General features: G+C 74.5%; 37 protein-coding genes and 1 riboswitch. Of the genes, 19 read left to right on the top strand and 18 right to left on the bottom strand.

Features of this window, described 5'->3' with window-relative positions; genetic code table 11:
* Positions 1 to 118: 118 nt before the first annotated feature.
* The 4 genes from ACWGL3_RS08415 (at position 119) to ACWGL3_RS08400 (ending at position 5671) form a co-directional block, all read left to right on the top strand.
* Entirely contained in the window at positions 119 to 778 is a 660-nt protein-coding gene (locus tag ACWGL3_RS08415; protein ID WP_267946054.1) for an O-methyltransferase, read from the top strand.
* A gap of 60 nt (positions 779 to 838) precedes the next feature.
* Positions 839 to 1996, top strand: coding sequence for an exonuclease SbcCD subunit D (locus ACWGL3_RS08410; RefSeq protein ID WP_267946055.1), 1158 nt, complete (start codon positions 839 to 841; stop codon positions 1994 to 1996).
* Entirely contained in the window at positions 1996 to 5031 is a 3036-nt protein-coding gene (locus ACWGL3_RS08405) for an AAA family ATPase (protein WP_267946056.1), read from the top strand. The genes ACWGL3_RS08410 and ACWGL3_RS08405 overlap by 1 nt, the downstream gene beginning before the upstream one ends.
* 211 nt (positions 5032 to 5242) lie before the next feature.
* Complete coding sequence (locus ACWGL3_RS08400) at positions 5243 to 5671, top strand: hypothetical protein (RefSeq protein WP_267946057.1); 429 nt, start codon at positions 5243 to 5245, stop codon at positions 5669 to 5671.
* A gap of 169 nt (positions 5672 to 5840) precedes the next feature.
* Here the strand turns inward: ACWGL3_RS08400 and ACWGL3_RS08395 are convergent, their stop codons facing one another.
* Positions 5841 to 8060, bottom strand: coding sequence for a cytochrome c oxidase assembly protein (locus tag ACWGL3_RS08395; protein ID WP_267946058.1), 2220 nt, complete (start codon positions 8058 to 8060; stop codon positions 5841 to 5843).
* A 405-nt stretch (positions 8061 to 8465) separates the two neighbouring features.
* Between ACWGL3_RS08395 and ACWGL3_RS08390 the strand changes: the two genes are divergently transcribed.
* The 4 genes from ACWGL3_RS08390 (at position 8466) to ACWGL3_RS08375 (ending at position 13240) form a co-directional block, all read left to right on the top strand.
* Positions 8466 to 9689 carry an amidohydrolase family protein gene (locus ACWGL3_RS08390; protein WP_267946059.1) on the top strand — a complete coding sequence of 408 codons (1224 nt, stop codon included), beginning with the start codon at positions 8466 to 8468 and terminating at the stop codon, positions 9687 to 9689.
* A gap of 182 nt (positions 9690 to 9871) precedes the next feature.
* The gene (ald, locus tag ACWGL3_RS08385) at positions 9872 to 10993 is read left to right on the top strand and encodes an alanine dehydrogenase (RefSeq protein WP_267946060.1); all 1122 of its coding nucleotides are present in this window, start codon (positions 9872 to 9874) and stop codon (positions 10991 to 10993) included.
* Between the two features lie 483 nt (positions 10994 to 11476).
* The gene (locus tag ACWGL3_RS08380) at positions 11477 to 12625 is read left to right on the top strand and encodes an enolase C-terminal domain-like protein (protein ID WP_267946061.1); all 1149 of its coding nucleotides are present in this window, start codon (positions 11477 to 11479) and stop codon (positions 12623 to 12625) included.
* 159 nt (positions 12626 to 12784) lie between these two features.
* Positions 12785 to 13240: a MaoC family dehydratase gene (locus ACWGL3_RS08375; RefSeq protein WP_267946062.1), complete on the top strand. Its 456-nt coding sequence runs from the start codon at positions 12785 to 12787 to the stop codon at positions 13238 to 13240.
* 100 nt (positions 13241 to 13340) lie between these two features.
* On the opposite strand, the gene ACWGL3_RS08370 is transcribed toward ACWGL3_RS08375, so the two are convergent.
* From ACWGL3_RS08370 to ACWGL3_RS08345, 6 genes are all read right to left on the bottom strand, one after another.
* Complete coding sequence (locus ACWGL3_RS08370; RefSeq protein WP_452461092.1) at positions 13341 to 15026, bottom strand: glycosyltransferase; 1686 nt, start codon at positions 15024 to 15026, stop codon at positions 13341 to 13343.
* Entirely contained in the window at positions 15023 to 17053 is a 2031-nt protein-coding gene (locus ACWGL3_RS08365; RefSeq protein WP_452461091.1) for a glycosyl transferase family 2, read from the bottom strand. The genes ACWGL3_RS08370 and ACWGL3_RS08365 overlap by 4 nt, the downstream gene beginning before the upstream one ends.
* A gap of 153 nt (positions 17054 to 17206) precedes the next feature.
* Positions 17207 to 18871, bottom strand: a complete 1665-nt coding sequence (locus ACWGL3_RS08360) for a glycosyltransferase (RefSeq protein WP_452461090.1) — start codon at positions 18869 to 18871, stop codon at positions 17207 to 17209.
* Positions 18868 to 20880, bottom strand: coding sequence for a glycosyl transferase family 2 (locus ACWGL3_RS08355; protein ID WP_452461089.1), 2013 nt, complete (start codon positions 20878 to 20880; stop codon positions 18868 to 18870). Before ACWGL3_RS08355 ends, ACWGL3_RS08360 begins: the two co-directional genes overlap by 4 nt.
* A gap of 47 nt (positions 20881 to 20927) precedes the next feature.
* Positions 20928 to 21968 (bottom strand): class I SAM-dependent methyltransferase, encoded by a 1041-nt coding sequence (locus ACWGL3_RS08350; protein ID WP_267946066.1) that lies wholly within the window; start codon positions 21966 to 21968, stop codon positions 20928 to 20930.
* A 290-nt stretch (positions 21969 to 22258) separates the two neighbouring features.
* Positions 22259 to 24316: an acyltransferase family protein gene (locus tag ACWGL3_RS08345; RefSeq protein WP_452461088.1), complete on the bottom strand. Its 2058-nt coding sequence runs from the start codon at positions 24314 to 24316 to the stop codon at positions 22259 to 22261.
* 478 nt (positions 24317 to 24794) lie between these two features.
* Between ACWGL3_RS08345 and ACWGL3_RS08340 the strand changes: the two genes are divergently transcribed.
* Positions 24795 to 25409 carry a superoxide dismutase gene (locus tag ACWGL3_RS08340; protein ID WP_267946068.1) on the top strand — a complete coding sequence of 205 codons (615 nt, stop codon included), beginning with the start codon at positions 24795 to 24797 and terminating at the stop codon, positions 25407 to 25409.
* A gap of 170 nt (positions 25410 to 25579) precedes the next feature.
* On the opposite strand, the gene ACWGL3_RS08335 is transcribed toward ACWGL3_RS08340, so the two are convergent.
* On the bottom strand, positions 25580 to 27055 hold the full coding sequence (locus ACWGL3_RS08335) for an aminotransferase-like domain-containing protein (protein WP_267946069.1): 1476 nt from the start codon (positions 27053 to 27055) through the stop codon (positions 25580 to 25582).
* 80 nt (positions 27056 to 27135) lie between these two features.
* Here ACWGL3_RS08335 and ACWGL3_RS08330 point away from each other — a divergent pair, with 80 nt between their 5' ends.
* Positions 27136 to 27654, top strand: coding sequence for a DUF3291 domain-containing protein (locus ACWGL3_RS08330; RefSeq protein ID WP_267946070.1), 519 nt, complete (start codon positions 27136 to 27138; stop codon positions 27652 to 27654).
* A gap of 53 nt (positions 27655 to 27707) precedes the next feature.
* Here the strand turns inward: ACWGL3_RS08330 and bioD are convergent, their stop codons facing one another.
* On the bottom strand, positions 27708 to 28409 hold the full coding sequence (gene bioD / locus ACWGL3_RS08325) for a dethiobiotin synthase (protein ID WP_267946071.1): 702 nt from the start codon (positions 28407 to 28409) through the stop codon (positions 27708 to 27710).
* Between the two features lie 156 nt (positions 28410 to 28565).
* A complete protein-coding gene (locus ACWGL3_RS08320; protein WP_452461087.1) occupies positions 28566 to 29921 on the bottom strand; it encodes an adenosylmethionine--8-amino-7-oxononanoate transaminase in 1356 nt (451 codons plus the stop codon).
* A 361-nt stretch (positions 29922 to 30282) separates the two neighbouring features.
* Here ACWGL3_RS08320 and ACWGL3_RS08315 point away from each other — a divergent pair, with 361 nt between their 5' ends.
* Both ACWGL3_RS08315 and ACWGL3_RS08310 read left to right on the top strand, forming a co-directional pair.
* Positions 30283 to 31593: an aminotransferase class I/II-fold pyridoxal phosphate-dependent enzyme gene (locus tag ACWGL3_RS08315; RefSeq protein ID WP_352982977.1), complete on the top strand. Its 1311-nt coding sequence runs from the start codon at positions 30283 to 30285 to the stop codon at positions 31591 to 31593.
* A 19-nt stretch (positions 31594 to 31612) separates the two neighbouring features.
* Positions 31613 to 32950: an SGNH/GDSL hydrolase family protein gene (locus tag ACWGL3_RS08310; protein ID WP_267946073.1), complete on the top strand. Its 1338-nt coding sequence runs from the start codon at positions 31613 to 31615 to the stop codon at positions 32948 to 32950.
* A gap of 183 nt (positions 32951 to 33133) precedes the next feature.
* Here ACWGL3_RS08310 and rocD read toward each other — a convergent pair whose 3' ends face one another.
* Positions 33134 to 34408, bottom strand: a complete 1275-nt coding sequence (rocD, locus tag ACWGL3_RS08305; protein ID WP_267946074.1) for an ornithine--oxo-acid transaminase — start codon at positions 34406 to 34408, stop codon at positions 33134 to 33136.
* Between the two features lie 358 nt (positions 34409 to 34766).
* On the opposite strand from rocD, the gene ACWGL3_RS08300 reads away from it, so the two are divergent.
* The 4 genes from ACWGL3_RS08300 to thiD all read left to right on the top strand — a co-directional run bounded on the left by ACWGL3_RS08300 (position 34767) and on the right by thiD (position 39510).
* Positions 34767 to 36455, top strand: coding sequence for an acyl-CoA synthetase (locus ACWGL3_RS08300; protein WP_267946075.1), 1689 nt, complete (start codon positions 34767 to 34769; stop codon positions 36453 to 36455).
* A 411-nt stretch (positions 36456 to 36866) separates the two neighbouring features.
* Positions 36867 to 37817: a DUF368 domain-containing protein gene (locus ACWGL3_RS08295; RefSeq protein ID WP_267946076.1), complete on the top strand. Its 951-nt coding sequence runs from the start codon at positions 36867 to 36869 to the stop codon at positions 37815 to 37817.
* Positions 37814 to 38512, top strand: coding sequence for a DedA family protein (locus ACWGL3_RS08290; protein ID WP_267946077.1), 699 nt, complete (start codon positions 37814 to 37816; stop codon positions 38510 to 38512). The genes ACWGL3_RS08295 and ACWGL3_RS08290 overlap by 4 nt, the downstream gene beginning before the upstream one ends.
* Before the next feature lie 105 nt (positions 38513 to 38617).
* Positions 38618 to 38715: riboswitch (TPP riboswitch) on the top strand.
* On the top strand, positions 38704 to 39510 hold the full coding sequence (gene thiD, locus ACWGL3_RS08285; protein WP_267946078.1) for a bifunctional hydroxymethylpyrimidine kinase/phosphomethylpyrimidine kinase: 807 nt from the start codon (positions 38704 to 38706) through the stop codon (positions 39508 to 39510). Its footprint overlaps the riboswitch before it by 12 nt.
* Before the next feature lie 132 nt (positions 39511 to 39642).
* Here thiD and ACWGL3_RS08280 read toward each other — a convergent pair whose 3' ends face one another.
* Together ACWGL3_RS08280 and ACWGL3_RS08275 are read right to left on the bottom strand one after the other, a co-directional pair.
* Complete coding sequence (locus tag ACWGL3_RS08280; protein ID WP_267946079.1) at positions 39643 to 41082, bottom strand: alanine/glycine:cation symporter family protein; 1440 nt, start codon at positions 41080 to 41082, stop codon at positions 39643 to 39645.
* Positions 41083 to 41318: 236 nt separating this feature from the next.
* Complete coding sequence (locus tag ACWGL3_RS08275) at positions 41319 to 41564, bottom strand: DUF6457 domain-containing protein (RefSeq protein ID WP_267946080.1); 246 nt, start codon at positions 41562 to 41564, stop codon at positions 41319 to 41321.
* 212 nt (positions 41565 to 41776) lie between these two features.
* Between ACWGL3_RS08275 and ACWGL3_RS08270 the strand changes: the two genes are divergently transcribed.
* Positions 41777 to 42946 (top strand): glycosyltransferase family 4 protein, encoded by a 1170-nt coding sequence (locus tag ACWGL3_RS08270; protein ID WP_267946081.1) that lies wholly within the window; start codon positions 41777 to 41779, stop codon positions 42944 to 42946.
* 151 nt (positions 42947 to 43097) lie between these two features.
* Here the strand turns inward: ACWGL3_RS08270 and ACWGL3_RS08265 are convergent, their stop codons facing one another.
* A complete protein-coding gene (locus ACWGL3_RS08265) occupies positions 43098 to 44423 on the bottom strand; it encodes a pyridoxal phosphate-dependent aminotransferase (protein WP_267946082.1) in 1326 nt (441 codons plus the stop codon).
* A 132-nt stretch (positions 44424 to 44555) separates the two neighbouring features.
* On the opposite strand from ACWGL3_RS08265, the gene ACWGL3_RS08260 reads away from it, so the two are divergent.
* A complete protein-coding gene (locus tag ACWGL3_RS08260; RefSeq protein ID WP_267946083.1) occupies positions 44556 to 45494 on the top strand; it encodes a LysR family transcriptional regulator in 939 nt (312 codons plus the stop codon).
* A 19-nt stretch (positions 45495 to 45513) separates the two neighbouring features.
* On the opposite strand, the gene ACWGL3_RS08255 is transcribed toward ACWGL3_RS08260, so the two are convergent.
* From ACWGL3_RS08255 to ACWGL3_RS08240, 4 genes are all read right to left on the bottom strand, one after another.
* The gene (locus ACWGL3_RS08255) at positions 45514 to 46035 is read right to left on the bottom strand and encodes a PPOX class F420-dependent oxidoreductase (RefSeq protein ID WP_267946084.1); all 522 of its coding nucleotides are present in this window, start codon (positions 46033 to 46035) and stop codon (positions 45514 to 45516) included.
* Positions 46036 to 46126: 91 nt separating this feature from the next.
* A complete protein-coding gene (locus tag ACWGL3_RS08250) occupies positions 46127 to 46456 on the bottom strand; it encodes a hypothetical protein (RefSeq protein WP_267946085.1) in 330 nt (109 codons plus the stop codon).
* 109 nt (positions 46457 to 46565) lie between these two features.
* Positions 46566 to 47810 carry a glycosyltransferase gene (locus ACWGL3_RS08245; RefSeq protein ID WP_267946086.1) on the bottom strand — a complete coding sequence of 415 codons (1245 nt, stop codon included), beginning with the start codon at positions 47808 to 47810 and terminating at the stop codon, positions 46566 to 46568.
* Between the two features lie 16 nt (positions 47811 to 47826).
* Positions 47827 to 48723 carry a DMT family transporter gene (locus tag ACWGL3_RS08240; protein WP_267950481.1) on the bottom strand — a complete coding sequence of 299 codons (897 nt, stop codon included), beginning with the start codon at positions 48721 to 48723 and terminating at the stop codon, positions 47827 to 47829.
* A 463-nt stretch (positions 48724 to 49186) separates the two neighbouring features.
* Between ACWGL3_RS08240 and ACWGL3_RS08235 the strand changes: the two genes are divergently transcribed.
* Positions 49187 to 50749 carry a beta-N-acetylhexosaminidase gene (locus tag ACWGL3_RS08235; protein WP_412759550.1) on the top strand — a complete coding sequence of 521 codons (1563 nt, stop codon included), beginning with the start codon at positions 49187 to 49189 and terminating at the stop codon, positions 50747 to 50749.
* The last annotated feature ends 81 nt before the right edge of the window (positions 50750 to 50830 follow it).

The following is a 50830-nucleotide window of genomic DNA, read 5'->3' as shown; positions in this document are numbered from 1 at the left end:
GGGCCGCGCGCCGGACGGTCGCGTCCCTCCCCCGGCCCCGCCCGCCGGACGCGGGGCGGCGTCCACAGGCGCGGGCGGGTACTGGGCCGCGCGGCTCCCCTGGCCTAGGCTGGCCTCCGTGACACGAACCACAGAGGGTCTCGGCCCGGAACTCCACGCCTACGTCGTCGCCCACAGCGAGCCCGTCGACGACGTCCTCGCCGACCTCGCCGAGGAGACGGCGGAGCTCTTCCCCTCGCACAAGGGCATGCAGATCGGCCCCGAGCAGGGGGCGTTCACCACACTCCTCACCCGGATCTGCGGGGCTCGGGACGTCGTGGAGGTCGGCACCTTCACCGGCTACTCCTCGATCTGCCTCGCCCGCGGCCTCCCCGACGACGGCACCCTGCTGGCCCTCGACATCAGCGACGAGTGGACGTCCGTGGCCCGCCGCTACTGGGAGCGCGCCGGGGTCGCCGACAAGATCACGCTCACACTCGGACCCGCGCTGGACTCCCTGCGCGCCCTCCCCCGCGAGCCCCTCTTCGACCTGGCCTTCCTGGACGCCGACAAGGAGGGCTACGTCGCCTACTGGGAGGAGCTGGTCCCCCGGCTGCGTCCGGGCGGCCTGGTCCTGGCCGACAACACGCTCTCCCACGGACGCGTCGTGGACCACGACAACACGTCCGCCCACGTCCAGGGCATCCGCGACTTCAACGACCGCCTGGTCGCCGACGACCGCGTCACCCAGGTGCTGCTGCCCGTCGGGGACGGGCTCACGCTCGCGCGCAGGAACTGACACGCCCCCCGCCGCCCCTGCGGGCGGCAGGGCCCCGGCGGATCGCGCGCACCTTCGGTAATGTCCAGTCCCATGCGCCTGCTGCACACATCGGACTGGCACCTGGGCCGCTCCTTCCACCGGGAGAACCTCATCGACGCCCAGTCCGCCTTCCTCGACCACCTCGTCGGCACCATCCGCGAACGCGGGATCGACGTGGTGGTCGTGGCCGGCGACCTCTACGACCGCGCGCTGCCGCCGGTCGACGCCGTCCGCCTCTTCGACCGGGCGCTCGGCCGCATCCGCGCCACCGGCGCCCGCGCCGTCCTCATCAGCGGCAACCACGACTCCCTCGCGCGGATGTCGTTCGCCACCGGTCTCATCGACGCCTCCGGCGTCCACCTGCGCAGTTCCCTGGACGGCGTGGGGACCCCCGTCCTGATCGAGGACGAGCACGGCCCCGTCGCCTTCTACGGCATCCCCTACCTGGAGCCGGAGGTCGCACGCCACCACTGGGACCTGCCCGAGCGCGGGCACGCGGCGGCCGTGGGCCACGCCATGGACCTCGTCCGGGCCGACCTCGCGGAGCGCCCCGGGACCCGCTCGGTGGTGCTCTCGCACGCCTTCGTCACCGGCGGCGAGCCCTCCGACAGCGAGCGCGACATCTCCGTCGGGGGCGCCTCCAACGTCCCGGCGTCGGTCTACTCGGGGGTGGACTACGTCGCGCTCGGCCACCTGCACGGGAGGCAGACCATCACCCCCTCGGTGCGCTACCCGGGCAGCCCCCTCGCCTACTCCTTCTCCGAGGAGCACCACGTCAAGGGCTACTGGGTGGTGGACCTGGACGCCGGCGGCCTGGCGGGCGCCGAGTTCGCGGAGGCGCCCGTCCCCCGGCCGCTGGCCCGGATCCGGGGCAGGATCGAGGACCTGCTCACCCGGCCCGAATGGGAGGGGTACACCGGCCACTGGCTCCAGGTCACCCTCACCGACCCGCGCCGCCCGGCCCACCCGATGGACCGGCTGCGCGAGCGCTTCCCCCACACCCTGGTCCTGGAGTTCGCCCCCGAGGGCGGCACCCCCGACACACGCCCGGTCGCCGCCTCCGTCGCCGACCGCAGTGAGCGCGAGGTGGTCGCCGACTTCGTGGAGTGGGCCCGGGGCACCCCCGCCACCCCCGAGGAGGAGGCCCTCGTGAACACCGCCGTCGAGCAGGTCCGTCTCCAGGAGGGGATGCGCTGATGCGCCTGCACACCCTCACCCTCCAGGCGTTCGGCCCGTTCGCGGGCACCGAGGAGGTGGACTTCGACCGGCTCGGCGCGGGCGGCCTCTTCCTCGTCCACGGCCCCACCGGCGCGGGCAAGACCTCCGTGCTGGACGCGGTGTGCTTCGCCCTGTACGGCAGCGTCCCCGGCGCCCGGGGCAGGGACCGCTCCCCCCGGAGCGACCACGCCCCGCCGGACCGGCGCCCCCTGGTCACCCTGGAGTTCACCGTCGGGGGGCGCCGCGTCCGCATCGAGCGCAGCCCCCGCTGGGAACGGCCCAAGAAGCGCGGCACCGGCACCAGGGTCGAGAACGCCAAGGTCGTGGTCCTGGAGCACTCCGGCGGCCGCTGGACGGACGTCACCACCCGTCCCGACGAGGCGGGCCAGTTCGTCGGCGACCTGGTCGGGCTCACCCTCGACCAGTTCTGCCAGGTCGCCATGCTCCCCCAGGGCGACTTCGCACGGTTCCTGCGCGCCAAGTCGGACGAGCGGCGCGACTCCCTGGAGCGGATCTTCAACACCCGCGTGTTCCGCGACGTCGAGGAGTGGTTCAAGGGGCACGCCAACAAGCTGCGCCACGAGGTGGAGTCCGCCGGCGACGAGGTGCGCTCGGTCGCGGGGCGGATCGCCGAGGTCGGCCGGTCCACCGCGCCCGAACTGCCCGAGGAGCTGACGGCGTGGGCCGCCGAACTGGCCGCCGTCACCGGCGCCACCGCGCTGGACGCCGTCCCCGTGGCCGCCGAGTTCACCGCCGCGCGCGACGCCGCCCTGCGCGCCCTGGCCGACGGGCGGGAGCTCCGCGCCCGCCAGGAGCGGTTGGCCGCCGCCCGGGACCGGGCTGCCCGGCTCGCCGGGCACGCCGACCGGCGGGCCGGGCTCGACGCCCGGCTCGACGCCGCCGAGCGCGCCGAGTCGGTGCTGCCCTTCCTGCGCGCCCGCGACAGCCGGCGCACCGACCTGGACAAGGCCGAACTGGCCGTCGCCGACCACCTGTCCCTGGTCGCCGGGCTCCCCGGGATCGGCCGGGCCGTGTCCTCACCGCCGTCCGTGCCGGAGGCCGCCGGCCCGGACGCCCCCGGCACGGAACCGCTCCGGCCCCAGGAGGCGCTGCGCGCCGCCGAGCAGGAGCGCCGCGCCGAACTGGCCCGCCTCGAGCACCTCCGTGGGGACGCCGGGCGGCGCCGCGCCCTGGGCCGCTCCGTCGACGAGCTCACCGCGCGCCTGGACCGCACCCGCGAGGAGTCGGCGCGCCTGCGCGAGCGGGCCCTCTCCCTGCCTCCCCGGGTCGAGTCCCTGACGGGCGAACTGCGCCGGGTCCGCGACCTGGCCGGGCAGGTGGAGTCCGCCGGAACCGCCCTGGCCGCCGCTGAGCGCCGCCGGGATGCGGCCGCCGCGTACGAACGGCTCGGCCGCGAGCTGGAGCAGGCCGAGGCCCGGTGCCGCCGCGCCGTGGACGCCGCGCAGGCCGCACGCGAGCGGGCCCTCGCGCTGCGCGAGCGGCGGATCACCCACATGGCCGCCGAGCTGGCGTCGGGCCTGGCCGAGGGGGCCCCGTGCCCGGTGTGCGGGTCGGCGGAGCACCCGCGTCCCGCCCTCCCCTCGGACGGGGACCTGGTCACCGCGGAGGAGGAGCGTGCGGCGCAGGCCGCGGCGGACGACGCCGCCTCCCGCCGCACCGCGGCGGAGAGCGACGTGGTGGCATTGGGCGAGCGCCGGGCCGCGGCGCTCGAACGCGCCGAGGGCCTCACCCCGGGGTCCGCCCGGGACGAGGTCGGGGAGCGCGCGAGGGAGCTGGCCGACGCCCGCGCCGCCGCCGGCGAGGTCCGCCGGGTGGAGGAGGCGCTCGAACAGCTCGAGGCCGAGGTGGAGCGGATCCGCGCCCGGGAGGGGGAGCTGACCCGGCTGGAGGCGGAGGCCGGGACCGAGCTGGAGAGCGCGGTCCGGGAGCACGGGAGGCTGACAGCCCTGCTCGACGCGGCGCGCGGGGGCGATCCGGGGCTGGAGGAGCGGATCACCAGGCTGTCCGGGGAGGCCGACCTGCTGCGCGCCGCCGCCGAGGCCGCGAACACCCGCGACGGCGCAGCCGAGGAGTACCGGTCCGCCGTCGCCGAGGCCGAGCGGTACCGGGCCGAGGCCCGCTTCGCCGACGAGGCCGGGGTGTGGGAGGCGGCCGTGGACGAGCCGCAGCGGCGCGCCCTGCGCGAGCGCGCCCGCGCCTTCGACGACGAGCTGGCCGCGGCCCGGGCCGCGCTGGCCGATCCGGAGCTCCTCGCCGCCGACGGCCCGGTCCCCGACATCGCCGCGCTGACCGCCGGGGCCGAACGGGCCTCCGCCGCGGCCGACCGCGCGGTCGCCTGGCGGAGCATGCTGGAGGAGCGGGCCCGGCGCCTGTCCGCCCTCCGCCGGGAGCTGCGGAGCCGGATGGAGGGCAGCGAACCGGTCCTGCGCCGCTACGCGGTGGCCGAGGGCCTCCGCGGCCTGGCCGCGGGCACCTCCGGGGACAACACCGACAACGTCCGCCTGTCCGCGTACGTGCTGGCCGCCCGCCTGGAGCAGGTGGTGGCGGCGGCCAACGGCCGGCTGCTGACGATGTCGGACGGCCGGTACGAACTCCGCTACACGGTGGACAAGGCCGCGGGGGACGGCCGTGCGCGGTCGGCGGGCGGCCTGGGCATGCGGGTGGTCGACGCGTGGACGGGGGTGGAGCGCGACCCGGCCACCCTGTCGGGCGGCGAGACGTTCTTCAGCTCACTGGCCCTGGCGCTGGGGCTGGGCGACGTGGCCGCCGCCGAGGCGGGCGGCGCCGACATCGACACCCTGTTCGTGGACGAGGGCTTCGGCACCCTCGACGAGGACACCCTGGAGGAGGTGCTGGACGTGCTGGACCGCCTGAGGGACGGCGGGCGGGCCGTGGGCGTGGTCAGCCACGTCGCCGACCTCAAGCACCGGGTCACCACCCGGTTGAAGGTGGTCAAGGGGCCCTCCGGCTCGCGGGTGGAGCACACCGGCTGACCGGGCGTCCGGGGCCGCTTCCCGGACGGGGGCGGCCCCGGTTCCGTCCCCGGGCGGAGGACGCCCGTTCCGGCGGCCGGGTGCGGGGCGGGGGCCGAGCCCCGCGCGCACGCCGCCCGGCCGCGCCCGGGGCGCTCCGTCCACGCGCACCCCTCGGCGGGACGGGCCCCGCACCCACCCCGGGTCGGCGCACCCGCGCGGCGGTGCGACAATGACCAGCGTGAATTCGCTGGTGGACATCGCTGTGTTCGGAATCGTGGGCGCCATCATGATGGCGGCCCTCATCGGTCTGCTCCTCGTGGTCTCGGGGAGCGCTCGCGGGGCCTCGCCCCGGGTACGGGTGGCGTTCGGGGCCGCCTCCGTGGTGCTGCTGGTGGCGCTGCCGACGCTCACCGCCGCCAACACGCTGTCCTCGGGCTCCGGTTTCTGGGTGGCGTTCGCCACGGCCACCTGTGTGGTGGCCGTCGTGTACGCGGTGAACGTGGCGATGCTGCCGGTGGTGGCGCGCCGCCGGGCCGCCGCCACGGGCGAGACCGCCCTCGCGTCGCTGCGGCCGTCGCCGCCGGTCCTGGCCGCGGGCCTCCTGATCTGCCTGGCGCTGGGACTGCTGGGCGCGGCCGTGGCCGCCCTCGTCGTCTGAGCCCCGCCCCTCCCCGCACCCCGTGCCCCGTGCCCGTCGACGCGGGGCACTCGTCGTCCGGGCCCGGCCCCGCGACGGGGCTCCCCGGGCCGACCGCGGCCCCGCCCGTCACGCCCCCGGACACGACGGCGGGGGCGCACCGGGTGGTGCGCCCCCGCCTCCGGTCGGGTCAGCGGCCGTTCGCGGCGGCCGGGTCGTCGTCCGCGGCGCCTTCTCCGGCGGACTCCTGTGCCCCCCGTTCGTCCTTCCCGTCCCGCCCGTCCCGCTCCGTCCGGTCGGCGGGGTGGTCGGAACCGGCGGCGTCCGGCTCGCCGGCGGGCGCCGTCGCGGTCCCCGGGGAGGCCAGGCCGCGCGAGCGGCGGTCCAGTTCGGCCAGGTAGGCGTTGTAGTCGTCCATGTCGGCGTCGTCCGAGCCCCCGCGGCGGCTGTGGCGCTCCCTGCGGCGCTCCTGCTTCTCGTCGTCGCGGGACCACTGGACCACGAGCGTGAGCATCACCAGGAGCGTGGGGATCTCCCCGAGCGCCCAGGCGACCCCGCCGCCCGCGTACTGGTCCTCGGCCAGGCCGTCCAGCCACGGCACGTCGAACTGGCTGTAGAAGTCCATGGCCATCGGGGCCGACTGCATCATGATCGAGATGCCGAAGAAGGCGTGGAAGCCCATCGCGAGCAGCAGGAGCAGGATGCGCAGCAGGTAGGGCATCTTCCTCGGCGCCGGGTCGACGCCCACGATGACCCAGTAGAAGAGGAAACCGGTGATGAGGAAGTGCGCGCCCATGAACAGGTGACCGAGGTGGTCGTTCATCAGGGTCGGGAAGAGCGGGGTGAAGTACAGGGCGTAGGGGCTGAACACGAACAGCGGCGCCGCCACCGCGGGGTGTGTCACCACCTTGGAGAAGCGGCTGTTCAGGAACAGGTTCAGCCACTCGCGCGGCCCCCGGTCCCCGCGCTGCCGGGCGGGCTTGAGCGCGCGCAGCGCGAGCGTGACGGGCGCTCCCAGCACCAGCAGGATCGGGGTGAGCATCGACAGGGTCATGTGCTGGATCATGTGCGTCGAGAACAGCACCATCGCGTAGGTCGCGAAACCGCTGAGCTGGATGACGACGATCGACAGCAGACCCGCCCCGAACGCGACCGTGCGCCCGACGGGCCAGGTGTCGCCGCGGCGCAGCAGCCGGGTCACCCCCGCCGCGTACAGTCCTCCGGCGACGACCACGAGCATGATGAAGAACAGGTCCGGACGCCACAGGGTGAGCAGCGTCTGCACGCTCATGGGCGGCGGGACGGGGAAGCCGAGGATGGCGGCGGCGGGGTCGACGGTGCCCTCCAGCGGCGGGGGCGGGGCGGTGCGCCCCAGGCCGACGGAGACACCGATGACGGTGGCCATGACGAGCACCTCGACCAGGGCGATGCGCAGGAACGAGCCGCGCCGGAACTCCGGGCCGCCGGCCCCCTTGAGGGCGAACTCGCGGTGCATGTACCCGAACGCCCCCAGGACGCCGAACAGGATGATCTTCACCAGGATGATCAGCCCGTACTCGGTGGTGACGAGCTCGGCCGGTGAGGAGAGCCGGGCCAGGGCGCTGGCCGCGCCGCTGACGGCGACACCGATGTAGGCCCACAGGGCCAGGCGGCTGAACCGGTGGGCGGCGACCGCCGGCTCCTGGGCATCCCGGCGCACCGCGTGGTAGGTGACGGCCGCCAGCCCGCCCACCCACACGCTGATGGAGACGACGTGCATGGCGAGCCCGGTCACGGCGAGTTCATGGGCGCCGGAGGAGGCGGAGTGGCCGGTCAGGGCGGGCGGCGTGGTGGCGACCAGGGCGAGGACCAGGAGCCACAGGCCCCCGGTCGCCGTGGTCGCCGTGCGGCCGAAGAGGGCGATGCCGGTCGTCAGCAGGATGACGAACATGAGCGCGATGCCGCCCGAGACCGCCCCGGCGTACGCGGTGACCTCGTCGACGCTGACCTGGCCGATGGTCCTGGCCAGGAACTCGGAGGCCTGGAAGTAGAGGGTGGCCACGGCCGCGACGGCCCAGACGAGGGCCGCCCAGGTGGCTCCGCGCACGTAGGAGGCCGCCTGCGGGGTGAGCCTGCCCTGGCGCGAGGGCAGCAGGACCGCGGCGAGCAGGAGGAGCCCGATCGCGACCACGGCCGAGCCGTCCATGGCGACCTTGGCCAGCGGCATGCCCCACCGCACGGCCTCGCCCGCGTCGGGGAGGCCCGGGATGACCTCGGGGAAGGCGGCGCCGCCGAGGACCAGGGTGAGGCTCAGCCCCGTGAGTCCCAGGACCGCGGCGGCCACGGCGAACAGGGGCACCCGCCCTGTGCCCGGAGCGTCGTCATGGTGCTCCGGGGAGGAGGATGTCGCATTGTGTGCGAGTGGAGCCACGCGGCACTCCGTCGTCGATGTCGTTCGGTTGGCTGGTCGGAGCCCTCGGTTGTGGCCGCCTCGCCGCCGCACGGTCGGCTCCGGCAGGGGCTGTGCACGGAGGAGCACCTCGCCCAAGGTTAAACGGTCTACTACACGGCGTCGGACTGGGGTTCGCCCGGACGGCCCCCGCGACCGTGCGGCCCTCCCGCGCCGCGGGGCGCCGCCCCCGGGCCGGCCCCCGCTGCGCGCGGGCCCCTGTTGTCGGGTTCTCCCCTTCCGGCCGGGCTCTTCGCGCTACGCTCGTGAACCAGTCGTGACGACGGTCTCACTCCTCCTCGCGTTCGTCCCCCGCTCCCACGATCCCCCCGCGGATCCCGTGTCCCAGCAGCACTCTCTCGTCGCGAGCGTACGAAGGAGACGGCGATGACCGAGTTCGACAGTGTGGTCCGCTCCAGGCGGGTGGTCACCCCCGAGGGGGTCGTGCCCGCCTCCGTCGCCGTCCGCGACGGCCGCATCGAGGCCGTCGCGGACCACGGTGCGCACCTGCGCGCGCGGCAGGTGACCGATCTCGGTGACGTGGCCCTGCTGCCCGGGGCCGTGGACATCGGCACCGGCGTACACGTGCCGGGCCGGGGGCTGGCCGAGTCCTACCGCCTGGTGGGACAGGCGGCGCTGAGGGGCGGTGTGACCTGTGTGGTCGCCGCCCCGGCGCCCGCGCGCCCGGCGATCACGTGCGCCGAGGCGCTGCACGCCCACCAGCTGGCGGCCACGGGCTCCGCGGTGTCCGTGCGCTTCCTGGGAGGGGTGACGAGCGGCACCAGTCCGCTGGACCTGGCCGACCTCCAGGCGGCGGGCGCGGTGGCGTTCCACTGCTCCCTGTCGGACGGGGGGTCCCCGGACATGGCGGCGATGAGCGACGCCCTGCTGCGCAAGACGATGGCCGAGCTCACCGCGTCGGACGCGGTGCTGCTCGTGCACACCGAGGACGCCCGCGAGCTGGGGTCCCCGCCGGTGTCCGCGGAGCAGCGGCCGCCCCGGGCGGAGCGCCGGGGGATGGAGCGGGTGATCGCGGCGGCGCGCGTGGTGGGGGCGCGCACGCACGTGTGCCCGTTCACGGCGGCGGACTGCGCGGCCCTGCTGGCGGCGGCGGAGTCGATCGGCGTGGCGATGACGGCGCACACCTGCCCGCACTACCTCTGCCTGCCCGCGGAGGGGCTGGCCCCGTCCTCGCCCGCGCACGGCTGCCGTCCACCGCTGCGCTCCGACGCCAACCGCAGGGCGCTGTGGAGCGCCCTGCTCTCGCAGGGCTCGGCGATCTCCACGATCGGTTCGGGGCACCTGCCCTCCCACGGCCTGTACACGCTGGAGTGGAGCCTGTCGGCTCTGTGGACGGCGGCGCACCGGCGCGGGCTGGGCCTGGCGGACCTGGCCCGCTGGACGTCGCGGGCCCCGGCGGAACTGCTGGGGCTGGACGGCAAGGGTCGGATCGCGGCGGGGTTCGACGCGGACCTGGTCGCCTTCGACCACGCCCGCGGGGTGGCGGTCCCCCCGGCCGACCCGAGCCCGTACGCGGGTAGGGAGCTGACCGGCCGGGTAGGGCGGGTGTGGGTGTCGGGACGCGAGGCGGCGACCGGGGACGACCGGTAGCCCTCCCCCGGGGAGGCCGCCGCGGGTCCTGGACGGCACCGGCGCACCCTCGTGTCACACCCCACACACCGCCCTTACACGGTGTCAACAAGAACGCCGAGAGACATGCATGTTGGCGATAGCGCCGGAACGCCTTCGCAGTTCACAGTGGGGCTATCAACGGAGATACCAGTGGAGGAACCGTGCGCATCGGCGTGCCCCGTGAGATCAAGAACCACGAGTACCGGGTGGCCATCACTCCCGCGGGAGTCCACGAGCTGGCCGGCCGGGGCCACGAGGTGGTCGTCGAACGCGGCGCCGGCATGGGCTCCTCCATCTCCGACGAGGAGTACTCCGCGGCGGGGGCCCGCATCCTGGACACCGCCGACGAGGTGTGGGCGGCGGGCGACCTCGTCCTGAAGGTCAAGGAGCCGGTCCGGGAGGAGTACCACCGGATGCGCGAGGGGCAGGTCCTCTTCACCTACCTCCACCTGGCCGCGTCCCGGGAATGCACCGAGGCCCTGCTGGAGCGGGGGGTGACGGGCATCGCGTACGAGACCGTGCAGCTGCCGGACGGAGCCCTGCCGCTGCTGGCCCCGATGTCCGAGGTGGCGGGGCGGCTGGCACCCCAGATGGGGGCGGTGACGCTCCAGCGGCCCAACGGCGGCCGCGGGGTCCTGATGGGCGGCGTCCCGGGCGTGCGACCGGCGCGGGTGACCGTGATCGGCGGGGGCGTCTCCGGCCTCAACGCGGCGCAGATCGCGGTGGGCATGGGCGCCGACGTCACCGTGCTGGACCTGAACGTGAACAGGCTGCGCCACGTGGACGCGCTGTACCGGGGCCGGATCAGGACCGTGGTCTCGAACGCGTTCGAGCTGGAGCACTCCGTCCTGGAGTCCGACATGGTGATCGGCGCGGTGCTGGTGCCGGGCGCCCGGGCGCCCAAGCTGGTGTCCAACGAGCTGGTGTCGCGGATGCGGCCCGGGGCGGTGCTGGTGGACATCGCGATCGACCAGGGCGGCTGCTTCGAGGACTCCCGGCCGACCACGCACGACGACCCGACGTTCCGGGTGCACGACACGGTGTTCTACTGCGTGGCGAACATGCCGGGCGCGGTGCCCAACACCTCCACCCACGCGCTGACCAAGGACACCCTGCGGTACGCGGCGGCGCTGGCGGACAAGGGCTGGCGCCGGGCCCTGCGCGAGGACGACGCGCTCGCCGGGGGGCTCAACACCTTCGGCGGCGAGGTGGTGTACGCGCCGGTCGCGGAGGCGCACGGCCTCAAGCACCGGAGGCTGGACGAGGTCCTCGCCGCCGGCTGAGCGCTCTCGCCCCTTCCCGCGCCCTTCCGGGCCGTCCCCGTCCGAGCCCGTCCGGCCGGGGGCGGCCCGGACCCGTGCGCGGGGACGGGAACGGGAGCGGGGGCGGACCCGTATGTGGGACGGCGGGCGAGCGCGGGGACGGGAGCGGACCCGTACGCGGGGCGGGGGCGGCAGGCGCCCGTCCCCGGGGCGCCGCCGCGGGGAGCGCACACCGGTGTCGGCGGCCCCCGGGGACCCCCTGTATCCAAGGAAACCCGGAAACCCTCCGCGGCGCCAGGCCGTCCGTCCGCCTGTGGACGGCGCGGGCGCGCACCGCGTTCCGGGGACCGGGGCGGGCCCCCGACCGGGCCCGGCCGATGGGAAGGACCACGCGGTTCGGGGTGGTCGGGCAGGTCGGGCGCGGGTACGGTCGGGAGGAAGGCCCGCGTCCGCCCGCCTGGGACGGACGACCTGCGGGAGGACGAACACCGAGGTGGGGACAGCGTGGCACACACCGGCTCGGCGACCGCGACACGGATCGTCGAACTCGAGCTGATCCGACTGCGGCCCGCGTCCGGCGGGCGGAGCGCCGACACCGACGGCCCCGTCCTCGTCAGAGTGGCCGACGGCGAGGGGCTCTGCGGCTGGGGAGAGCTCCCCGCCGCCACCGGGGCCCAGTGGGAGGCCCTGACCGCCGGGTTCGCCCCGGCCCTGCTCCGGCACACGTGGAGGCGCCCCACCGAGGCGGGCGACGCCTGGGCCGACCTCCCGCGGGATCCCGCTGTGGCGAACGCCCTGGACACCGCCTGCTGGGACCTGTGGAGCCGACAGCGCGGGACGCCGCTGTCGCACGCCCTCGGCGGTGAGCGCACCGCGCTCACCGCGGGGGTGACCCTGGCCCGCCAGGTCACCCTGGAGTCGGTGGTCACGGAGGTGAACCGGCAGGTCGGTTCGGGTTTCCGGCGCATCAGGCTGGAGGTGGAGCCGGGGTGGGACGCCGACGTGGTCCGGGCCGTGCAGACCAGTTTCCCGTTCCTGGTCCTCCAGGTGGACTGCGGAGGCCGCTACACGGAGTCGCCCGCCGACCTGGACTCGCTGCGCGCCATGGACGGGCTGGGCCTCCTGGCCGTCGAGGACCCCTTCGCTCCGGGCGACCTGGCCGCCCACGCGCGCCTGGCCTCGGAGCTGCGCACCCCTGTCGCCCTGGGCCGGGGGCTGTCGTCGGTGGAGGACCTGGACGACGCGATCCGCGCCGAGGCGGGCGGGGCCGTCAACGTGGACCCGACCCGGTTGGGCGGGCTGACGTCCGCCCGGCGCGCGGTGGACCGCGCCGTGGACGCGGGCTGGCAGGTGTGGTGCGGCTCGTCGGCGACGACCGGGATCGGCCGTGCGGCCGTGGTCGCGCTGGCGTCCCTGACCGGGGCGGCCCTCCCGGTGGAGATGCCCGGCGCCGGGAACCGCAGCCGCGACCTGGTGGTGCCGCCGGTGCGCGCCCATGACGGTGTGGTGCCGATCCCCTTGGCGGAGAGCGGGCTGGGACACGGGGTGGACCGGGCCGCGGTGGCCGACCGGACCGCGCGGTCCCTGGTGGTGGACGCGGACGGGCCGCGCGAGGTCCGCGCCGCGCGCGAGGCCCGCGGCCGACGCCGCTGACCCCGCGCCGGGCGGGCGTGCCCGCGGTCCCCGCAGCGCCGCTCCGCACGCGGCGGGGCGCTGCTGCGGAGGGCGCGCACCTATAACCGAACGCCGTTAGGTAGAGTTGCGGCACCGTCCGGCCCCGACCCCCGGACCCGACGTGACAGTGGAGGCGCGGTGCGCGTATTCGCCGACATCAACGAGGTGCTCTCAGCCGAGGGCGAGCACCTGGGCCACACCGACTGGGTGACCATCGGCCAGGACCGGATCTCCCTCTTCGCCGACGCGACCGAGGACCACCAGTGGATCCACGTCGACCAGGAGAGGGCGGCCGACGGCCCCTTCGGCACCACCATCGCGCACGGGTTCCTGACCCTGTCGTTGCTGGCCCACTTCTCCCAGTCGATCATCTCGGTCACCGAGAAGCCGAGCATGTCCGTCAACTACGGGCTGAACAAGGTGCGGTTCCTCCAGCCCGTCGCGTCCGGCTCCCGCGTCCGCGACGGCGTGGAGATCGTCTCCGTCAAGGAGACGCCCAAGGGCTACCTGGTCTGCACCCGGCACACCGTGGAGATCGAGGGCTCCGAGCGCCCCGCGCTCGTCGCCGAGTCCCTCGGCCTCTGGGTGCCCTGACCGCGCGGGCCCCGGGCTCCCGGGGTCCGGGCCGGACGCGCCCCGGGGCCCGGTGCCCGGTGCCCGGGGCGCGTCCGTCGCGGTGCGCGGCGGCCCGCCCTCAGCGGGCGATCCTGCGCAGGATGCGGCGCCCCAGGCCGGGGGTGAACCAGCGCAGTTTGCGCTCGGCCCGCTCCGCGCGCCTGCGGAGCCTCTGCGCCTCGGCGCGCGCCTGGTTCAGCTGGTGGCGGAGCGCCTCGGCGGAGTCCTCCGCCCGCTCCTCGTCCGCGGGACCGGCCCCGTCCGCCACCACGAAGGCCTGCGCGGACGCCCACTGGACGCCGAACAGCTCCTCGACCAGCTGGTCCAGCTCCTTCGGCTCCGCCTCGGGCTCCAGGTGGCGGGCGCGGGCGAACGCGGACGTGCGCTCCAGGCGCAGCACCCCGTCCCCCGCCCGCGTGGCGCCCGGCAGGGGCGCGCAGAACAGGCCGTCGCCCCGCCGGTCCAGCAGCGCCACCAGGTTCGCGACGGCGTTGTCGCGCGGTTCCGCCCCGGCGGGGACGTGGAGACGGAAGGGCACCCGCGGGTCCTCCTCCGGGTCTCCCTCGGTGAAGCGCACCCGGGGATCGCCCCGGAAGGTCTCCCGCACCAGGCGCAGGTCCAGCCGCTCGTCGTCCAGCGGGGACCGGCGTCCCTCGTCCAACACGCCCCACGGACCGCGCAGCCACAGCCGCACGTCCGGCGTCGTGCCCCGCAACAGGCCGGAGGCGGTGGTGTCCGCCTCCTCCAGGGTGGCCTCGGCCACGTCGAGGACGATGTCGACCCGGGGCACCTCCCACTGCCGGTCGGGGCGCTTGTTGCGCAGGTGGAAGTCCGGGACCCGGTTGGAGACGTAGGGCCCCCGGTACCGCGTGCCCCTCTCCTTCTCCTGCTGCATCTGGGAGCGGCCCAGGTGCCAGCTGCTGGTGTCCAGGTCGGGGACGAACACGGCGCCCCGCTGGGCCAGGCGGTGCCCCAGTTCGCTGTCGCCGCCCAGGATCAGGTCGGCGTCCATCCCGCCCGCCGCCTCGAACAGGGTGCGGTGCAGCGAACCCGTGGCCCCGACGAACACCTTGAAGGCCCCGTGGTGCGCCGTGCGCAGGCCGTCGGTGCGCTCGACGACCTCCTCGATCCAGTGCGTGTCGGCGGTCTCCCGGTCGAACAGGTCGGCCGCCCGCCCCGCCCGCACCTGCTCGGCCACGTACTCCGGATCCAGCGCCTCCGGGTCGAAGTCCACGAACAGCTTGTGCCCCAGGACCACGGCGTAGTCGAGGAGGTGGTGCCACCGCATCTGCGACTCGACGTGCTCCCGGTACACCAGCATGTCCGAGTCCAGGCGCAGCACGACCGCGCCCTCGGACGCCGCGGCGCCGGTGTTGAAGGCGTGCCCCGACCCCCATCCGCCCGGAGCCGACGCCAGCAGCCGCGTGTTCTCCGGACGCACCCGCGGCAGCTCCAACGGCTCCGGAGAACCGTCGTCCACCACGACCACCTCCATCAGACGCGACGGATAACTCTGCGCCGACAACGACGCCAGCACCATCGCCAACTTCTCCGGATGACCGTGCGCCGGAACCACCACCGACACCGACAGCGTCGGCTCCCACCCCCCCAGAACCGGCGGCACGAGCGGTGAGTAGTCGTTGCGGTACAGCCTGGGCTGCGCCGCGGGCGCCGGGTCGGTCGGCGCCGTCCCCTGGCCCTCCGGCCCGCCGGCGCCGCGCCCGGCGGGTACCTCCTTGCTGGAGGCGCTGTCTGAGGTGGTCAACTTTGTCCCCCCGAGTGCTCGGTGTGCGGGGCGGCCCGGCCGAGCGGCTCCGCTTCCCCCTCCATGAGGGAGTTGGGCCGCCAGCCCGACCACTGCTTGGTGTGGTTGCGCAGGAAGTAGCCCAGGTCCACCTCCCACGTGTGTCCGGCTCCCGCCCTGCGCAGGAGGTATCCGAGACCGTGGGTGCGGTAGATGCGGCCGCCGGCCTGCCGTACGGCGAGCAGGAACTGGCTGTCGATCGCCCGGGGCAGCGGGCGGAAGCCCCCGACGTCCTCCAGCACCACGCGGTCGGTGAGGATCGTGCTGCCGACCACCTGGGCGTTGGGGAACTCCGACCGGTAGCTGCGCCACACGGTCAGGTCGAGCTCCTGGAGGTAGGTGAAGTTCTGGCTGATGCCCACGACGTCGGCCCCGGAGTAGGCCCTGGACAGCATCAGGTCGGAGAGGTGTTCGGGGCCGTACCAGTCGTCGTCGTCCCACTTGGCGACGACCGTGCCGGAGGCCCGGTCCACCGCCTCGTTCATCACCGCGCCGAAGACCTTGTCCCCGTCCGCCTCGTGCACGGTGATGGCGTGGCCGAGGGCGGAGAACCCGCGTACGGCCTCCTCCACCGGGGGCAGGGAGGCGGAGAACCCGTGCAGGGCGAGGACCACCTCGAACCTGACGTGGCGCTGCCGGGCCACCTGGGCGAGGGCGAACCCCACCAGGTCGGGGCGCCGGGTGCACAGGACCACGGAGACCAGCGGGTCCGGGACGACGGGGATGCCCGCCTCCTCGGCCAGCGCGCGCCACCTGGTCCGCCGCCCGTGGGCGCGCAGCGCGGCGCGGCGCAGCCGGATGCTGTGCTCCTCCCGCGCCAGGCCGTCGAGCATGTCCTCCTCCTCGGCGGAGGTGAGGAGGTCGGTGAGGGGCTGTCCGAGTCCGGCGGCCCACGCGGGCACGGGGCCGCTCACCAGCGGGACCCCGCCCGCGGCGAGGGAGGCGACCGCCCTCACCGCCGCCGCCGGCCCGGCGTGCCCGGACCAGTCCACCCGGACGACGCGCAGGTCGCGGATCCGGTCCAGGTCGACGTCGGTGAGGCCGCCGTCGGCGGGCACGGTCACCAGGACGTCCCCGTCGGTGCGGATGACGGCGCGCGATCCGTCGACGGTCAGGTCCGCGACGGGGCCCTTGGTCCTCTTGTTGAAACCCATGGGGTTGACGAGGCGCTCGTCGATCGGGGCGACGGCGCTCACCGGGTCGGGGCCCCGGACCCTGAGCGCCGCGGCCGGGCCGTCGGTGTCGACCCGGGACTCCCACGAGTCCGCCCCGGTGGTGGAGCGGTCCAGCGCGGGGACGGCCACGTCCTCCCACAGCGGCAGGGAGGCGCCCTCCTCCGTGCGCAGGACCAGGTCGGCGGCGGGTGTGACCCGGATCAGCGGAACCGGCCCCACCGGACCGACCGGCGTGGCCTCCGGGTCGCCCGGGCTCCACAGGTGTGCCTGCGGTCCGTGGAGCCCGGCCCGGATCCCGCTCCCGGGGCCCCTCCGGCGTCCCCGCCCGCCGTGGAAGACCGCTGCGAGCGCCGGCGCGACGTCGGTCCCGCTGGGGAAGAAGAGCTCGCACACCCATCCGCCCTTCTCCGCCCTGCGCACCCGCAGCTCGTGAAGGTCGTTCCACTCCTCGATGCCGGGCGGTGAGGGGGCCAGGCCCCCGTGGTGGCCGGGGATGTGCGCCACGGCCACGAGGAGGTGGACGGCCCGGGGCAGGTGTGCGGCGAGGGTCACGGCCCTGCGCAGGTCGGTGAGGCTGGCGGCGACGACGGCGACCAGGCCGACCGCGGGCCGGACCCCGTCCCCGCCGGTCCCTCCTCCGGGGAGCACCGGCTCCCCCACCGGGTGGGTCCCCAGGTCGAGGAGGAGGTCGTCGGGCCGCAACCGCAGGGAGGCGAGTTCGTCGAGGGCACCGCCCCCGGCTCCGATCCGGCACAGTACGGCGCGCTCGTCACCGCGTGTGCGCAGGGCCTGGCTGATGGCGGAGGTGATCATCGGGCGACCTCGGTGAGTTGGGTGCGCGGGGCGGGAGCCCGTCGGACGCGTGTCGGTCACTGCGTCCCAGACTAACCAATATGATCACTCTGGGTGCAAACATGACCGCGTGTCGTGATCGATTGGCTCCCGGCCCCGCGGGCCGCCCCGGCGTCAGCGCGCGAACCTGCGCAGCACCCTCTCCACCGTCCCCGGCTTGGACCAGCGGAGCTTGCGCTCCGCGCGCTTGGCCCGGGCCGTCTGGCGCTCGACCTCGGCGCGGGCCTCCGCGAGCTTGCGGCGCAGCGCGTCGGCCTCGGCGTCGGACGCCCCGGCCGCCTCCTCCGCCGCCTCCCGTACGACGAACGGCTCCCCCGGCATCCAGTGGGTGGTGTGGACCTCCTCGACCACCCGGTCGAGGTCGCCGCCGGTCGCTCCGGGCTCCAGGTGGCGGGCGCGGGCGAACGCGGACGTACGCTCCAGGCGCAGCACCCCGTCCCCCGCCCGCGTGGCGCCCGGCAGGGGCGCGCAGAGCAGGCCGGCCTTCTTGTCGTTCACGGTCCGCACCAGGTCCGCCACCATCGTGGGCGTGGGGGCGGCGCCCACGGGGACGTGGAGGCGGAAGGGCACCCGCGGGTCCTCCTCCGGGTCGCCCTCGGTGAAGCGCACCCGGGGATCGCCCCGGAAGGTCTCCCTCACCAGGCGCAGGTCCAGCCGCTCGTCGTCCAGCGGGGACCGGCGTCCCTCGTCCAACACGCCCCACGGACCGCGCAGCCACAGCCGCACGTCCGGCGTCGTGCCGTCGAGCAGGGCCGAGACGGTGGTGTCGACGTCCTCCAGCGTGTGCGCCCCGACGTCCAGGAGGACGTCCGCGAAGGGCACCTCCCACTGCCGGTCCGGCCGCTTGCGACGCAGGTGGAAGTCCGGGACCCGGTTGGCCACGAAGGGCATGCGGTAGCGGGTGCCCGCGTCGCGGCGGGTCTGCATCTGGGAGCGGCCCAGGTGCCAGCTGCTGGTGTCCAGGTCGGGGACGAACACGGCGCCCTGCTGCGACACCCGGTAGGCGAACTCGCTGTCGCCGCCCAGGATCAGGTCGGCGTCCATCCCGCCCGCCGCCTCGAACAGGGTGCGGTGCAGCGAACCCGTGGCCCCGATGAACACCTTGTACGAGAGGCGGTCGGCGGTGCGCAGCCGGTCGTGCTTGTTGATCAGGCGCTCGACCCAGTGCGTGTCGGCGGTCTCCCGGTCGAACAGGTCGGCCGCCCGCCCCGCCCGCACCTGCTCGGCCACGTACTCCGGGCTCAGCGCCTCCGGGTCGAAGTCCACGAACAGCTTGTGGCCCATCGCGACCCCGTAGTCGAGGAGGTGGTGCCACCGCATCTGCGACTCGACGTGCTCCCGGTACACCAGCATGTCGGCGTCGAGTCTGAGGATCACCTGGCCGGACGAGGCGGCCACACCGGTGTTGAAGGCGTGCCCCGACCCCCACCCGCCCGGAGCCGACACCAGCAGCCGCGTGTTCTCCGGACGCACCCGCGGCAGCTCCAACGGCTCCGGAGAACCGTCGTCCACCACGACCACCTCCATCAGACGCGACGGATAACTCTGCGCCGACAACGACGCCAGCACCATCGCCAACTTCTCCGGATGACCGTGCGCCGGAACCACCACCGACACCGACAGCGTCGGCTCCCACCCCCCCAGAACCGGCGGCACGAGGACGCCGTGGTCGTTGCGCAGGACTCGGGGCTGCCGTGTGAAGTCGGCCTCCCACCGCGGTGGCACGCGGGTGGCCGCGGCCGCGGTGGCGGGTTCGTGTCCGGTCTCTGTGGTGGTCAACGCTGTCCCCCTGTGTTCTCGGTGATGGACCGGCCGAACTCCGCGGGCTCGCCCTCCAGAAGGGAGCTGGGCCGCCATCCGGCCCATTGCCGGGCGTAGTTGTGCAGGAAGTAGGCCATGTCCTCGGACCAGGTGTGTCCGCCGCCCGTGCGGCGCAGCACGTAGCCCAGCCCGTGGGTGCGGTGGATGCGGCCGCCGCCCCGGGTGACGGCGAGGAGGAGCTGGGTGTCGATCGCCCGGGGCAGCGGCCGGAAGCCGCCCGTCTCCTCCAGCACCACCCGGTCGGTGAGGATGGTGCCCCCGGCGATGAACCTGGTCGCCGTCTCCGACTCGCGGCTGCGCCACACGGTGACGTCCACCTCCTGGAGGTAGACGAAGTCCTGGCCGGTCCCGACCAGCTCCGCGCCGGAGTAGGCGCGGGCCAGGGCCAGGTCGGCCAGGTGGTCGGGTCCGTACCAGTCGTCGTCGTCCCACTTGGCGAGCAGGTCGCCCGAGGCGCGGGCGGCGGAGTCGTTGAGCACCGAGCCGAACACCTGGTCGGCGTCGGCCTCGTGCACCACGATCCGCAGGCCGGTCTCGGCGGCCTCGGCGACGGCGGCGGCCACCCCCGGCAGGTCGGCGGGGAAGCCGTGCAGGGTCAGGACCACCTCCAGGTCCACACCGCGCTGCCGGGCGATCTGGGCGAGGGCGAAGCCGACCATCTCGGGCCGGCGGGTGCACAGGATGACCGAGATCCGGGGGGCGGGCGGGACGGGCACGCCCGCCTCGGCCGCCAGCGACCTCCAGCGGGTGCGCAGGCCGTGGGTGCGCAGTGCGGCGCGGCGCAGCCGGACGCTGTGCTCCTCCCGCCGGAGCCGGTCGGTGAGGTCGGCGTCGGCGGCTCCCTCCAGGAGGTCGCCGAGCGGTCGGCCCAGCCCGGCCGCCCACGCGGGCACGGGCCCGCTGAGCAGGGGCACCCCTCCGGCCGCCAGCGAGGCGACGGCGCGCACGGCCGCCGAGGGGCCGGTGTGCCCGGACCAGGCCACCCGGACCCCGCGCAGGTGGCGCAGGCGGGCCAGGTCGACGTCGGTGACGGTGCCGTCCGGCGCGACGTCGACCAGGACCTTGTCCCCGGCGCGGACGACCGCGCGGTCGCCGTGGGCGGTGAGGTCCCCGAGGGGGCCCTTCTCGGCCTTGGTGAAGCCGACGGGGTTGACGGACAGCTCGTCCACGGGGGCGATCGCGGACACGGGGTCCGGACCGGCCGCCGAGCGCGCCTCGCGCAGGCGGGCGTGGCCGTCCTCGCCCGCCAGGTCCGCCCAGGCGTCCGCGCCGGTGGTGGCGCGGTCCAGGGCGGGCACGGCCGCGTCCTCCCAGGCGGCGCGCCCGCCTCGGGCGGTCACCCGCAGGGCGAGGTCGGCGACGGGGGTGACGCGGCGCAGCGGGACCGGCCCGGTCGCGGGGACCCCGGTGGCGCCGGTGTCACCCGGCCTCCACAGGGCCCCCTCCGGTCCGGAGAGCGCGGCCAGGGGGGCGACCGCGGGGCCGCGGCGGCGTCCCCGGGTCCCGTGCAGGACCGCGTCGAGGACCTCGGCGGTGTCCACCCCGTTGGGGAAGAACAGCTCGCACAGCCAGCCCTGCCGGTCGGCCCTGCGCACCCGGACCTCCTCCAGGTCCCGCCACTGCCCCATGCCCGGGGAGGCGGGCAGCGGCGGGTCCTGGTGTCCGGGGACCGCGACGAGCGCCACGAGGACGTGGGCGGCCCGGGGCAGGTGCACGGCCGTGGTCAGCGCGCGGCGCAGGTCGGTGGTGGTGGCCGCGACGACCGCGACCAGGCCGGCCTCCGGCCGCTCCCCGCCCGGAAGGTCCAACGGCGTGCCCAGGGGGTGGGCGTCCAGGTCGAGGACGAGGTCGGAGGGGCGCGTGGGCAGGCCGGCCAGTCCGGCCCGGGCGCCGGCGCCCGTGTGGCACAGCACGGCGGTTTCGTCCCCGCGGGCACGCAGGGCCTCGCGGAGGGCGGTGGTGATCATCTGGCGACCTCGGTTCGGGGGACGTGGGTCTGGTGCCGGGGCGGGGCTCAGGCGCGGGTGAACACGTGGGCGCCCTTCTCCGCCGCCTCCTCGGTGCGGCGCAGACCGGGGTTCTCGGCGAGCCAGCGGTCGCCCAGCGCCCGCTCGTCGGGGCGGGAGGCGTCGTCCAGGACGATCACGGCGTCCTCGGCGCAGCGCGGCAGCAGGACGGGAACGGCCGGGTAGCGGGCCTGGGAGCCCGTGGCCTCCGGCGGTCCGTCGACGAACAGCAGGCCGATGTCCTCCAGGTCGGCGAGGACGGAGGTGTCGTACCACCGGCGGGCGCCGCCGTCCGGGCCCTCTCCGGCCTCCCCGTCGCCGGGCTCGAACCCGGTGAGCGGGGCGGTGCGGATCTCCACCACGTCCTCCAGGCCGTGCGAGGCCACGAGGGCGCGGCTGAGCTCCGCGTAGCGGGCGTCGTGCTCGATGGCCACGAGGCGGCCCGCGCCCGCGCGCCGCAGCGCGTACCCGATCCACACGCTGGACGATCCGCTGCCGCACTCGACCACGAGTCCGGGACGGCGCCGGTCGATGTCGCGGACGAGCAGTCGCATGACGTCGGGCGAGGCCGCCCAGCCGCGCAGGGGCGGCATGAACGTCGGGGTGTCGAGGTGTTCGCGCAGCTCGGTCCAGGCGACCTGCTGCTCGTAGTCGTTGCGCCCCTGCACGGTGACCGCGTGGGTGACCTCGCGGGCCAGCTTGGGGAGGGAGTGGTCCCGCAGGTGCGTGAGCCGCTCCTTGACCCCGTCCATCGAGTGCGCGGCCTCCAGGCGGTCGCGGCCCAGCGCCTCCGCGACCCTGCGGCTGTGGGTGTCCATCGCCGTGGACACGGAACCGGACAGGCCCTTGACGGTGCGGCGCAGCAGGAGGAGGACCAGGGCCATGAGCGCGACCGCGCCGCCGAGCGCGCCGAGGAGCACGAGGACGGCCGCGTCCACCCACCGGATCAGGCCGAGGAACCCCAGGACCACGGGGACGGCGAGGACGGCGGCACCGCCGACCGCGCCGACGGCCAGGATCGGACGGAGACGTCTGCGAAGCGACCGCATGGGCGGGTACCTCCACGGGAGTTGGCGGCCCGGCACCGCAAGGGTGAACCGAGGGGGACACAGAGGGGGACGATCGGCTTTCTCCACACGGAACGGCCGGTTCCGAACGCTGTTCCGGGAGGAGGAGCGACAAACGGATCAAGCGTTTTCGAGACTAGCCCTTCACGTCGACGGCGAGATGCGCGTGAGTCGAATCGAAACCCGCAGGACGCTCAATTCTCCTTCTGTTCACCCTTCCATCACCATTTACTCATTTCTGCGTATCTGTACCCTTCTCGCCGGAAGGGCGGTCACCATCCGGTGGCGCCGCGCAGGGCCTCGTCCATCACCGGGGCGAGGGTCGCGGAGTAGGTGGCGGTCATGTGGGAGTGGTCCCAGAACACCAGGACGTTCCCGATGACGGCTTCGCACCGCCCTTCCGGGCACACGTACTCGGTGAGGTCCACGGTCGTGACGTTGCCGGGCAGGTCCGCGGCCGCGGCCGGGTCGGCGGCGGCCTGGCTGTAGCCGGCCGGGGACACGCACTCCTCCAGGGGACGGCTCTCCACGCACTCGGCCCCCGCGGTGTCGCGCCGCGGCAGGTCGCGCATGCCGATGACGTCGATGCCCAGCGCGTCCAGCTGCTGCCAGCGCTCCACAAAACCCTCGTGGACCCGCTCCCCGGCCGGGCTGGCCCGGGTGGAGGAGGTGAACACGGCGTCGGGCCGCTCCCGTTCCAGGATCTCCATGGCCTCGGCGTTCCACGCCTCGCACTCGGGAAAGGGCTCCCCGCCCCGGGTGTGGGGGCCCGTGCCGAACTGGCAGCCGCTCTTGGTGAAGGACAGCAGCCGCCACCCGTTGTCCTCGGCCGCCTCCAGGACCGACGGGTACCAGTGCGCGACCCGGGACGCGCCCACCAGGGCCAGGGTGTGCTCGGCGTCGGCCGGTCCGGCGTCGCACACCGTGACCTCGCTCTGCGTGAGCGGCACGTGGCAGCCCCGGGCGTGGTGGGGGGACAGGTCCTGGCTCGCGTCCGCGGGGTCGGGGCGCACCGGCATCTCCTGGAGCAGCAGGGACGGGTCGACCGCCAGCCGGGCCCCGGGGTAGTAGGCGGGTGTGCGCACCTCCTCCGCGCGGGCCTGCTGCTCCTCCTCGATCCGACCCGACCACAGTGCCGTCGCGGCCAGCACGGGGACGAGCAGGACCCCGGCCACCCCCAGCGACCAGGCCGGGGAGCGCCGCCCGGGCGCCCTGGTCAGGCGTTCGACCCCGCCCTCGACGGCCTTGGAGGTGACCAGGGCCAGGAGCAGGGACAGCGCGAGCACGAACACCCCGCCGAGGGGGGACGCCAGGGAGCGGTCCGTCACGGCCAGGTAGCAGACCAGGACCGGCCAGTGCCAGAGGTAGAAGGGGTAGGAGAGCGCGCCCAGGGCCATGAGCGGCTTCCAGGTGAGCAGCCGGTCGGCGCCGAACCGGGTCCCGGAACCGGCCAGGACCACCATGACCGCGGCGCCGGTCGGCCACAGGGCGACGTAGCCGGGGAAGAGCGTGGAGACCTGGAGGAGGACCCCGCAGGAGACGAGCGCGAGCAGGCCCGCCCACCCCAGGACGACCCGCAGGCGCACGGGCAGGTCGATCCGGTGGACGACGAGGGCGAGCAGCCCGCCCAGTGCGGGCTCCCACAGGCGGGCGCCGGTGTCGAAGTACGCCCAGGCCTGGTCGGTCCCGGTGATCCGCACCGAGTAGGCCAGGGACACGGCGAACACCAGGCCCACGACCGCGGGGAAGGCCAGGTCCGACCGTACGCGGAGCCGGGCCGCGACCAGGGCGGTCAGTCCCAGCAGGAGCGGCCAGAGCAGGTAGAACTGGCCCTGGATCGACAGCGACCAGAAGTGCTGGACCGGGCTGGCCGCGGCCTCCCGGGCGAGGTAGTCCACCGCGGCCCGGGCCAGGGCCCAGTTCTCGTGGTAGAGCGCGGCGGCTCTGACCTGCGCGATCACGTCGGTCCACCGCGAGCTCGGCAGCCACAGCCAGGTGGCGGCGAGGGTCGCGGCGAGCACGACGGCCGCCGCCGGGGTGAGTCTGCGGGCCAGTTTGGCCCAGAAGGCGGCGAGCCCGATGCGGCCGTCGCGTTCCAGCGCCCTGACCAGCGACCCCGTGATGAGGAAGCCCGTGAGGAGCAGGAACACGTCCACACCGCCGGAGACCCGGCCGAACCAGACGTGGTAGAAGGCCACGAGGAGTACCGCGACGGCGCGCAGTCCCTCGATCTCGGGGCGGAATCCGCCGCCCTTTCGCGTGCCCGACGGCTCTCGGGAGAGTGGGTTCGTGGTGGCGGGCGCGGGGGCCCCAGCCGCTGAGACGGACATGAGTGGTGAACGGCCTCGAAGAATAGGAAGGTTTTCACCGAACGAGGCGCGGAGCGGGTTCGGTCCCTCGAATTCGGCGCTGAATCATCGCCGATTTCGACACCCCTCCGGTGAATGGCCGGAGAACGCACGGCCAACGGTCCGCCGACACTCGTGGCGGCTCCCGGACGTAGGCCCGGAACTCCAGGAGAAACCCCTCTCCGTCGGCCGTGTCGGACCGGGCGGGCGTTTTCACCATGAAGGCGATGATTGCGGACGAGTCTCGTGGGGAAGGGCGGTGGAGGGTCCGCCGCGGGCAGCGCCGGCGGGCCGCGGCTCGGCGGCGTCGCGCCGGGGGCGCGGAGCGCGGTTTATTCCCCGGCCGGGGTGTAAAGAGCCTGACACCCGGTGTCCTGCCGTCCGGCTGATAGCTTGCTGCCTAGGCGATCCCATCGCTGCTGAACACGACGAGCCCCGTTCCTGGAAAGGTGCGTCAGAGATGTCTGCGCCATACACGCTTCCCGAACTGCCCTACGACTACGCGGCCCTGGAGCCGTGGATCTCCGGCCAGATCATGGAGCTGCACCACGACAAGCACCACGCTGCCTACGTCACCGGTGCCAACACCGCTCTGGAGAAGCTGGCGGAGGTTCGCGAGTCCGGTGACTACGCCACCGTGAACCTGCACGAGAAGAACCTGGCGTTCCACCTGGGCGGCCACGTCAACCACAGCATCTTCTGGAAGAACCTGTCCGCCGACGGCGGCGACAAGCCCGAGGGCGAGCTGGGCGCGGCCATCGCCGACCAGTTCGGCTCGTTCGACGCCTTCCGCGCGCACTTCGGCGCCGCGGCCTCCGGCCTCCAGGGCTCGGGCTGGGCGATCCTGGCCTGGGACACCCTGGGCCAGCGGCTGATCGTCGAGCAGCTGTACGACCAGCAGGCGAACAGCCCGGTCACCACCCAGCCGCTGCTGATGCTGGACATGTGGGAGCACGCCTTCTACCTCCAGTACAAGAACGTGAAGGCGGAGTACGTCAAGGCGTTCTGGAACGTGGTCAACTGGGCCGACGTCCAGGAGCGCTTCGACGCCGCCCGCAAGGTCCGGCTGGGCTAGACCGTCCTCCGCGGACCGTTCCGGGCCGGCGACCGGCGCGAGCGCCGGGTCCCGCCGGGGGCATCCGCGGAAGACGCCCCGGACCGCCCTCCGCGGCGCGGCCCGGGCAGTGCGGGGGGCGGCGCCACACCGGTGGTGCCGCCCCCGCGTGCGTCCGGGCCGCGCCGCGGTCAGACCACGAGCCGCACGGGGTCCTTCGCCACCGGGCCGTGCCGACGGAACTCCCGCCAGGCCCGGGAGAGCCGCCAGACCAGCTCCTCCCGGGTACTGGCGTCGAAGGCCACGGGCAGCCGGAAGTACTCCGCGTGCCGGCCGTCGGGGGACGCCGACATGGTGGGGCCCGGCACCAGCTCCACGTCGTGGCAGAGCGCGACCTGGGCGTAGGCGCGGGAGTCCGCGCCGGGCAGGCGCACCCACAGGGCGGCGCCCCCGTCCGGGCGCCTCCACTCCCAGTCGGGCAGGGCCTCGCGGAGCAGCCCCTCCATGTGGTCGAGGGCCCCGCGCATCATCTCCGAGCGCTGGTGGGCGAGGCCGGCGTAGTCCTCCAGCAGGCGCACGGCCACCGCCTGGTCCAGGAGGGGGCCGGCGAGGTCGGCGAGGACCTTGCGGCGGCTGAGCCGCAGCGCCATCTCGGCCGGGGCCCGCAGCCACCCCACCCGGAGCCCCGCCCAGGAGACCTTGGACAGGGAGTCGACGCTGATGATCTCGGCCCCCCGCGGGGCGTACGCGGCCAGGGGGGCGGGTTCGTCGGGGGAGCGCAGTCCGGTGTAGGCGGCGTCCTCCAGGATCGGCACCCCGTGGCGGGCGGACAGTTCGCCCAGCTCCCGGCGGCGCGCCGCTGACATCATCGTGCCCGTGGGGTTGTGGTACGAGGGCATGACGTAGATCAGGTGGGGCGCGTGCTCGGCCACGGCCCGGCGCACGCCCACCCCGTCGATGCCCTGGTCGTCCAGGGGCACCGGCAGGAACTCGGCGCCCCGGTCCGCCATCAGGTCCAGACAGCCCGCGAAGCCGGGGTCCTCCACCACCACGGGCGACCCCTCGCGGAGGTAGAGCTGCGAGACCAGGTTGACGGCCTGGTGGGCGCCGGTGGTGACCACGATCTGGTCCGGGGTCGTCGGCAGGTCCAGTCGGCAGTAGTGGTCGGCGATGGCCCGGCGCAGCGCGGGCAGCCCGCGCGGGTGGTACGTGCTCTCGGCCATGAGCGACGGCAGGTCCTCGGCGACGACCCGGCGGATGGCCGCCTCCACCCCGCCCAGGGCGGGGGTGTGGAGGCAGGCGGCCGAGATGAGCCCCTCGTCGCTCTGGAAGAGGTTGCGGTACATGGCGTTGACGCTGCCGGTGCGGCTCCAGCCGTCCGGGCGCACGGGCGCGACCCTGCCGCTGATCCGTGTGCCGCTGCCCTGCCTGCTCTCGAGCAGCCCCTCCGAGCGCAGGGAGTCGTAGGCGGAGACCACCGTCGTGCGGCTGACCCTGAGCGCGGCGGCGAGGACCCGCTCCGAGGGAAGGCGCTCGTTCGGCGCCAGGGTGCCCTGGGCCACGAGATCGCGCAGGGAGTCCGCGAGGCGCCGGTAGAGGGGGCCCTCCCCCCGGGACCAGGTGCCGAGGACGTCGGCGAGGTCGGCGGGCTTCCGCGAAGAGTCCATTTACCGCTCCATTGGATCTGTGGGGAAGCCCCCGGGGCTTCCATAATGGCATTGGAGAACAGAGCACCACCAGAGCCAAGGTGGACCGCTTCATCGAGGTCCACTTCTCGATCGGAGTCGTCGTGAACCTCCTCGCCCAGCACCCCCGCACCGTCGCCGACCACCCGCGCACACCGCACCGAACCCGGACGGCGCAGGGCGCCCGGGAGAGACGGCCGCTCCTGGCCGAGTCGCGCACGGTCCTGGGCGACCGCCGGTACCTCGCCCCGCTCGCCGCCGCGCTGCGGAAGCGGGCCGCCGGGGGAGACGGAGCCCCCGAAGAGGTCCACTTCTCCGACGGAGGGGACCGCATACACGTCATCGCGCTGTGGCGCTCACCGACGGACCTGCGGGAGTTCGTGGAGGCGTCCCACGGCGACCTCCTGGACTTCCGGGCGCTGACCGGCGCCTTCCCCCGGGTCGGACGCGTGCTGTGGTGGGCGGCGGACGGCGCCGCGGTGACCCCGGAGGAGGCCGCGGCCCGCGCGGAGCACCTGCGCGAGCACGGTCCGCGTCCGCACGCGTTCACGCTCGCCTCCCCGGTCCCCGCCCCGGCCTGAGTGCCCGCGTCGTACGGACCACCGGGGGCCGGCGGCGGGACGGCCCCGTGCGGTCAGCGCAACCCCTCCACCGTCCAGGTCCCGCCCAGCCCGGGCGCCAGGGAGCGGCTCGCCACCTCGGCGAACCCGGCCGGGTCCAGGCCGCCGGTGCTCTCCGGCACCGCCCCCTCCAGCGGCCCCGCCCCCATCCCGGGCAGATCGGTGAGGTTGCAGCGCATCGCCAGGTCCGGCCGCTCCGGCCAGGACCCCACCACGACGCCCGCCGGATGCAGCCCCCGTGTGCGCAGCGCCTCGCCGGTCAGCGCGGTCTCGTTCAGCGTTCCCAGGTCCGGCCGGGCGACCACGAGCACGGGCGCGGACAGCAGCACGGCCGCGTCGGCGAGGGTCTGGCCCTCGGCGTTCAACCGGACCAGGAGCCCGCCCGCCCCCTCCACCAGCACCAGTTCGTGGTCTCCGAGCAGCTCCCACACCGCGTCCGCCACGTGTTCGGCCCGGACCGCGGGCGCCCCGCAGCGCGCGGCGGCCGTGGCGGGCGCCAGGGGGTCGGGGTAGCGGGCCAGCTCGACGGCGGTCACTCCGGGCACGAGCCCGGCGACCACGTCAACGTCACCCCGCTCGGCCGGTCCCACCCCGGTCTGGGCGGGCTTGAGCACCGCCACCCGGCGCCCGGCGGCCCGCGCCAGAGCGGCCACGGCGGCCGTGACCACGGTCTTGCCGACCTCGGTTCCGGTTCCTGTCACCATCAGGACGGTCACCGGCACCACACTCTCTCCCCGTCACGGCCCATGCGGCTCCTCACCAGTCCTCCCGTCACCGATCATCCTGAACCCGCACTCTTCCCCGAGAGGGGGAGCCCAAGCACGGCCCCTGCCCCGCGCACCGGTGAGGGGCGCCCCGGGCCCGGCCCCCGCTCACGCCCCGCCGTCGGCGGCGGCCGCGGAGGCCTCCGCGGCGGCGACCATCCCCGCGGCGACCACGGCCACGTCCCCGGCGGTACAGGTGTAGGGGGGCATGGCGTACACGAGCTCGCGGAAGGGCCGGAGCCACACCCCCGCCTCCACCGCGGCGCGCGTGGCCTCGCGCACCCGCACCGGGGCCTCCAGCTCCACCACCCCGATCGCGCCGAGCACCCGCACCTCCCGCACCCCGGGCGCCCCCTCGAGCGGGGCGAGGCCCGCGCGCAGACCGGCCCCGATCCGTGCCACGTCGCCCCTCCAGCCGCCCCCGGCGAGCAGGTCCACCGAGGCCGCGGCCGTCGCGCAGGCCAGCGGGTTGCCCATGAAGGTGGGGCCGTGGGCGAGGACCGGCTCCTCCCCCTCGGCGATACCCCGGGCCACGCACCCCGTGCACAGGGTGGCGGCGAGGGACATGTACCCGCCCGTCAGCGCCTTGCCCAGGCACATCACGTCGGGGGCCACCCCCGCGTGGTCCGCGGCGAACAGCTCGCCCGTGCGGCCGAAGCCCGTGGCGATCTCGTCGAACACCAGCAGCAGTCCGTGCCCGTCCGCGATCCTGCGCAGCTCCCGCAGATATCCCGGGTGGTGGAAACGCATCCCCCCGGCGCCCTGCACCACGGGTTCCACGATGATCGCGGCCAGCTCACGGGCGTGCTCGGCGGCCACCCGCTCGAACGCCTCCACGTAGCCGGGGTCGGGAGGGGCGTCGAACCCGCCGGGCGGCGCAGGCGCGTACACCTGGGCGGGCAGGAGGCCGCCCCACAGGGCGTGCATGCCCCCGTCCGGGTCGCAGACGCTCATCGCGTGGAACGTGTCCCCGTGGTACCCGCCCCTCCAGGTGAGGAACCGCCGCCTCTCCGGGCTCCCCGAGGAGCGGTGGTACTGGAGGCACATCTTCATGGCGACCTCCACCGACACCGACCCGGAGTCGGCGAGGAAGACGTGCTCCAGGGGCTCCGGCGCGATCCCCACGAGCGCCTCGGCGAGCTCGGCGGCCGGGCCGTGCGTGAGCCCCCCGAACATGACGTGGCTGAACGCGTCCACCTGCCGCCGCACCGCCGCGTCGAGCACGGGGTGGCGGTACCCGTGGATCGCCGACCACCAGGACGCCATCCCGTCGACCACCCGGTGGGACCTCCCGTCCGCCCACAGGGTCAGCCGGGTCCCCTCCGCCTCGGTGACCACGTACGGCGGCTCGGCCGGGGGCACCGTGGAGTAGGGGTGCCACAGGCGCGCCATGTCGGTGTCCCTGACCCGGCGGGGGCCGGACCAGGCCCGCGGGCGGACCGCTCCTGTGTCTGTGCGCGTCATGGTGCCCCATTGTTCACCCGGGCCGGGCGTGGGCCCCCGGGCCGTCCCGCCAGGAATCCGCGCGGAACTTTGTGGGCTTCCGCCGGTGACGGCCGGGCCCGCGGGCGGGCAGAGTCGTAGACGCCTCCCTGGCACGCAGGACCGGACCGCCCCAGCGGAATTGGCCGCCGCTGGGCCGGTCCCTCCCCGGGAGGCCCTCACGCCGTCCCGGCCGACCGGGACAGCCCGTCCGGCCTCCCCGCCGCCCCGCCCCGCAGAACGGCCCCGGAGCGCGCGATCCGACCCGGGACCGCTCGTCCGCCTCCCCCGCCCCCACCGGAGTGTGACCCGCACCGACCACCGCACCGAGGAGTCCGCGCTCATGCCGAGCACCGCCGCCACCGCACCGCCCCGCCGCCCGTGGACCCTGCGCGCCAGGCGCCCGCCCTCCCCTGCGGGGACCCCGGTGCGCGCGGACCCCGGGCCCTCCACCGCCGCGTCCCCCCGCCACCCCTTCGGCTGGCTGGACGGCGCCGCCCGGATCCGCGCGGCCGCCGGGCTGTCCCGGCGCACCGCCCCCAGGGCCGCCGACGACGGCCTCCTGGACCTGGCGGGCAACGACTACCTGGGCCTGCTCCGCCACCCCGACGTGGTCGGCGCGGCGGCCGACGCGGCCCGTGCGTGGGGCGCGGGCGCCGGGGGCTCGCGCCTGGTCTCCGGCGACACCGACCTCCACCAGGAGCTGGAGCGCGAGCTCGCCGCCTTCTACGGCACGGAGTCCGCCCTCGTTTTCTCCTCCGGGTACGCGGCGAACCTGGCGATGGTCACCGCTCTGGCCTCACGCGACGGCGGCGACGCGCCCCTGCTGGTGTGCGACCGGCACAACCACGCCTCCCTCATCGACGCGACGCGGCTGGCGAAGGCCTCCGGAGCGCGGGTCGCCGTCTTCGACCACGCCGACCCGGACCGTGCGGCGGAGGCTCTCGCCCCGGCGCGGGGCCGTGCGCTGGTGCTGAGCGACGCCGTGTTCTCGGTGGACGGCGACCTCGCCGACGCGGCGGCGCTCGCCCGGACGGCGCGCCGGCACGGCGCGGCACTCCTGCTGGACGACGCGCACGGACTGGGCGTGGTGGGGCCGGGCGGCCGGGGGACGCCGACCGCCGCCGGCCTGCGGGGCGCGGACGACGTGGTGGTGTCGGTGACCCTGTCCAAGTCCCTCGGCGCGCAGGGTGGTGCGGTCCTCGGACCGCGGCGCGTGGTCCGGCACCTGGTCGAGACCGCCCGCACCTTCGTCTTCGACACCGGTCTCGCCCCGGCCTCGGCGGGAGCGGCGCTGGCGGCCCTGCGCGTGCTGGTCGCGGAGCCGGGGCGTGCCGCCGCGGTCCGGGACCGGGCCCGGCGGCTGTCCGAGGGGCTGCGCGAGCGCGGCCTGGACGCGAGCCGTCCCGACGCCGCCGTGGTCTCGGTCGGGGCGCCCTCGCCCGAGGCCGCGGTGGCGTGGCGGGCCGCGTGCCTCGCCGAGGGGGTGCGGGTGGGGTGCTTCCGCCCGCCGTCGGTCCCCGACGGCAGGTCCAGACTGCGGCTGACCGCCCGCGCGACACTCGGTGACGGCGACCTCGACCGTGTGCTGGCCGTCGTCGGTTCGACCCGCCCCCCGGTACCCTTGCGGAGGGAATCAGGAGCCGTCCGGTAGGCGGGAGGCGGTATCGGCAGTGGCAGCACGTGGTGAAGACCCGCAGACGCCGGAACCTGTGCCCGACGACCCCTCCGCCGTCGAGGGGACCGGCTCCCCGAAGAGCCCGGCCCCCCGGGACGGCGGCCCCTCCGGCGGACCCGGCGGCGCTTCCCCGGGCGCGGGCGGCGGGGGCCCTTCGGGGCCGCGCGCACGGCGGCGCGGGGCCCGCGCCGCGGTCGCCGTCTCCCTCGTGCTCGTCCTCGCCCTGGTCGTCACCCTCACCGTGCCCGCCACGCGCGAGGGGCTGATGGAGCTCTGGTGCGACGCCACCGGCGGCGTGTGCCCCGGGGAGGAGCTCCCCCCGATCACCGAGGACGAGGAGTCCGACTGGCGGGTCCGGATGGAACCGGAGGAAGCCGCGCTCTGGGGCAACTACGTGGCCCTGGGCGACTCCTACTCCTCGGGGGACGGCGCGGGCGACTACGACCCGGCCACCGCCGAGCCGGGCGGCTGCTGGCGCTCCGAGAACGCCTACCCCAAGGTCATCGGTGAGGAGTTCGACTTCTCGGGCTCGCTGGCCTTCTACGCGTGCAGCACCCACAAGGGCGAGGACATGCTCGGCCAGATCGGCACGCCCGAGTCCCAGATCGAGCGGGTCACCGAGAACACGTCCCTGGTCACCCTCGGCATCGGCGGCAACGACCTGGGGTTCACCCCCGTCCTGCGCACCTGCATCGTGCGGATGCCGCTGCTGGAGAGCAGCGTCTGCGTCGAGCAGGAGGAGGACCTGGAGCGCCGGATGGACGCGTTCGAGGAGACCCTCGCCGAGGTGCTCGGCGAGATCCGCGACCGCGCGCCCGACGCCCGCGTGCTCGTGCTGGGGTACCCCCGGCTGTTCCCCGAGGAGCCGCCGGGCATGTACTACACGCTGACCGTGAGCGACCAGGTCTGGTTGAACTCCCTGGCCCAGCGCTTCAACGAGCGCATCCGCGACGGCGTCTACGAGGTGGACGGCGAGGTGTACGGCGGTCGCCGCACCGGCAGCGTCGAGTACGTGAACACCTTCTCCGCCCTCAACGGGTACGAGGTGAGCGCGGAGGAGTCCTGGTTGAACGGCATCGTGCTCGGCCAGCTGGGCGAGGGCCTGCGCGTGGACCGGGCCAGCTTCCACCCCACCGCCCAGGGCCAGATGTCCATCGCCGAACGCGTGCGCCTCCAGATCCTGGAAGGGCCCGAACGCACCCTGTACGTGTCCCGGGAGACCCTGGAGGACGTCGACCCGGAACAGCTGATGTCGGAGCTGGGCGGCCCCTTGGACCCGGTCCGCGCCCCGGAGCCCTCCGGGTCGCCGGCCAACGAGGCCGACGCGCCCTAAACGTGTTCCGCGGAACATTCCGGGCACGCGGGAGGCGGGAGGCCCGCCGACGGCGGGGTGGGACCGGTGGTGCAGCCATCCGGTGAACGCCTCCCTCCCCTCGGCCTCGGACCGGCAGGTGGCGTAGGCCCGCGCGGCGGCCGGAGGGGCCCCGTCACAGCGGAGCCCCCTCCGGCCGGTCCGCTACCGCTCAGCCCTGAGTTCCTCCAGGACCTCGCCGAACCGGTCCAGACCCCAGTTGAGGTCCTCCTCGCTGATCACGAGGGGCGGCGACATGCGCACCGTGGAACCGTGGGTGTCCTTGACCAGGACGCCGTGCTCGGCGAGGCGCCTGCACAGCTCCTTGCCGGAGGCGAGTCGCGGGTCGACGTCGATGCCCGCCCACAGGCCGATGCTGCGCGTGGACACCACCCCGTTGCCGACGAACTCCTTCAGGCGGCGCTTGAGCACCTCGCCGAGGCGGCGCGTGTTGTCCAGGTAGGGCCCCTCGGTGAGCATCCGGACGACCGTGGACCCCACCGCGCCGGCCATCGGGTTGCCGCCGAACGTGCTCCCGTGCTGGCCCGGCTGGATCACGCCGAGCACGTCCTCGTCGGCGACCATCGCCGACACGGGCAGGATGCCTCCGCCCAGCGCCTTGCCGAACAGGTAGGCGTCGGGGACCACCCCGCTGTGCTCGCAGGCGCGGACGGTGCCGGTGCGGCCGAGACCGGACTGCACCTCGTCAGCGATGAACAGCACCCGGTTGGCGTCGCAGATCTCCCGCACCCGGGGCAGGTAGTCCGCAGGGGGCACGATCACGCCCGCCTCGCCCTGGACCGGCTCGATGAGGACCGCCGCCGTGGTGTCGTCGACGGCCTCCTCCACGGCCGCGGCGTCGCCGTACGGCACCGACCGGAAGCCCGGGGTGTAGGGGCCGAAGCCCGTCCTGGCCTCCGGGTCGGACGAGAACGAGATGACCGTGGTGGTGCGGCCGTGGAAGTTGGCCCCCGCCACGACGATGGTCGCCCGGTTCTCCGGGATGCCCTTGACCTCGTAGCCCCACTTGCGGGCCACCTTGATGCCGGTCTCCACCGCCTCGGCGCCGGTGTTCATCGGCAGGACCTTCTCCTTGCCGACCATGTCGGCGAGGGCGCTCACCCAGGGTCCGAACTGGTCGTTGTAGAAGGCGCGGCTGGTGAGCGTGACCCGGTCCAGCTGCCGGTGCGCCGCCGCCAGCAGGTCGGGGTTGTGGTGGCCGAAGTTCATGGCCGAGTATCCGGCCAGGCAGTCCAGGTACTTCCTTCCCTCGACGTCCGTGACCCAGGCGCCACGGCCCTCGGCGATCACGACGGGAAGGGGTGAGTAGTTGTGCGCGGATCGCGCCTGTGCCAGCGCGATGTGCTCGGCGCTGGAGAATCCCTGTCCGCCGGGGTTTCCGGCGGAGTCCTGCTGGCCCAGATTCTGGGTGTTGTCCATCTAGCCGCTCCGATCACCATTGACCGATGTCAGACAGTAGATACCCACCGGACGGCCCTGTAGAGCCCTCCGGCGGAGGTCCCCACGAGTTGAGCAGATGATCCGGCGGGCCCACAAGGGGTGAGGCGTATCACAGATCGCCGCCGGGGCCCGGAACCCGTGCGGGAGGCCCCCTCCCGACCCCCTGAGCGGCCCCCCTCTCATCCGTGGTGACCTGGTACGACACCCTGGGTGACGCGCTCCACAGCCCCGACGGCGATCGGCTCCTCCCCCGAGGGGTACCGTCGCACCAACGAGCCACAGTGCCGCCGCGAGCCCCTCCGCCGTGGACGGCCCGTCGACCGATGGGAGGTCGGGCGTGCCCACCTCAGTGCCCCCGGTGTCCGCGGACGCCCCGTTCTCCCTCGCGGCGCTGCTCGCCGCGGTCACCGACGCCGTCCCCGACCGGACGGCCCTGGTCGCCGGGCCCCGGCGCCTCACGTACCGGGCCCTGCACGACCGCTCCGTCCGCCTCGCCCGCCACCTGGTCGGCGCGGGCGTGGGCCGCGGCGAGCACGTCGCGATCCTGGCCTTCAACCGCGCCGAGTGGATGGAGTCCTTCCTCGGCGTTCTGCGCGCGGGAGCGGTCCCGGTCAACGTCAACTACCGCTACGTCGCGGGCGAGCTGCGGCACGTCCTGGCCGACTCGCACGCGGTCGCGCTGATCGCGGAGGACTCCCTGGCGTCCACGGTCGAGGCCGTGCTCCCGGACCTCCCCCGGCTCCGCCACGTGGTGCTCGTCTCCGACGGCTCCGTGCGCGGCGCCGAGGGGGTCGGCTACGAGGAGGCGCTGGCCGCCGCGCCGGAGGGCGCGGCCCTTCCTCCGACCAGCGGCGAGGACCACTACCTGCTCTACACCGGGGGCACCACCGGCTACCCCAAGGGGGTGCTGTGGCGGCAGGCCGACATCTTCCGCGCCGCCCTGGAGCGGCGCTCCCCCGGCGCCCCCCGGGCCCGGACCCTGGACGACGTGGCCGGGCGCGCCGCCCGGTGCTTCCCCCAGCGCATGCTGGTGCTCGGCCCGCTCATGCACGCCGCCGGGCAGTGGAACGCCCTGAGCATGCTGCTGTGCGGCAAGCAGGTGGTGCTGTCCACCGACCGCAGCTTCCGGCCCGACCGGGTGCTGGAGACGGCGCACCGGGAGGGCGTGCACACGGTCCAGCTGGTGGGCGACGCCATGGCCCGCCCGCTGGCCCGGCACCTGCTCACCGAACCCGGCCTGTGCCCGGACCTGACCGCCGTCCGCTCCGGCGGCACACCGCTCACCCCGCAGGTGCGCGGCCTGTGGCGCGCCTGGCGCGAGGACGTCGCCCTGGCCGACTCCTACGGGGGGTCGGAGACGGGCGTGTGCGGTTCGGCGACCGCCGCGGAGGGGAGCGGCGGGCCGGACGGCTCCGTGTCCCTGGAGGGGGCCGCCGACGCCCGCAGCTTCACGATGGGCGGCAGCATCGCGGTGCTGGACCAGGCGCTGCGCCCGCTCCCGCCGGGCTCGCCCGAGGTCGGCCGGATCGCGCGCACCGGCCGGATCCCGCTCGGCTACTACAACGACCCCATCACGACGGCCCGCACCTTCCCCACCGACGCCGACGGGCGCCGCTGGGCCCTGTCCGGCGACTTCGGGACGCGGGCCGGGGACGGGTCGATCGTCCTCCTGGGGCGCGGGAGCGCCGTCATCAACACCGCCGGGGAGAAGGTGTACCCGGAGGAGGTGGAGGCCGCCCTGAAGGCGCACCCCTCGGTGGAGGACGCGATCGTGGTGCCCGCCTCGGACGAGCGGCTCGGCCAGAGGGTGACGGCCCTGGTCTCCCTCGCCGCGGGGGCCCGCCTGGAGGAGGCCGCCCTGCTGGACCACTGCCGCGTGCGCCTGGCGGGGTTCAAGGTCCCGAGGACCGTCCACTTCGTGGACCGGGTGCGGCGCACGGCCGTCGGCAAACAGGACTACCGGTGGGCGGCGTCGGTGGCCCGGGACGAGGGCGGGGTCCCGCGTCCGAGCCCGCTGCGGTACTGACGGCCGCGGTCCGCGGAACCGCCCGGCGCGGGGGCGGGGGCGGCGGCCGGCCTGTGGAGGACCACACCCTGTCACTGAGACGAAGCACAGTTTTCGGATGCTATCCGGCAGCCCTGCCACAGGGCCGAAAATTACGTCATTCCAGGACAAAGGCCACGTAAGAGTTCTGCCAGGCCTCGCTTTGGCTGCTCCAGACGGGGTGCGGTCGTCCACAACTCTCCTCAACGCCTGCCCACAGCGGCCTCCGCCCCTTGTACCTTAGATCCCGACGGCCGCGATCTCCGGCCGATTCGGACAGTCTCCTTTTCGCCTCATCCCCACCCGTCGCACATTCGCGTGCGCGGGCGAGACCCTTAGGACGGAGGAAGGCGCACCTCTCCCGGACTCCCCGGGTAGCGTCCAACCACCCAGATGGCCAATTCCGCAGGCTCCTACCTCCTCGACGCGGTGCGCGGCGGCGCCGTGGGCGCCTCCGAAGCCCTTCCGGGCATCAGCGGCGGGACCGTCGCCCTCATCGTCGGCCTCTACGACAAGCTCATCGGCGGCGCGGGCCACATGGTCAGCGGGATCAAGCGGTACGTCACGGACGTCCCGCGCGGGCGCGGCAGGGCCCGCGCGCAGGAGCAGTTCCGACAGGTGGACTGGAGCGTCCTGGTTCCCGCGCTGGTCGGCATGGCCGTGTTCCTGGTCCTGGCCGCCCTCCTCCTGGCGCCGCTCGTCGACGCCTACACCCGGTACGCCTACGCCCTGTTCTTCGGCCTCGTCCTGGCGTGCCTGTGGATCCCCTACTCCGGGGCGGGCCGCCCCTGGAGGGCCGGGCACTACGCCGTGGCACTGGTGTTCGCCGTGGCCGCCTTCGTGCTCACCGGGCTGCCGGGCGCCAACCTGCCGACCCACCCGGCGGTCGTCTTCCTCGCCGCCGCGGTGGCCGTCTGCGCGCTCGTCCTGCCGGGGCTGTCCGGCTCCTTCATCCTGCTCACACTCGGGCTCTACGAGCCGACGATCAGCGCGGTCGGCGACCTGGACATCGCCTACCTGGCCGTCTTCGCCCTGGGCATGCTCACCGGCCTGTCCCTGTTCGTGAAGCTGCTCCAGCACCTCCTGGAGAACTTCCACCACATGACCCTCGTTGTACTCACCGGCCTCATGGCCGGTTCGCTGCGCGCCCTGTGGCCGTGGCAGACCGAGTCCCGCGAGGTCGTCACCCCCACCGACGTCCCTGTGACAGTCGTCTTCATCGTCGCCGGTTTCGTGATCGTGACCGCGGCCATCGTCTGGGAGCGCCGCAAGCGCTCCCGGGCCGAGGCCGCCCGCGTCGCGGCCGGCGTCCGACCGGAAAGAACGGAAAGCCACTTCTCATGACAGCGAATCTGTGGACGGCGTCGAACCTGGCGATGGAAGGCGAGGTCGTCCACGAGTACGAGGGCTTCATCGGCTGGGTGCTGAGCCTGATGACGACCCTGGGCGAGCCCGGCGTCGGCGTGGCCCTGTTCATCGAGACCTTCTTCCCCCCGATGCCGAGCGAGGCGGTCCTGCCCGGTGCGGGCTTCCTCGCCTACGACGGGCACATGAACGTCTGGCTCGCCATCCTGTGGGCCACGATCGGCTGCCTGGTCGGCGCCTGGGGCTTCTACGCGATCGGCGCCCTGCTGGGCCGGGACCGCACCAAGTGGCTGGTGGAGAAGACCCCCCTGCTCGAGGTCGAGGACTTCTACAAGGCCGAGCGCTTCTTCGCCCGCTTCGGCGGCCTCGCCGTGCTCCTGGGCCGGTGCGTGCCGCTGGTGCGCAGCTTCATCTCGGTCCCCGCCGGCATCGAGCGGATGCCCATCCTCAAGTTCTCCGTGTACACCGTGATCGGCTCCGCCGTCTGGAACTCGATCTGGATCGGACTCGGCTACGCCTTCGGCCCGGCCATCAAGCCGATCCTGGTGCAGTGGAGCGGCCTCATCAGCAACATCGTGCTGGTCGTCATCGCCCTGCTGTTCCTGTGGTTCGTCATCGTCCGCGTCCGCAAGCTGCTCAAGGCCCGGTCCGCGGACAACGCCCCCACCCTCTGAACGGCGCCGGCAGCCGTACGGGCCCCTCGGGCCCGCGCGTCCGGAACACATACGCCGACCCCCTCGGGTCGGCCGCACACTGAGCGGGGCCGCCCACGCGGCGGCCCCGACGGCGCGGGGTGCCGGTGAGTCCACCGGCTGAGAGCACACCCGTCGAACCTGCCCTAGTTCGTACTAGCGAAGGAACGCCCATGAGCGCGTACAACATCGTGTCCATCGCCGGCAGCGACCCCAGCGGGGGCGCCGGGATCCAGGCGGACCTCAAGGCCTTCTCCGCACACGGCGCCTTCGGCATGACCGTGGTCGCGGCCCTCACCGCCCAGTCCACGCGCGGCGTCACCGGGGTCCACCCGATCCCCGCCGATTTCGTCGCCCACCAGATGGACACCCTCTTCTCCGACGCCACGGTGCACGCGGTCAAGGTCGGCATGCTCGGCACGGCCGAGGTCACCGAGGCCGTCGCCGAGGCGATCGGGCGCCACGGACTGCCCCACGTGGTGGTGGACCCGGTGATGGTGGCCAAGAGCGGCGACCGCCTGCTGGAGCCCTCCGCCGTCGACGCGCTGCGCACCCGGCTGCTGCCCCGGGCGGACCTGGTCACGCCGAACCTGCCCGAGGCGGCCGACCTGCTGGGCGAGCCGGAGGCGGCCGACCTGGCGGCGATGCACGAGCAGGCCCTCCGGCTGCTGGAGTTCGGTCCGCGCGCGGTCCTGCTCAAGGGAGGCCACCTGGCCGGAGAGGACTGCGTCGACATCCTCGTGGCCCAGGGCTCCGCCCCGGTCGAGTTCCGCTCGCCGAGGGTCCGCACCCGCAACACGCACGGCACGGGGTGCACCCTGTCCTCCTCGATCGCGGCCCTGCTTCCGCAGCGGCCGGACACGGCCTCCGCCGTGGGCGACGCCAAGGCCTACCTGACCGAGGCGCTCCGGCGGGCGGACGAGATCGACGCCGGAGGCGGGCAGGGGCCCGTGCACCACTTCCACGCCTGGTGGAAGTAGGACCCGCCGACCGGGGGGCGGCACCGACGCCCTCCCCCGCGGGACCGGGCCCGGCGGAGCGGCGCGTCCGCCTCCGCCGGGCCCGGCCGCGTTCGCGGCGGCCGGGGGCGCGGCGGGCCGCCGGTCGTGCCGCTACCCCCGTACGGGCTCCATGACCGCGTCCGGGTCCCGCCAGTCCGGGTGGGCGAAGAACTTCCTCGTCTCCGCGACGACCACCGGGGACAGCAGGAGCAGCCCGATCAGGTTGGGCAGGGCCATGAGGCCGTTGGCGATGTCGCTGAACAGCCACACCGCGTCGATCTGCGCCGTGGCGCCGACGTAGACGACCGCGATGAACAGCAGCCGGTAGGGCACGACGAGCGAGCGCCCCGCCAGGTACACGACGCACCTCTCGCCGTAGTAGGCCCAGCCGAGGATGGTCGTGTAGGCGAAGACCACCACCGCGCAGGCGACGAACACGGGCCCCAGGCCCGCCAGGTCCGGGCTGATCCGGCCGAGGCCGGCCTCCATCGCGGATGTGGTGAGCAGAACCCCCTTGTCGCTGCCCTCCACCCCCGCGGCGTCGGGGTCCTGCCACACCCCGGTCGTGATGATCATCATCGCGGTCAGGGTCAGCATGATCACGGTGTCGACGAAGGTCTGCGTCATCGCGACGAGGGCCTGGCGGACCGGCTGGTCGGTCCTGGCCGCGGCGGCGGCGATGGCGCCGGTGCCCATGCCGGACTCGTTCGAGAAGATGCCGCGGGAGACGCCCTGGCGGATGACGTACATCAGGGTGGCGCCCGCGAACCCGCCCGCCGCGGAGGTGCCGGTGAAGGCGTCGCCGAGGACCAGTGCGAAGGCGGGGCCGATCCGGTCGTGGTGCACCGCCAGGACCAGCAGGTTCATGAGGACGAAGCCGATGATCATGAACGGGACCACGGCGGAGGCGACCCGGCCGATCCCCTTGATGCCGCCGAGGACGACCACGGCGGTCAGCAGCATCAGGACCACGCCGACGGCCCGCTGGTCGGCGCCGGTGGCGTCGTTGACCGCCTCGGCCACGGCGTTGGCCTGGGTGCCGTTGCCGATGCCGAAGGCGGCCACCGCCCCGAAGACGGCGAACGAGCAGCCGAGGAGGACGCCGAGCCCTCCGGGGAGGCCCCGGCGCAGGTAGTACATCGGGCCGCCGGCCTGCTCGCCCCTCTCGTCCGTGACCCGGTACTTCACCCCGAGCAGGGCCTCGCTGTACTTGGTGGCCATGCCCAGGACGCCGGTGACCCACATCCAGAAGAGGGCTCCCGGTCCGCCGAGTCCGATGGCCAGGCCCACCCCGGCGATGTTGCCGACGCCGGTCGTCGCGGCCAGGGCGGTGTTGAGGGCCTGGAAGTGCGAGATGTCGCCCCTCAGGTCCTCGCCGACCTCCTCCCGCCGGACGAGGGCGAGCCACAGGGCGTGGGCGAGCCGGGTGAACTGGAGCGCCCGCAGCCGGATCGTCAGGTAGACCCCGGTGACCAGCAGCAGCGGGAGGAGGACGAGCGGACCCCAGACGATGCCGCTCAGTACTCCGGCCATGTCGAGCAGCAGGTCCACGGGGGTCTCCGTCTCGGTGCGCGCGTCGGCCCGGCGCCACCGGCACGGCGAGGCGGGGTCCGGCGGTCCGGGGGGTCGTGCCGACGGTAGTGGACACCGCGCGGTGTCGCCGGGAAATCGCGGCAACACGCGGCGGAGCCGTGTCCCCCGCTCCCCGGGGCCTCCTCACCGGGGGCCGGGGGACGCCCGCCCTCCGGACGCTCCGGCCCCCGCAGGCGCGTGTGGGCGTGCAGCGGTCAGGAGTCGTCCTTGTGGGAGAGGGCGAGCCTGCTCAGCACCTCGGCGGCCCGGACCGGGTCGGCGCCCCGGCCCACGGCGATGCCGAGCAGGTAGGTGGTGAGCGGGGCGGCGGGGCGGGCCACCGAGTGGGCGGCGTCCTTGGCGAGGTCGAGGACGCGGTCGACGTCCTCCTTGCCCAGGGGCTCCGTACCGGTCAGTTCCAGTTCACGGCGGACGGCTTCCGCCCATTCGACGAGGGTCACCGGGCGACTCCTAGGAGAGGGATGGCGGTCACGTCAGGCGATCATAGCCACCCTGGTGTCACCGGGCGGCCACAGGCGCGCGCGGGCGGGTCACCGTCCGATCGCCCGACCCACGCCTGCGCTTCGGGAGGGGTTCCCCCCGTGCCGGACCGCGGTTCATCCGGCGGTCCTAGTGTCGGCACCAGCCTTCCCCCGGCGTTGGGAGCCCCCGCATGCCACCGACCGAGCCCTCTCAGCCGCTTCGCGTGGCGATCGTGACGGAGTCCTTCCTCCCCCAGGTCAACGGGGTGACCAACTCCGTCTGCCGGGTCGCCGACCTGCTCGCCTCGCGCGGGCACCGGGCCCTCGTCCTGGCTCCCGGCCCCGGACCGTCCTCCTACGCGGGCTTCCCCGTGGTCCGCATGCCCTCGCTCCCCCTTCCCTTCTACCGGGACTTCCCCGTGGGCCTTCCCGCCCGGCGCACGATGACCGCGGCCGTCCGCGCCTTCGCCCCCGACGTGCTGCACCTGGCCTCGCCCGCCCTGCTCGGGTCCGCGGCGGTGGAGACCGCCCGCCGCTGGGCCCTCCCGACGGTGGCGGTGTTCCAGACCGACCTCCCCGGCTTCGCGGCGCGCTACGGCCTGCCCGGCGGCGACGGCGTCTGGTCCCTGCTCAAGCGCACGCACTCCGCCGTCGACCGCACGCTCGTCCCCTCCTCGGCCGCCATGGAGGCGCTGTCCGGGCGCGGGTTCCCCCGGCTGGACCTGTGGCGGCGCGGTGTCGACGCCCACCGGTTCTCCCCCGCCCACCGCGACGACGGCCTGCGCCGCAGGCTCGCGCCGAACGGCGAGACCGTCGTGGGCTACGTGGGGAGGCTGGCCCGGGACAAGCGGGTCGACCTGCTCGCCCACGTGGCCCGCCTGCGCAACATCAGGCTGGTCGTGGTCGGGGACGGCCCCGAGCGCTCCCGCCTGCGCCGCCGCCTGCCCGACGCCGTCTTCACCGGGCAGCGCACGGGCTCCGAGCTGTCCCGGCTGTACGCGTCGATGGACGTGTTCGTCCACACGGGGGCCGACGAGACGTTCTGCCAGGCCGTCCAGGAGGCGCTGGCCTCGGGGGTGCCGGTGGTCGCCCCCGCCGCGGGCGGGCCGCTGGACCTGGTCGTCCCCGAGCACAACGGGCTCCTGTTCGCGCCGGACTCGGTCCGCGAGCTGCGCGTGGCGGTCGGGCGCCTGGCCCACAACAGGGCCGTGCGGGAGAGGATGGCCGGGCGGGCCCGCGCCTCGGTGGAGCACCGCAGCTGGGAGGCGGTCGGCGACCAGCTCATCGGCCACTACCGGGCGGTGATCGCGCCCAGCCGCGAGCTGGCGGCGCGGGGGACCGACACCGCGCGGTCAGCCTGAGCGCTTCCGGTCGGCGGGACGGCCGCGGGCGGGGGTCGGAGCGGCCCGTCACCGGACAGGGCTCCGGCCTCCCCCGGAAGGAGCGTCCGGGGGAGGCCGGAAGAGTGTGCGCCCGCCCCGCCCCCTTCCACGGGGCGGACGCCGGGATGGTCTAGCCGACGGTCTGGGCGGTGGCCCGGGCCCGCGTGACGACGGCGCCGGGAGCGGCGTCGAGCAGCATGGCGAGGACCTCGTCGAGCCTGTCCAGGTGGGCGCGGATCCAGGGCAGGGCCAGCGGGTCCGTGGCGGCGAGCGCGGTGTAGCGGCGCTCCTCGGACTCCCCGTAGAGGAGGCTGGTGGCGACCCTCATGCGCAGGGCCCCGGCCCCCTCGCCGAATTCGAGGGCGGGCAGGACACCCATGCCGAAGCGGTCCAAAAGCAGCCCGGTCAGCGCCGGTCCGGTGGTCACGCCGTGCAGGGCGGCCAGTCTCCCGCGGACCGGCTCGAAGTCGGGGTAGAGGTAGAACGCGGCGCGCGGGGCGGCGACGGTCGCGCCGGCGCGCTCGAAGGCCCCGGCGACCGCGCGGGCCACGATGCCGTGCAGGCGGCTGCTGCGGTCGATGTGGTCGACGAGTTCGGCGGGCTCGGTGAAGGCGTGGGAGGCGGCCTCCTGGACGGGGGCGGCGGGGCTGGACCAGATCTCGCTGGCCACACCCAGCAGCCCGCCGCGCAGCCGGTGGCCGGCCTCGGAGTCGGGAAGGCGCAGCACGCCGATCCGCCATCCGCCCAGGGCGAGGTTCTTGCTCAGGCCGGTGGAGATGACGGTGCGCTCGGGCGCGTACTCGGCGGGGCTGTGGATCTCGACGGGGTCCTCGCCCGGGCCCGCCGGATGCACCAGGTCCCGGTAGATCTCGTCGGAGATGATCAGCAGGTCGAGCTCGCGCGCCACCTCGGAGAGCCTGCGGACGGTGTCGGCGTCGGCCACGGTCCCGGTGGGGTTGTCCGGCAGGGTGACGACGACGGCGTTGACCGTCCGCCCCTCCTCGCGGGCGGCGGTCACCGCGGCGTGCAGGAGGTCGGGCTGCGGCACGCCGCCCTGGCCGGTGGCCGTGGGGACCAGGATCGGCCGCTGGCCGACCAGGCGGCTCTGCGCGGCGTAGCTGACCCAGCTGGGCGCGGCGATCGCGGTGTCGCCGCCGATCTCCAGCAGGAGGCTGTACAGGAGCGGCTTGCTGCCGGGGCCGGCGATGACCAGGCCGGGGTCGGTGGGCAGTCCGCGGCGTTCCCAGTAGCCCGCCGCGGCCTCCCGCAGGGCCGCCGACCCGGCGACGGGACCGTAGGCGTTGGCGCCGTTGCCGGCGGAGAGCCGGTCGCGCATGACCGGGTGGACCGGGAGCCCGGCCTCTCCGAAGCCGAGCGGCAGAACGCGCACCCCCTGGCGCCGCTTCTCGGCGAGGGCTTCGTTGACGGCAAGGGTGGCGGACACAGTGACGGTCATGGACGACTCATCTCCGGCTCATCGTTCGGCGCTCGACCGCGCCTCGGTGCGGCGGTCTGTCATGCCTCACCCTGCCCCGCTCCGGTCATCAGTACAAGCGAGTCTTTTCGATGCTGAGCGTAAGATGTCCTTATGCTCGATCTCCGACGCCTGCACGTCCTCCGCGAGTTCAGCGTCCGGGGCACCATCGCGGCCACCGCGAGCGCCCTCGGCTACACGCCTTCCGCGGTCTCCCAGCAGCTGGCCAGACTGGAGCAGGAGACGGGTGTCGCGCTCCTGGACCGCTCCCCCAAGGGCGCCGAGCTGACCGACGCCGGACGGCTGCTCGTGACCCAGGCGGAGGAGATCCTGGCCCTGGTGGAGGCGACCGAGTCGGTGCTCGCGGAGCAGGCGGACGTCGCCCTCGGCATGGTGACCGTCACGGCGTTCCCGACCGCCGCCGTGGCGTTCGCCCCCCTGCTCGCCCCGCCGCTGCGGCGGCACGAGGGGATGCAGCTCGTCCTCCGGCAGACCCTGCTGTCGACCGGGCCCCAGAAGGTGCGGTCGCGGGAGGTGGACATCGCCCTGGTCGACGACTGGTCGGGGCAGCACCCCGGCCGGGGCCCCGACGGCGGGCTGCGCCACATCCACCTGCTGCGCGACCCCCTGGTGCTGGCGGTGCCGGAGGACCACAGGCTGGCGGACCCGGCCGAGCCGGCGACACTGGACCGCCTGCTCGGCGAGTCGTGGATCGTGGCTCCGCAGACCGAGCGATCGCGCTACGGAACGGACCGGCTCCTGGCCGAGGTGGGCGGGCTTCCCGCCACCACCTGGGAGTTCGAGGGCCTGGGGACCATCCTGAGCCTGGTGTCCCGGGGCATCGGGATCGCCGCCGTCCCGGCCCTGGCGATGGTGGGCTCCCCCGCGGGACTGGTCTGCCGGCGGCTCCCCGCGTCGGCTCCGGAGCGGCACGTGTACGCGGTGGTGCGCCCCGCCTCGCTGCGCAGGCCCGCGGTGCAGGTGACGCTGGCGGCGCTGCGCGAGGCCGCCCGGCAGGTCGAGCGGGAGCTCGCGGAGGTCGCGGACCTGTAGTCCGCCCCCCGGGACCGCGTCAGCCGGCGCCGGGCCGCCCGTGGACCGTCCTCCGCGAGGGGTACCGCTCGTCGCCCACGGGATCCCCCTCCGGGTTCCAGCTCCAGGAGACGGCCGGGGTGACGTGCAGGAACACGCCGGGACCGATCATGCCCGTCCGCTCGAACGCCTGCTCCGCGCGGCCGTAGAGCCGGATGCCCCGCGCGACGAACGGTTCGGGGGACAGCAGGTCGTCCACGACCGGCGCCGCCCTGCCCGGCCCGTCGCCGAGGTCGCGGAACCTCCGGGTCCGGGTGACGGACGCCGCGCCCCCGATCCAGACGTGCGCGCCGTCGAACTCGAACGCCGCCGGGACGACGTCGGGCTGCCCTCCGGGGCCGACGGTCGCCAGGCGCGCGAGCGGTCGGGAGCGGAGGTGGTCGGTCCCGGCTTCGGTGAACGACGCGGGCTCTCGACCTCCGGGCCCCTCGGCGGGGCCGTCGCGCGGACAGGACGGGGCCGGGACACGGGCCGCGCCGGACCAGGGCCCGGGGCGCTCCACAACGGCGTGTGGCCCGGCCCTCCCGGGCCGGACCACACGTCGGTCGGATCGCGTTCGGCGGCCCCCCGGGGCTCCGACGCCTCGCACCGGTTCACTCGCCGCCGTCCCTGCCGCGGCTCCTGTCGATCCTGCGCCGCAGTCTGCGGCAGACGTGGAGCGCGCGGTCGCGGTCGTCCCGGGCGTTCCACCATCGCGCGTAGGCTTCCAGTCTGCGTTGTCTCAGCGCCTCCAGTTCGGCCTCCATCCGGGTCACCCTGTGCTCCAGGTCGATCCGCTCGCGCTCGAACGACGACATGTCGCGCTCATGGAACCCCGCCTCCCTCTCGGCGTCGGCGAGCCGAGCGGAGAGGGCCTCGGCGGCGTTCCCGCCGCGGGCGGTCCGGCTGCGGCCGGCCTGTCCACTGATGCCTTGGAACCACACAGTGTCTGGTGTTTCCCGAAGGGCCCCAACATCACCGTTCGCCACGCAAAGAATACGGAAAGTGGCAAAAGGTTCAAGTTTCCCTTTTTGGACATACAGCCCAATTGACTCACACCGCGACCGGGCGCGCGGAGAACTCCCTCTCCGCCCTCAGCGGTACGGGGGTGGCCCCCTGGAGACGCACGTAGACCGACTCGAAGCGCTCCAGCGACCGGTGGTGGTCGTGCCGCAGGGCGATCTCGCGGCTGGCCTCGCCCAGGGAGCGGCGGGTCCGCTCGCTCCCGAGGACCGAGAGCAGCCGGTCCGCCAGGCTCTCCGGGTCGCCCGGCGGGAAGAGGAACCCGTTGCGCCCCACCTCCACCAGGTGCGGCAGCGCCATCGCGTCGGCGGCGACCACCGGCAGGCCGGTGGACATCGCCTCCAGCGTGGCGATGCTCTGGAGCTCGGCCACGCCCGCTATCGCGAACGCGTCACCCGCCGCGTACACCAGCGGAAGGTCCTCGTCGGGGACGAACCCCAGGAAGAACACCCGGTCCGCCACCCCCAGCTCCGCCGCCAGGGCCCGCAGCTCCTGCTCGCGCGCCCCGATCCCCGCCAGCGCCAGCTGGGCGTCCCTCTCCGGAAGGATCCGCGCCAGCGCCCGGATCGTGTCGTCGATCCTCTTCTCCGCGTCGAGCCGCCCCACGAACACGACCGTGTCCCGGTCCGGAAGGCCGAACCTGGCCCTCGCCGCCGACCGGTCCCGCGGCCGGGGGTGGAAGCGCTCCAGGTCGATCCCGCACGAGACGGCCTCGACCTCCCGGGCGAACCCCTTCTCCCTGAGGAGTCCGGCCGCGCGGGGCGTCGGCGTCGTCACGTGGTCGGCCTCCCCCGCCGCCCGGACCATGTCCTTCCACGCCAGCGCCCCCACCGCCGACTGCATCGACCGGGGCACCCGGGCGTGCGCGTACAGGTTGTCCGGCATGAAGTGGTTGGTCAGGACCACCGGGATGCCCTCGGCCCGGCCGCGGTGCATCGCCGACCGGCTGAGGGTGAAGTGGCTCTGCGCGTGCACGACGTCCGGGTCGAAGCGCCGCAGGAGCCTGGTGATGTGCCCGCCCATGCCCAGGGGGACCGCGGCCCGCATACTGGGCTGGAAGGGCAGGCGCGCGGAGCGCAGGCGGTGCTCGGTGACCGCCCCGTCGACCGTCACGTAGGGGTCGCCCACCTCGGAGGGGCACACCACGTGGACCCGGTGCCCGCGGCCCGCGAGCCCCTCGGCGAGGCGGTGGGCGAAGTACCCGGCGCCGTTGACGTCGGGCGGGTACGTGTCTGTGGCGATCAGGACACGCAGCGGGCGGCTGGGCTCGGCCATGGTGGGTCTCCTTCGTTCAACGTGTACGGGTACGGACCGTCGTCCCCGAGTGCCTCCGGCCGTCCGGGGCCTCGGGGTTGCGGTGGCGCGCCTGCGCCAGCGCGATGGTGCCCGTGATCGCCAGCACGCTGAAGGCCAGCGCTCCGATCCGGGCCGCGGGGGTCTCCGGCGCGCCCTCCCCCAGGAGGACGGCGCCTATCGCCACGCCGACGACCGGGTCGGTGATCAGGAGGGTCGCGTAGGCGGCGGAGAAGTGTCCCGTGCGGTAGGCGTTCTGCATCAGCAGGGCGCCGAAGACCGCCGTGACCACGGCGAGCAGGGTCAGCCAGCTGACGAGCCGGGTCCAGTCGTCGACCGCGTTCGCGGTGACCACCCGGGCCAGGCCGGAGGTGGTCCCCAGGGCCGCGCCGCCCGCGAGGGCGAGGAGCAGTGCCCTGACACCGCTTTTCATCCAGTGCGCGGTCAGGTAGACGAGGAGGCCCGCGCCGACCGCGGTCCCGGCGAGCACGAGGGCCGTGGAGGTCGGCAGGACGGGGACGTCGGAACCGTGCGGGAAGAGGAGGAGGACCCCGGTGAGGCCCACCATCACCGCGACCCCGGCGACGACCTGGGAGATCCCGACCCTCTGGCGGTTGAACACCGCCGACAGGACGATCGCGAACAGCAGGCCGATCACGCCCAGCGGCTGGATGACGGTCAGCGGCGCCCCGCTGAGGGCGATGAGGTGGAGGCTCGACCCGAGGACCGCGGCGGCGCTGCCGATCAGCCAGCGGGGCTGGCGGAGCAGGTGCAGCAGGAACCCGGCGCGGGCGACCTGCCGGCCGGGGGCCCGGACGGCGTCGCGCTCCTGGAGGGCGGAGCCGAGCGCGAGGCTGAACGCCCCCGTGACGGCGATGAGGACGGGCCAGAACATCACCTCGACCACCCGCCGCGCTCAACGGGTGTCCCCCGCCTCTCCGTCATCGCCGCATCCCCTGACGCTCGGTCCCGGCCCGGATCGTGGAACACCGGGCATGACCAGAACAGTACGAACGGGAGGGGTGTCCTGGCGATAAAGCCAACCCCCCTCCGTCGGTAGTGCCCACCCCACTGCGCGACGGGTCCTTGCACGCGCTGTGCCTCTTCTGCGACGGTTTTCGGCGCCTTCGTACCGCCTCGCCTGTTTCTACGTCTCCCGCAAAACACGGAGTGTTAAGAGCCATGCAGGGTCAAGACTGGGTATGGGGCAGGCGCGAACAGCCCTCCCCGGAGGACCGATTGACGCCGGGGGTGTGTTCGGGAGAGGCCCCGTGGCACTATGTCCGTGATTGGTCTAGACCGGATAGGAGCAGTTCGCCGTGCCCGACACCCCAGCCTCATCCCCGACCCCCCTCCCCGTGATCCCCCGCCCCTCCCGGACGGAGTCCGGTGGGCCGGGGGGCCTCACCCTCACCGCCGCGACCAGGGTCTCCGCCGACGCCGAAGCCCGGGGCACGCTCACGTGGCTCCAACGTGAACTCGGCGCGGCCACCGGGCTCCCCCTCGCCACCGGCGACGAGGCCAGCGCGCAGATCCGCCTCAGCGTCGATGCCCGGGCCGGTCTGGGAAGGGAGGGCTACCGGCTGATCGTGGACGACGAGGGCGCCATCATCGTCGGCAACGACCCCGCCGGGGTGTTCTACGGAGCGCAGACCCTGCGCCAGCTCCTTCCGCCCGACGCCTTCCGCAGCGCCCCCCTGGGCGGCGCCGTGTGGACCCTGCCCGCCGTGAGCGTCACCGACGCCCCGCGCTTCCGGTGGCGCGGCGCGATGCTGGACATCGCCCGCCACTTCTCCCCCAAGCGGGAGATCCTGCGGTTCATCGACCTCCTGGCGATGCACAAGCTCAACGTCCTGCACCTGCACCTGACCGACGACCAGGGCTGGCGGATCGAGATCCGCCGCTACCCGCGGCTCACCGAGGCCGGCTCCTGGCGGACCGAGAGCCAGCTGGGCGCGGGCAAGCCGCCCGAGTTCGACGGCCGCCCCCACGGCGGCTTCCTGACCCAGGACGACATCCGCGAGATCGTCGCCTACGCGGACGCCCGCCACGTCGCGGTCGTCCCCGAGATCGACGTGCCCGGCCACTCCCAGGCGGCCATCCACGCCTACCCGGAGCTGGGGGAGAGCGGCCTGATCCCGGTCGGGACCCAGTGGGGCGTCTTCGACGAGGTCCTCGCGGTGACCGACAACGTGCTGGAGTTCTACAAGAACGTCTTCGACGAACTCCTCGAACTGTTCCCGAGCACCTACATCCACGTGGGCGGCGACGAGTGCCCCAAGACCCAGTGGAAGAACAGCGCGTCCGCGCAGAAGCGGATCAAGGACGAGGGGCTGGCCGACGAGGACGAGTTGCAGAGCTGGTTCATCCGCCAGTTGGACGACCACCTGACGGCGCGCGGACGGCGGCTGCTCGGCTGGGACGAGATCCTGGAGGGCGGGCTGGCCCCGGGCGCGACCGTGATGTCGTGGCGGGGCGAGGAGGGAGGCATCGCCGCCGCCCGCGCCGGGCACGACGTGATCATGAGTCCCACCGCCACCTCCTACCTCGACTACAAGCAGTCCGAGTCCGAGGACGAGCCGATCCGGGTGGGGACGCTGCTGCGGACCGAGGACGTCTACACCGCCGGGACTGTCCCCCCCGGCCTCACCGAGGAGGAGGCCGCCCATGTGCTCGGTGCGCAGGTGAACGTGTGGGTGGAGCACATCGACACGCCGCGCAGGCTCGACTACATGGTGTTCCCCCGGCTGTCGGCCTTCGCCGAGAAGGTGTGGTCGGCGGGTGAGCGCGACTACGCCGAGTTCGAGCCCCGGCTGGAGCGGCACCTGGAGCGGCTGGACGCCGTCGGGGTGGAGTACCGGCCGCTGGACGGGCCGCGGCCCTGGCACACCCGCCCCGGGGTCCGCGGCTGGGGGGAGTAACGCCCCGCCGGGCCCGGCCGCCGACGCCGCGCGCGTCCCTGCGGTCGTCGGCCCCGGCCTCCGTCCGCCACACGGCGGACG

This window comes from Nocardiopsis sp. NPDC055824 (genome assembly GCF_053616335.1).
This window is presented reverse-complemented; position numbering and strand designations above follow the sequence as displayed.

Excerpts from the sequence above, each read along its gene's own strand:
- ACWGL3_RS08410 (WP_267946055.1), top strand. The coding sequence starts at position 839 with ATGTCCAGTCCCATGCGCCTGCTGCACACATCGGACTGGCACCTGGGC.
- ACWGL3_RS08405 (WP_267946056.1), top strand. The coding sequence starts at position 1,996 with ATGCGCCTGCACACCCTCACCCTCCAGGCGTTCGGCCCGTTCGCGGGC.
- ACWGL3_RS08400 (WP_267946057.1), top strand. The coding sequence starts at position 5,243 with ATGACCAGCGTGAATTCGCTGGTGGACATCGCTGTGTTCGGAATCGTG.
- ACWGL3_RS08390 (WP_267946059.1), top strand. The coding sequence starts at position 8,466 with ATGACCGAGTTCGACAGTGTGGTCCGCTCCAGGCGGGTGGTCACCCCC.
- ACWGL3_RS08365 (WP_452461091.1), bottom strand. The coding sequence starts at position 17,053 with ATGATCACCTCCGCCATCAGCCAGGCCCTGCGCACACGCGGTGACGAG.
- ACWGL3_RS08355 (WP_452461089.1), bottom strand. The coding sequence starts at position 20,880 with ATGATCACCACCGCCCTCCGCGAGGCCCTGCGTGCCCGCGGGGACGAA.
- ACWGL3_RS08350 (WP_267946066.1), bottom strand. The coding sequence starts at position 21,968 with ATGCGGTCGCTTCGCAGACGTCTCCGTCCGATCCTGGCCGTCGGCGCG.
- ACWGL3_RS08345 (WP_452461088.1), bottom strand. The coding sequence starts at position 24,316 with ATGTCCGTCTCAGCGGCTGGGGCCCCCGCGCCCGCCACCACGAACCCA.
- ACWGL3_RS08340 (WP_267946068.1), top strand. The coding sequence starts at position 24,795 with ATGTCTGCGCCATACACGCTTCCCGAACTGCCCTACGACTACGCGGCC.
- ACWGL3_RS08335 (WP_267946069.1), bottom strand. The coding sequence starts at position 27,055 with ATGGACTCTTCGCGGAAGCCCGCCGACCTCGCCGACGTCCTCGGCACC.
- ACWGL3_RS08320 (WP_452461087.1), bottom strand. The coding sequence starts at position 29,921 with ATGACGCGCACAGACACAGGAGCGGTCCGCCCGCGGGCCTGGTCCGGC.
- ACWGL3_RS08315 (WP_352982977.1), top strand. The coding sequence starts at position 30,283 with ATGCCGAGCACCGCCGCCACCGCACCGCCCCGCCGCCCGTGGACCCTG.
- rocD (WP_267946074.1), bottom strand. The coding sequence starts at position 34,408 with ATGGACAACACCCAGAATCTGGGCCAGCAGGACTCCGCCGGAAACCCC.
- ACWGL3_RS08295 (WP_267946076.1), top strand. The coding sequence starts at position 36,867 with ATGGCCAATTCCGCAGGCTCCTACCTCCTCGACGCGGTGCGCGGCGGC.
- ACWGL3_RS08290 (WP_267946077.1), top strand. The coding sequence starts at position 37,814 with ATGACAGCGAATCTGTGGACGGCGTCGAACCTGGCGATGGAAGGCGAG.
- thiD (WP_267946078.1), top strand. The coding sequence starts at position 38,704 with ATGAGCGCGTACAACATCGTGTCCATCGCCGGCAGCGACCCCAGCGGG.
- ACWGL3_RS08270 (WP_267946081.1), top strand. The coding sequence starts at position 41,777 with ATGCCACCGACCGAGCCCTCTCAGCCGCTTCGCGTGGCGATCGTGACG.
- ACWGL3_RS08265 (WP_267946082.1), bottom strand. The coding sequence starts at position 44,423 with ATGACCGTCACTGTGTCCGCCACCCTTGCCGTCAACGAAGCCCTCGCC.
- ACWGL3_RS08260 (WP_267946083.1), top strand. The coding sequence starts at position 44,556 with ATGCTCGATCTCCGACGCCTGCACGTCCTCCGCGAGTTCAGCGTCCGG.
- ACWGL3_RS08245 (WP_267946086.1), bottom strand. The coding sequence starts at position 47,810 with ATGGCCGAGCCCAGCCGCCCGCTGCGTGTCCTGATCGCCACAGACACG.
- ACWGL3_RS08240 (WP_267950481.1), bottom strand. The coding sequence starts at position 48,723 with ATGTTCTGGCCCGTCCTCATCGCCGTCACGGGGGCGTTCAGCCTCGCG.